The 56980-nt window shown below is 65.5% G+C and carries 51 protein-coding genes and 2 pseudogenes (1 of these 53 running past the window's edge); 27 read left to right on the top strand and 26 right to left on the bottom strand.

The features are described from left to right. Positions 1-51: 51 nt before the first annotated feature. The 13 genes and pseudogenes from rpsF (at position 52) to FJ414_RS11295 (ending at position 11748) form a co-directional block, all read left to right on the top strand. Positions 52-549 carry a 30S ribosomal protein S6 gene (rpsF, locus tag FJ414_RS11360; RefSeq protein ID WP_140644474.1) on the top strand — a complete coding sequence of 166 codons (498 nt, stop codon included), beginning with the start codon at positions 52-54 and terminating at the stop codon, positions 547-549. Continuing rightward, positions 549-797: a 30S ribosomal protein S18 gene (rpsR, locus tag FJ414_RS11355; protein WP_006203718.1), complete on the top strand. Its 249-nt coding sequence runs from the start codon at positions 549-551 to the stop codon at positions 795-797. The genes rpsF and rpsR overlap by 1 nt, the downstream gene beginning before the upstream one ends. A 211-nt stretch (positions 798-1008) precedes the next feature. Continuing rightward, the gene (gene rplI / locus FJ414_RS11350; protein WP_140644473.1) at positions 1009-1593 is read left to right on the top strand and encodes a 50S ribosomal protein L9; all 585 of its coding nucleotides are present in this window, start codon (positions 1009-1011) and stop codon (positions 1591-1593) included. Between the two features lie 243 nt (positions 1594-1836). Next, a complete protein-coding gene (locus tag FJ414_RS11345) occupies positions 1837-3120 on the top strand; it encodes a cyclopropane-fatty-acyl-phospholipid synthase family protein (RefSeq protein WP_140644472.1) in 1284 nt (427 codons plus the stop codon). Between the two features lie 67 nt (positions 3121-3187). After that, positions 3188-3511, top strand: coding sequence for a YnfA family protein (locus FJ414_RS11340; protein ID WP_140644471.1), 324 nt, complete (start codon positions 3188-3190; stop codon positions 3509-3511). A gap of 1 nt (position 3512) precedes the next feature. Further along, positions 3513-4478, top strand: a complete 966-nt coding sequence (locus tag FJ414_RS11335; RefSeq protein ID WP_140644470.1) for a small ribosomal subunit Rsm22 family protein — start codon at positions 3513-3515, stop codon at positions 4476-4478. Positions 4479-4771: 293 nt separating this feature from the next. Further along, positions 4772-6262: a replicative DNA helicase gene (locus FJ414_RS11330; RefSeq protein ID WP_140644469.1), complete on the top strand. Its 1491-nt coding sequence runs from the start codon at positions 4772-4774 to the stop codon at positions 6260-6262. A gap of 222 nt (positions 6263-6484) precedes the next feature. Beyond that, on the top strand, positions 6485-7888 hold the full coding sequence (radA, locus tag FJ414_RS11320) for a DNA repair protein RadA (RefSeq protein WP_140644468.1): 1404 nt from the start codon (positions 6485-6487) through the stop codon (positions 7886-7888). Between the two features lie 42 nt (positions 7889-7930). Beyond that, the gene (locus tag FJ414_RS11315) at positions 7931-8611 is read left to right on the top strand and encodes a CvpA family protein (protein WP_140644467.1); all 681 of its coding nucleotides are present in this window, start codon (positions 7931-7933) and stop codon (positions 8609-8611) included. A 101-nt stretch (positions 8612-8712) separates the two neighbouring features. Beyond that, positions 8713-10194 carry an amidophosphoribosyltransferase gene (gene purF / locus FJ414_RS11310; RefSeq protein ID WP_140644466.1) on the top strand — a complete coding sequence of 494 codons (1482 nt, stop codon included), beginning with the start codon at positions 8713-8715 and terminating at the stop codon, positions 10192-10194. A 27-nt stretch (positions 10195-10221) separates the two neighbouring features. Continuing rightward, positions 10222-10965, top strand: a complete 744-nt coding sequence (locus FJ414_RS11305) for an SDR family NAD(P)-dependent oxidoreductase (RefSeq protein WP_140644465.1) — start codon at positions 10222-10224, stop codon at positions 10963-10965. Positions 10966-11078: 113 nt separating this feature from the next. Next, positions 11079-11388, top strand: a pseudogene (locus FJ414_RS11300) (hypothetical protein); the annotation flags it as partial. 135 nt (positions 11389-11523) lie between these two features. Then, the gene (locus FJ414_RS11295; protein WP_027165524.1) at positions 11524-11748 is read left to right on the top strand and encodes a hypothetical protein; all 225 of its coding nucleotides are present in this window, start codon (positions 11524-11526) and stop codon (positions 11746-11748) included. Between the two features lie 50 nt (positions 11749-11798). Here the strand turns inward: FJ414_RS11295 and FJ414_RS11290 are convergent, their stop codons facing one another. Continuing rightward, positions 11799-12305 carry an OsmC family protein gene (locus FJ414_RS11290; RefSeq protein WP_140644464.1) on the bottom strand — a complete coding sequence of 169 codons (507 nt, stop codon included), beginning with the start codon at positions 12303-12305 and terminating at the stop codon, positions 11799-11801. 297 nt (positions 12306-12602) lie between these two features. Here FJ414_RS11290 and aguA point away from each other — a divergent pair, with 297 nt between their 5' ends. Together aguA and FJ414_RS11280 are read left to right on the top strand one after the other, a co-directional pair. Continuing rightward, positions 12603-13709 carry an agmatine deiminase gene (aguA, locus tag FJ414_RS11285; protein WP_140644463.1) on the top strand — a complete coding sequence of 369 codons (1107 nt, stop codon included), beginning with the start codon at positions 12603-12605 and terminating at the stop codon, positions 13707-13709. A 90-nt stretch (positions 13710-13799) separates the two neighbouring features. Further along, positions 13800-14900, top strand: coding sequence for a polyamine ABC transporter substrate-binding protein (locus FJ414_RS11280; protein ID WP_140644462.1), 1101 nt, complete (start codon positions 13800-13802; stop codon positions 14898-14900). 15 nt (positions 14901-14915) lie between these two features. On the opposite strand, the gene FJ414_RS11275 is transcribed toward FJ414_RS11280, so the two are convergent. After that, complete coding sequence (locus tag FJ414_RS11275) at positions 14916-15557, bottom strand: LuxR family transcriptional regulator (RefSeq protein WP_246672366.1); 642 nt, start codon at positions 15555-15557, stop codon at positions 14916-14918. A 280-nt stretch (positions 15558-15837) separates the two neighbouring features. On the opposite strand from FJ414_RS11275, the gene FJ414_RS11270 reads away from it, so the two are divergent. The 3 genes from FJ414_RS11270 to FJ414_RS11260 all read left to right on the top strand — a co-directional run bounded on the left by FJ414_RS11270 (position 15838) and on the right by FJ414_RS11260 (position 19336). Continuing rightward, entirely contained in the window at positions 15838-17343 is a 1506-nt protein-coding gene (locus FJ414_RS11270) for a peptidase S10 (RefSeq protein ID WP_140644460.1), read from the top strand. 144 nt (positions 17344-17487) lie between these two features. Then, on the top strand, positions 17488-18381 hold the full coding sequence (locus FJ414_RS11265) for a DMT family transporter (RefSeq protein WP_140644459.1): 894 nt from the start codon (positions 17488-17490) through the stop codon (positions 18379-18381). A 40-nt stretch (positions 18382-18421) separates the two neighbouring features. Continuing rightward, entirely contained in the window at positions 18422-19336 is a 915-nt protein-coding gene (locus FJ414_RS11260) for a DMT family transporter (RefSeq protein ID WP_246672365.1), read from the top strand. 179 nt (positions 19337-19515) lie between these two features. On the opposite strand, the pseudogene FJ414_RS11255 reads toward FJ414_RS11260, so the two are convergent. Continuing rightward, positions 19516-20365 (bottom strand): annotated as a pseudogene (locus FJ414_RS11255) (LysR substrate-binding domain-containing protein). A 112-nt stretch (positions 20366-20477) separates the two neighbouring features. Between FJ414_RS11255 and FJ414_RS11250 the strand changes: the two are divergent. Continuing rightward, the gene (locus FJ414_RS11250) at positions 20478-20885 is read left to right on the top strand and encodes a 4-oxalocrotonate tautomerase family protein (protein ID WP_140644458.1); all 408 of its coding nucleotides are present in this window, start codon (positions 20478-20480) and stop codon (positions 20883-20885) included. 34 nt (positions 20886-20919) lie between these two features. On the opposite strand, the gene FJ414_RS11245 is transcribed toward FJ414_RS11250, so the two are convergent. Then, complete coding sequence (locus FJ414_RS11245; protein WP_140644457.1) at positions 20920-21426, bottom strand: RES domain-containing protein; 507 nt, start codon at positions 21424-21426, stop codon at positions 20920-20922. Continuing rightward, positions 21423-21908 carry an antitoxin Xre/MbcA/ParS toxin-binding domain-containing protein gene (locus FJ414_RS11240; protein WP_140644456.1) on the bottom strand — a complete coding sequence of 162 codons (486 nt, stop codon included), beginning with the start codon at positions 21906-21908 and terminating at the stop codon, positions 21423-21425. The genes FJ414_RS11245 and FJ414_RS11240 overlap by 4 nt, the downstream gene beginning before the upstream one ends. Before the next feature lie 168 nt (positions 21909-22076). Between FJ414_RS11240 and FJ414_RS11235 the strand changes: the two genes are divergently transcribed. Then, a complete protein-coding gene (locus FJ414_RS11235; protein ID WP_140644455.1) occupies positions 22077-24299 on the top strand; it encodes an AMP-binding protein in 2223 nt (740 codons plus the stop codon). A 28-nt stretch (positions 24300-24327) separates the two neighbouring features. Here FJ414_RS11235 and FJ414_RS11230 read toward each other — a convergent pair whose 3' ends face one another. Together FJ414_RS11230 and FJ414_RS11225 are read right to left on the bottom strand one after the other, a co-directional pair. Further along, on the bottom strand, positions 24328-25071 hold the full coding sequence (locus FJ414_RS11230) for a phosphatidylcholine/phosphatidylserine synthase (RefSeq protein ID WP_246672372.1): 744 nt from the start codon (positions 25069-25071) through the stop codon (positions 24328-24330). Positions 25072-25146: 75 nt separating this feature from the next. After that, positions 25147-25884, bottom strand: a complete 738-nt coding sequence (locus FJ414_RS11225) for a phosphatidylserine decarboxylase (protein WP_281405796.1) — start codon at positions 25882-25884, stop codon at positions 25147-25149. A gap of 173 nt (positions 25885-26057) precedes the next feature. On the opposite strand from FJ414_RS11225, the gene FJ414_RS11220 reads away from it, so the two are divergent. Next, the gene (locus FJ414_RS11220) at positions 26058-26927 is read left to right on the top strand and encodes an SMP-30/gluconolactonase/LRE family protein (protein ID WP_140644546.1); all 870 of its coding nucleotides are present in this window, start codon (positions 26058-26060) and stop codon (positions 26925-26927) included. Here FJ414_RS11220 and FJ414_RS11215 read toward each other — a convergent pair. From FJ414_RS11215 to FJ414_RS11200, 4 genes are all read right to left on the bottom strand, one after another. Next, entirely contained in the window at positions 26903-27244 is a 342-nt protein-coding gene (locus FJ414_RS11215; RefSeq protein WP_140644452.1) for an antibiotic biosynthesis monooxygenase, read from the bottom strand. The genes FJ414_RS11220 and FJ414_RS11215 overlap by 25 nt on opposite strands. 127 nt (positions 27245-27371) lie before the next feature. Then, positions 27372-29255: an ABC transporter ATP-binding protein/permease gene (locus FJ414_RS11210; protein WP_140644451.1), complete on the bottom strand. Its 1884-nt coding sequence runs from the start codon at positions 29253-29255 to the stop codon at positions 27372-27374. After that, complete coding sequence (locus FJ414_RS11205) at positions 29255-29590, bottom strand: metalloregulator ArsR/SmtB family transcription factor (RefSeq protein ID WP_140644450.1); 336 nt, start codon at positions 29588-29590, stop codon at positions 29255-29257. The genes FJ414_RS11210 and FJ414_RS11205 overlap by 1 nt, the downstream gene beginning before the upstream one ends. A 132-nt stretch (positions 29591-29722) precedes the next feature. After that, positions 29723-31213, bottom strand: a complete 1491-nt coding sequence (locus tag FJ414_RS11200) for a LysM peptidoglycan-binding domain-containing protein (protein ID WP_140644449.1) — start codon at positions 31211-31213, stop codon at positions 29723-29725. Between the two features lie 120 nt (positions 31214-31333). On the opposite strand from FJ414_RS11200, the gene FJ414_RS11195 reads away from it, so the two are divergent. Further along, the gene (locus FJ414_RS11195) at positions 31334-31945 is read left to right on the top strand and encodes a TIGR00730 family Rossman fold protein (RefSeq protein WP_140644448.1); all 612 of its coding nucleotides are present in this window, start codon (positions 31334-31336) and stop codon (positions 31943-31945) included. A gap of 30 nt (positions 31946-31975) precedes the next feature. On the opposite strand, the gene FJ414_RS11190 is transcribed toward FJ414_RS11195, so the two are convergent. Then, positions 31976-32866, bottom strand: coding sequence for a LysR family transcriptional regulator (locus FJ414_RS11190; protein WP_140644447.1), 891 nt, complete (start codon positions 32864-32866; stop codon positions 31976-31978). A 117-nt stretch (positions 32867-32983) separates the two neighbouring features. Here FJ414_RS11190 and FJ414_RS11185 point away from each other — a divergent pair, with 117 nt between their 5' ends. Continuing rightward, the gene (locus tag FJ414_RS11185) at positions 32984-33274 is read left to right on the top strand and encodes a muconolactone Delta-isomerase family protein (RefSeq protein ID WP_140644446.1); all 291 of its coding nucleotides are present in this window, start codon (positions 32984-32986) and stop codon (positions 33272-33274) included. A 39-nt stretch (positions 33275-33313) separates the two neighbouring features. On the opposite strand, the gene FJ414_RS11180 is transcribed toward FJ414_RS11185, so the two are convergent. Further along, the gene (locus FJ414_RS11180; protein ID WP_140644445.1) at positions 33314-33688 is read right to left on the bottom strand and encodes a hypothetical protein; all 375 of its coding nucleotides are present in this window, start codon (positions 33686-33688) and stop codon (positions 33314-33316) included. Between the two features lie 181 nt (positions 33689-33869). On the opposite strand from FJ414_RS11180, the gene FJ414_RS11175 reads away from it, so the two are divergent. Beyond that, a complete protein-coding gene (locus tag FJ414_RS11175; protein WP_140644444.1) occupies positions 33870-34640 on the top strand; it encodes a pyrroline-5-carboxylate reductase in 771 nt (256 codons plus the stop codon). Between the two features lie 6 nt (positions 34641-34646). Here FJ414_RS11175 and FJ414_RS11170 read toward each other — a convergent pair whose 3' ends face one another. From FJ414_RS11170 to FJ414_RS11155, 4 genes are all read right to left on the bottom strand, one after another. Further along, positions 34647-37865 (bottom strand): efflux RND transporter permease subunit, encoded by a 3219-nt coding sequence (locus FJ414_RS11170; protein WP_140644443.1) that lies wholly within the window; start codon positions 37863-37865, stop codon positions 34647-34649. Further along, positions 37862-40963 carry a multidrug efflux RND transporter permease subunit gene (locus FJ414_RS11165; RefSeq protein WP_140644545.1) on the bottom strand — a complete coding sequence of 1034 codons (3102 nt, stop codon included), beginning with the start codon at positions 40961-40963 and terminating at the stop codon, positions 37862-37864. The genes FJ414_RS11170 and FJ414_RS11165 overlap by 4 nt, the downstream gene beginning before the upstream one ends. A 29-nt stretch (positions 40964-40992) precedes the next feature. Then, positions 40993-42510 carry an efflux RND transporter periplasmic adaptor subunit gene (locus FJ414_RS11160; RefSeq protein ID WP_246672364.1) on the bottom strand — a complete coding sequence of 506 codons (1518 nt, stop codon included), beginning with the start codon at positions 42508-42510 and terminating at the stop codon, positions 40993-40995. Positions 42511-43123: 613 nt separating this feature from the next. Continuing rightward, entirely contained in the window at positions 43124-44542 is a 1419-nt protein-coding gene (locus FJ414_RS11155) for an FAD-binding oxidoreductase (protein WP_140644441.1), read from the bottom strand. Between the two features lie 448 nt (positions 44543-44990). Between FJ414_RS11155 and FJ414_RS11150 the strand changes: the two genes are divergently transcribed. The 3 genes from FJ414_RS11150 to FJ414_RS11140 all read left to right on the top strand — a co-directional run bounded on the left by FJ414_RS11150 (position 44991) and on the right by FJ414_RS11140 (position 48583). Beyond that, complete coding sequence (locus FJ414_RS11150) at positions 44991-46031, top strand: 2OG-Fe(II) oxygenase family protein (protein ID WP_140644440.1); 1041 nt, start codon at positions 44991-44993, stop codon at positions 46029-46031. Between the two features lie 27 nt (positions 46032-46058). Continuing rightward, positions 46059-47699, top strand: coding sequence for an ABC transporter substrate-binding protein (locus FJ414_RS11145; RefSeq protein ID WP_140644439.1), 1641 nt, complete (start codon positions 46059-46061; stop codon positions 47697-47699). Between the two features lie 101 nt (positions 47700-47800). Continuing rightward, entirely contained in the window at positions 47801-48583 is a 783-nt protein-coding gene (locus tag FJ414_RS11140) for a glucose 1-dehydrogenase (protein ID WP_140644438.1), read from the top strand. Here FJ414_RS11140 and FJ414_RS11135 read toward each other — a convergent pair. The 9 genes from FJ414_RS11135 to FJ414_RS11095 form a co-directional block, all read right to left on the bottom strand. Then, the gene (locus FJ414_RS11135) at positions 48515-48835 is read right to left on the bottom strand and encodes a hypothetical protein (RefSeq protein WP_140644437.1); all 321 of its coding nucleotides are present in this window, start codon (positions 48833-48835) and stop codon (positions 48515-48517) included. The two genes, FJ414_RS11140 and FJ414_RS11135, sit on opposite strands and share 69 nt — an antisense overlap. Before the next feature lie 53 nt (positions 48836-48888). Then, entirely contained in the window at positions 48889-49896 is a 1008-nt protein-coding gene (locus FJ414_RS11130; protein ID WP_140644436.1) for a sugar-binding protein, read from the bottom strand. Positions 49897-49970: 74 nt separating this feature from the next. Then, positions 49971-50975: an ABC transporter permease gene (locus tag FJ414_RS11125; protein WP_140644435.1), complete on the bottom strand. Its 1005-nt coding sequence runs from the start codon at positions 50973-50975 to the stop codon at positions 49971-49973. A 20-nt stretch (positions 50976-50995) separates the two neighbouring features. Next, positions 50996-51736: an ATP-binding cassette domain-containing protein gene (locus FJ414_RS11120; protein ID WP_140644434.1), complete on the bottom strand. Its 741-nt coding sequence runs from the start codon at positions 51734-51736 to the stop codon at positions 50996-50998. Beyond that, on the bottom strand, positions 51733-52692 hold the full coding sequence (locus tag FJ414_RS11115; protein ID WP_140644433.1) for an ROK family protein: 960 nt from the start codon (positions 52690-52692) through the stop codon (positions 51733-51735). Before FJ414_RS11115 ends, FJ414_RS11120 begins: the two co-directional genes overlap by 4 nt. Continuing rightward, the gene (locus FJ414_RS11110; protein ID WP_140644432.1) at positions 52689-53507 is read right to left on the bottom strand and encodes an alpha/beta hydrolase; all 819 of its coding nucleotides are present in this window, start codon (positions 53505-53507) and stop codon (positions 52689-52691) included. The genes FJ414_RS11115 and FJ414_RS11110 overlap by 4 nt, the downstream gene beginning before the upstream one ends. Then, on the bottom strand, positions 53504-54331 hold the full coding sequence (locus FJ414_RS11105) for a sugar phosphate isomerase/epimerase (RefSeq protein WP_140644431.1): 828 nt from the start codon (positions 54329-54331) through the stop codon (positions 53504-53506). The genes FJ414_RS11110 and FJ414_RS11105 overlap by 4 nt, the downstream gene beginning before the upstream one ends. Next, entirely contained in the window at positions 54331-55410 is a 1080-nt protein-coding gene (locus FJ414_RS11100) for a Gfo/Idh/MocA family oxidoreductase (protein WP_181181588.1), read from the bottom strand. The genes FJ414_RS11105 and FJ414_RS11100 overlap by 1 nt, the downstream gene beginning before the upstream one ends. Positions 55411-55984: 574 nt before the next feature. Beyond that, positions 55985-56980 carry the 3' portion of an ROK family transcriptional regulator gene (locus tag FJ414_RS11095; RefSeq protein ID WP_140644430.1) on the bottom strand. 162 nt of this gene lie beyond the right edge of the window, so only the last 996 of its 1158 coding nucleotides appear in the window; the start codon falls outside the window, past its right edge; it ends in the stop codon at positions 55985-55987.

Below are 56980 nucleotides of genomic sequence, written 5' to 3'. Positions count from 1 at the left end.
CTTAGCCGCGAGGGCCGGTGTGAGAGAAACGAAGAAAGGCACTAAAACATAATGGCTCTTTACGAACATGTGTTTCTTGCCCGGCAGGACCTGTCGCAGCAGCAGGTTGATGCGCTTGTCGAACAGTACAAGGGCGTCATCACGGCAAATGGCGGATCGGTCGGCCGGATCGAGAACTGGGGGCTGAAGTCCCTCACCTACCGGGTCAAGAAGAACCGGAAGGCTTACTACACGCTGATGGACATCACCTGCCCGCCGGCCGCGCTCAACGAAATGGAGCGCCAGATGGGCCTGTCGGAAGACGTCCTTCGCTTCCTCACCATCAAGGTGGAAGCGCATGAGGAAGGCGTCTCGGCGATGATGCAGAAGCGCGAAGAGCGCTCCGAGCGGGGCGGCTTCGGCGACCGCGACCGTGGCGATCGCGGCCCGCGTTCCTTCGGCGACCGCGACCGCGGCGACCGTGGTCCGCGTTCGTTCGGCGACCGCGATGGCGGTGGCGATCGTGGTCCGCGCCGTCCGCGCGAAGGCTTTGAAGGAGCTGCAGAATAATGGTCGACATCAACCAGATCCCGACCCGGCGTCCGTTCCACCGCCGCCGCAAGACCTGCCCGTTCTCCGGCGCCAACGCTCCGAAGATCGACTACAAGGACGTGCGTCTCCTGCAGCGCTACATTTCCGAGCGCGGCAAGATCGTGCCCTCGCGCATCACCGCCGTCAGCCAGAAGAAGCAGCGCGAGCTCGCCAAGGCGATCAAGCGCGCCCGCTTCCTCGGCCTGCTGCCCTACGTGGTTCGCTGATATTTCGAGCGGGCGGTTTGCCGCCCGCTCTTTTCACCGGTGCGACGGGCGTATCGGATTGAGCATCAAAATCCCGAGTTGGGGCCAATTGCCTCTAACTGCCCAGACAGGCAGGACAGCGACAAGAGCGGCTATGCCGCACCAAGCTTCCTGACCTGTTCCCAATCATTGCGCCAGTCTTTCGGCCGGCGCCAACCGAAGGAACGAAACCATGGAAGTCATTCTCCTCGAGCGCATTTCCCGCCTCGGCCAGATGGGCGAGACCGTCAAGGTCAAGGACGGGTTCGCCCGCAATTTCCTGCTGCCGCAGGGCAAGGCGCTGCGCGCCAACGAAGCCAACAAGAAGAAGTTCGAGGGCCAGCGCGCCCAGCTCGAAGCCCGCAACCTGGAGCGTAAGTCGGAAGCCACGCAGGTCGCCGAGAAGCTCGACGGCAAGAGCTTCATCGTCGTGCGCTCGGCCGGCGAGACCGGCCAGCTCTACGGCTCGGTGTCGACGCGCGACATCGCCGATCTGCTGATCGCCGAAGGCTTCACCGTCAACCGCAACCAGATCGAGCTCAACCAGCCGATCAAGGCCATCGGCCTCTCCAATGTGGCGATCGCGCTGCATCCGGAAGTCGAGGTCACGGTGACCCTCAACGTCGCCCGTTCGGCCGACGAGGCGGAGCGCCAGTCCAAGGGCGAGATGCTGACCACAGCCGAAGCCATCTATGGCGACGACATCAACGACAACGCCCGACCGGAGAATTTCTTCGACCCGAACGCCGAATTCGAAGGGGGCGAAGAGAACGCCTGATTTTCGGGGTCTGACCGGCACATCCTCCGAAGCGTCGCTTCGGTTCGCAGGCGTCCAGGATTTCTGGACCAACGCCCGGGTCTCTGACCCGGGCTTTTTTGTGCCAAAAGGAACTTTTCGACACCCTATATCTTGTGCACATTACAGCGTGGCGCGTCGATTGGACGCGGGCGACGCGCTGAGGCATTCGATCTGGCATTCCAGTCCGATTACCGGGTGATCCGACTGAGGGGACATTTGGTCATGAATATCCTGTTGAAACACGTTCTTGAACGCCTGGTTCGGGTCGGCGACCTCAAGGTGACCGGCCCAAAGGGCACGACGCACAAATTCGGCGACGGCAGCGGCGAGCCGGTGCATATCCATATCAAGACCATGCATGCCGAGCGCGCCATCACCTTCGATCCGATGCTGGCGGTGCCCGAAGCCTATATGGACGGCGAGCTGGATGTTCCCGAGGGCGGCGTTCTCGGGCTGATGCGCATCGCTTTCCAGAATATGGGCTCGAGCGGCATCGACGTGTCGTGGTCGAAGGCGATCGAGGGGCTGCGCCACGCCTTCCGCCGGCTACAGCAGATCAATACGGCAACACGCTCGCGCCGCAACGTGCAGCGCCATTACGATCTCTCCGGCGAGCTTTACAAGCTCTTCCTCGACGAGGACATGCAATATTCCTGCGCCTATTTCGAGCAGCCGGACATGACGCTGGACGAAGCGCAGGCCGCCAAGAAACGCCATATCGCCGCCAAGCTCCGGCTCAAGGCAGGCCAGACCGTGCTCGACATCGGCTCCGGCTGGGGCGGCCTCGGCCTCTATCTCGCCAAAGCTTTCGACGTCGATGTGCAGGGCGTCACGCTGTCCACCGAACAGCATGGTGTCGCCACCGACCGCGCCCACGCGCTGGGTCTCCAGGACCGGGTGCATTTCGAGCTCAAAGACTACCGCGCGCTGAACGAACGCTTCGACCGCATCGTCTCGGTCGGCATGTTCGAGCATGTCGGCGTCAACCACTATCGCACCTTCTTCGACAAGGCCTCAACTCTGCTCAAGCCGGACGGGGTGATGCTGCTGCACACGATCGGCCGTTCCGGCGTGCCGTGGGCGACCAGCGCCTTCGTCCGCAAATACATCTTCCCAGGCGGCTACATCCCGGCGATGTCGGAGGTGATGCCGGCCATCGAGAAATCGGGCCTCGTCGTCACCGACATCGAAATCCTGCGGCTGCACTACGCCGACACGCTCAAGCACTGGGGCGAGCGCTTCGCCGCCAACCGCGACAAGGCCAAGGCGATCTATGACGAACGCTTCTGCCGCATGTGGGAGTTCTATCTCGCCGCCTCCGAAGCCGCCTTCCGCTGGCAGGACCTGGTGATCTTCCAGTTCCAGCTCGCCAAGGTGAACGACACGCTGCCGGTGACGCGCGACTACATGGCCAAATGCGAGAAAGCCCTGGAGCTGCGCGATATCGGGCACAAGGAGCCGGCGCCGGCCCCCTCCAAGCCGACCCGCCGCAAGAAGGTGGAATAGACACGCATTGCCGCTTGCCATTGCGGCCTGACGCCACGAAAAAGGTCTCGTTCGCGAGACCTTTTTCATGACCTATCTCATCTACATCGCAGCCGCGCTTGCCGAAATCGCCGGCTGCTTTTCCTTCTGGGCGTGGTGGCGGCTGGAAAAGTCGGCGCTCTGGCTTCTCCCCGGTCTCGCCTCGCTGGCGCTGTTCGCCTTGCTGCTGTCGCTGGCCGACACGGACGCGGCGGGCCGCGCCTATGCCGCTTATGGCGGCATCTACATTGCCGCCTCGCTCGGCTGGCTGTGGCTGGTCGAAGGCGTGCGCCCCGACCGCTGGGATCTGGCCGGCGTTGCGCTCTGCATCGCCGGGGCCTCGGTCATCCTGCTCGCGCCGAGGGGAGCCTGAGATGGAATTGCCAGTCCCGCTTCGCCAAGGCGTCGATGGCCTGCTCGAGAAGGTGCCGCTGCCGGCGCTGAAGCAGGCCGCCAAGACGCTGTCGGATCGCTACCGCGCGGAGTTGCGCGACGGCCGCCTGCACATGGGCGAGGAGATGGCGGTCAAGGCCTATCTGGCGACTCGGCTGCCCGCCACCTATGCCGCCGTGCGCGCCAGCCTCGAGGCGTTGAGCGAGGCCCGCCCCGACTTTCGGCCGGCGAGCCTGCTCGACATTGGCGCCGGACCTGGCACCATGCTTTGGGCCACGACTGACGCCTGGCCTGAACTGGAACGGGCGGTGCTGGTCGAGGCAAGCGCTGCCGTGCGCAAGGTCGGCCAGTCGCTCGCGGAAGGCGCAATTACCGCCCGCACCGAATGGATCGCCGGCGACGTCACCATCGATCTCGACGGCATCATGCCCGCCGACCTCGTCAGCGCCGCCTATGTGCTGGACGAGATCGTGCCTCTGTCACTGCCGAAGCTCATCGACCGCCTCTGGCGGCTCACGGCCGACACGCTCATCCTCGTCGAGCCCGGCACGCCTGCCGGCTGGCGGCGCATTCTTGCGGCACGGCAACAGCTGATCGAGGCGGGAGCGCACCTGCTGGCGCCCTGCCCGCATGCGGTGCCCTGCCCGCTCACGCCGCCCGACTGGTGCCATTTCGCACGCCGCGTCGCGCGTTCGCGCCTGCATCGTCTCGTCAAGGAAGCCGAGGTGCCGTGGGAAGACGAGAAGTTCATTTACCTCGCCGCTTCCCGGCAGCCGGCGCCGGCGCGCGCCGCACGGGTGATCGCGCCGCCTAAAGGCGGCTCCGGCAAGGTGGTGCTGAAACTGTGCCGGCCTGACGGCAGCGCCGGCGAGCGCCTGTTCAGCAAGCGCGACGGCGATGCCTTCAAGGCGGCGCGGCGGGCTGACTGGGGCGACACGCTGGACTGAGCCGCGTAGGCCGACGGCACCGCGTCGTCGAACCACTGAGCCACTGGCAGGCGCGCCCCCATGCGATCTTGCTCGATGAAATTGTTCTTGCTTTGTTCGGCAACCGCCGATAGGAATCACGGCTTGCCGAGTCAAATGGAATCGGGCCACCGGAATACTGTCCTGTGGATGGTTTGCTGATCCTGTGAACATTGGGGCATCGAGCTGGTTGGACCGAGGAGTGTTGCAGAAAGGTCAGCACCGAATCTTCCCGTTCTGGTATCGAGGAAAGCGGGATCGAAATCGGGGATATCATGGCAGAGGCGGCACTGAAATTCGGCGCGGCGGAAACGCCGCTTTATCGCGAGGCACCGAACAACATCGAGGCCGAGCAGGCGCTGCTCGGCGCCATCCTGGTCAACAACGACGCGTTCTACCGCGTCTCGGATTTCCTGAAGCCGGCGCATTTCCATGAGCCGTTGCACCGCCGCATCTTCGAGGTCGCGGCCGAGCTCATCCGCATGGGCAAGATCGCGACGCCGATCACGTTGAAGACCTTCCTGCCGGCCGACGAGAAGGTCGGCGACATGACGGTGGCGCAATATGTCGTGCGGCTTGCTGTCGAGGCCGTCACCGTCGTCAACGCCACCGACTATGGCCGCGCGATCTACGATCTCGCGACGCGCCGCGCGCTGATCACCGTCGGCGAGGACATGGTCAACATCGCCTATGACGCGCCGGTCGACATGTCGCCCTCCGACCAGATCGAGGACGCCGAGCGGCGGCTGTTCGAGCTCGCCGAGACCGGCCGCTATGACGGCGGCTTCGAAAGCTTCAACGACGCGGTCAAGACCGCCGTCGACATGGCCAACGCCGCCTATATGCGCGACGGCCATCTGTCGGGCATCGCCACCGGCCTGCGCGACCTCGATCGCCGCATGGGCGGCCTGCAGCCCTCCGACCTGATCGTGCTCGCCGGACGTCCGGGCATGGGCAAGACCTCCCTGGCCACCAACATCGCCTTCAACATCGCCGAGGCTTACGTTCCGGCGCAGCAGGCCGATGGCAGCTTCAAGGCCGCCAATGGCGGCGTCGTCGGCTTCTTCTCGCTCGAAATGTCGTCGGAGCAGCTCGCCACCCGCATCATCTCCGAGCAGACCGAGATCTCGTCGTCAAAAATCCGCCGCGGCGAGATCACCGAGATGGATTTCGAGAAGCTCGTCGCCTGCTCGCAGACGATGCAGAAGATCCCGCTGTTCATCGACCAGACCGGCGGTATCTCGATCGCGCAGCTTTCCGCCCGCGCACGGCGCCTGAAGCGCCAGCGCGGCCTCGACCTCATCGTCATCGATTATATCCAGCTGATGCAGGGTTCCTCCGCCCGCGCCTCGCAGAACCGCGTGCAGGAAATCACCGAGATCACCACGGGCCTGAAGGCTTTGGCCAAGGAACTCGGCGTGCCGATCATCGCGCTGTCGCAGCTGTCGCGCCAGGTCGAAAGCCGCGACGACAAGCGCCCGCAGCTGTCGGACCTGCGCGAATCCGGCTCCATCGAGCAGGACGCCGACGTGGTGCTGTTCGTCTATCGCGAGGAATATTACCTCAAGAACCGCGAACCGAAGATCGGCACCGAGGAATACGTCAAGTGGGAAAACGAGATGAACGAGGCGCGCGGCAAGGCCGAGTGCATCGTTGCCAAGCAGCGCCACGGACCGACCGGCACCGTCAGCCTCGCCTTCCACGGCGAGTTCACGCGGTTCTCGGATTTGGCCGAGGAGCACCATCTGCCGGAGAGGTTTGAGTAGGTTTTTGACCCACCGTCGCGCTCTGTCACATCCCCCTCTGTCCTGCCGGACATCTCCCCCGCAAGGGGGGAGATTGACCGTCGCCACGACTTTCGCCAATCGCCGACGTTGCAAGAAGAATGCCGGCGGCCAAGCTGCTGATCTCCCCCCTTGCGGGGGAGATGGCCGGCAGGCCAGAGGGGGGTGTGAAGGAACGCCGACCTTCGGCGGTTGGCGCCCCTAATGGCCAAGTCCCGCGTCCAGTTCATCTGCCAGAATTGCGGCTCGGTGCACCAGCGCTGGGCCGGAAAATGCGATGCCTGCGGCGAGTGGAACACGTTGGTCGAGGAAGGCACGTCCGGCGGCATCGGCTCGGGGCCGGCCAACGCGCGCAACGCCCGCAAGGGCCGCGCCGTGGTGCTGACCAGCCTGTCGGGCGACATCGAGGACGCGCCGCGCATCGTTTCCGGCATCGGCGAGCTCGACCGCGCGACCGGCGGCGGCTTCGTGCGCGGCTCGGCGCTTCTGGTCGGCGGCGATCCCGGCATCGGCAAGTCGACACTGCTGACGCAAGCCGCCGCCGCGCTCGCCTCCAAGGGCCATCGCATCGTCTATGTTTCCGGCGAGGAAGCGGTCGCGCAGATCAGGCTGCGAGCGCAACGCCTCGGCGTCGCCTCGACGCCGGTCGAGCTTGCCGCCGAAACCAATGTCGAGGACATCCTCGCCACCATCGCCGACGGCAAGCGGCCGGACCTCGTCATCCTCGATTCGATCCAGACGCTGTGGACGGACCTTGCCGATTCGGCGCCGGGCACCGTCACCCAGGTGCGCGCCGCCGCCCAGGCGATGATCCGCTACGCGAAATCCACAGGCGCGGCGATCGTGCTCGTCGGCCATGTCACCAAGGAAGGCCAGATCGCAGGCCCTCGTGTCGTCGAGCACATGGTCGACGGCGTGCTCTATTTCGAGGGCGAGGGCAATCATCACTTCCGCATCCTGCGCACGGTGAAGAACCGTTTCGGGCCGACCGACGAGATCGGCGTGTTCGAAATGTCGGACAAGGGCCTGCGCGAGGTCTCCAATCCATCCGAGCTGTTTCTAGGCGAACGCCACTCGAAATCGCCGGGCGCCGCGGTTTTCGCCGGCATGGAGGGCACCAGGCCGGTGCTGGTCGAGATCCAGGCGCTGGTCGCGCCCTCCTCGCTCGGCACGCCGCGCCGCGCCGTTGTCGGCTGGGACGGCGCGCGGCTGTCGATGGTGCTCGCCGTGCTCGAGGCGCATTGCGGCGTCCGCTTCGGCCAGCACGACGTCTATCTCAACGTCGCCGGCGGCTACCGGATCTCGGAACCGGCGGCCGATCTCGCGGTCGCCGCCGCACTGGTTTCATCGCTCACCGGTCTTGCCCTTCCCGCCGATTGCGTCTATTTCGGCGAAATCAGCCTATCGGGCGCGGTGAGGCCGGTTGCGCATGCGCAGCAGCGCCTCAAGGAAGCCGAAAAGCTGGGTTTTGGAAGCGCGGTGCTGCCGCTCGGCAGCGAGGAACTTGCCGGGGGGATCGGGGCCGGCGCGTTTCAGCCCACCGAGCTTGCCGACCTTGTGGCGCGCATAGCCGGCTCACGGCGCGGCCGTGCCGACGACGCGGAGTGATGCGGCTCGTCGGGCCGTAAGACAGGAAGTGGGGCGAGAACCATGCCGATTACGCTGCTTGACGGAATCCTCGTCGGCTTCACCCTGGTCTCAGCGATGCTCGCCATGGTGCGCGGCTTCTCCCGCGAAGTGCTCTCCGTGGTTTCCTGGGCGGCGGCGGCGGCCGCGGCGTTCTTCTTTTACAAGCCTGTCCTGCCCTATGTTCAGCCCTATGTCGACAACGACAAGATCGCGATGGCGGCTTCGGCGGGCGTCGTCTTCCTCATCGCGCTGATCGTCGTCTCCGTCATCACCATGAAGCTCGCCGACTGGATCATCGATTCGCGCATCGGCGCGCTCGACCGCACCCTCGGCTTCCTCTACGGCGCGGCGCGCGGCATCCTGGTGGTCGCGGTGGCGCTGCTGTTCTTCAACTGGCTGGCCGGCGCCAAGGCGCCTGCCTGGATCGCCAACGCCAAGTCGCGGCCGCTGCTGGAGACGATCGGCGCCAAGCTCGAAAGCGTGCTGCCGGAAAACACCGAGGAACTGGTCAACAAATACACGCATAAGGGCACGCCGCAGGCCGGCGCGCCGGCCACTGGCGACCAGCCCGCCGCAGAGCCGCCGGCGGCCGGTGACGACAACGCGCCGGCGCCCGACGACAGCGAAGGGGATGCCCCGGCCGACAACGAGCCGGCCAGCCCCGCGCCAGCCCCTGCCCCGGCTCCAGCGCCGGCAAACTGATTGCAAGCCGGCCTGGTGTCGGTTGTGAATGCGAGAAGGCGTGCGTTGCGTTCGGCGAGCGATCGCCTTATATGGCGGCTTTAGCGGAGCTTGAGCACCAGATGGCAGACTCAACGGCAGATAGAGGCAAAGTCCTTTCCGCCGAGGCCGACGACCATTTCCACGACGAATGCGGCGTGTTCGGCATCTTCGGCCGGCAGGACGCGGCAGCCATCGTCACACTCGGGCTGCACGCCCTACAGCACCGCGGCCAGGAAGCCGCCGGCATCGTCTCCTATGACGGCACGCAGTTCCATGTCGAACGCCATGTCGGCCTGATCGGCGATACCTTCACCAAACAGCGCGTCATCGACAGCCTGCAAGGCAACCGCGCCATCGGCCACACGCGCTACGCCACCACGGGCGGCGCCGGCCTGCGCAACATCCAGCCCTTCTTCGCCGAGCTTGCCGATGGCGGCTTTGCCGTCGCCCATAACGGCAATCTGACCAACGCCATGACCGTGCAGCGCGCGCTGCAGAAGCAAGGCGCTATCTTCTCCTCGACCTCCGACACCGAGACGCTGCTGCATCTGGTCGCCACCAGCAAGGAGCGCGACCTCAACTCGCGCTTCATCGACGCGGTGCGGCAGGTCGAAGGCGCCTTCTCGCTGGTGGCGATGACCGCCAAGAAGATGATCGGCTGCCGCGATCCGCTCGGCATCCGGCCGCTGGTGCTGGGCGATCTCGACGGTGCCTGGATTCTCGCTTCCGAAACCTGCGCGCTCGACATCATCGGCGCCCGCTTCGTGCGCGACATCAAGCCGGGCGAAATGGTGGTCATCACCGCCAAGGGCATCGAGAGCCTGTTCCCGTTCGAGCCGCAGAAGACCCGCTTCTGCATCTTCGAATATGTCTATTTCGCGCGGCCAGACTCGTCGGTCGAAGGCCGCAATGTCTACGAAGTGCGCAAGCGCATCGGGGCGGAACTCGCGCAGGAAAACCCGGTCGAGGCCGACATTGTCGTGCCGGTGCCGGATTCCGGCACGCCGGCCGCGATCGGTTTTTCCCAAGCCGCGGGCATTCCCTTCGAGCTCGGCATCATCCGCAACCATTATGTCGGGCGCACTTTCATCCAGCCGGGCGATTCCATCCGCCACATGGGCGTGAAGCTGAAACACAACGCCAACCGCCGCATGATCGAGGGCAAGCGGGTGGTGCTCGTCGACGATTCCATCGTGCGCGGCACCACCAGCCAGAAGATCGTGCAGATGGTGCGCGATGCCGGCGCCAGGGAAGTGCATATGCGCATCGCCTCGCCGCCGACCAGCGCGTCCTGCTTTTATGGCGTCGACACGCCGGAGAAGTCGAAGCTCTTGGCATCGCGCATGTCGGTCGAGGAGATGGCCGAGTTCATCCGCGTCGATTCGCTCGGCTTCCTGTCGATCGACGGGCTCTACCGCGCCGTCGGCGAGGCCGGCCGCGACAATGAGCAACCGCAATTCTGCGACGCCTGCTTCACCGGACAATACCCCACCCGCCTGCTCGACTTCGAAGGCCACGACAATGTGCGCACGCTGTCGCTGCTGGCGAATAGCGGGGCGTAGGCCGCATCACCTTACGGAATTGCCTGCATGACCCTCGACCTTTCCGGCCGCGTCGCGGTCGTAACCGGCGCCTCGCGCGGTATCGGCTATTTCATCGCCAGGGAGTTGGCGGCAGCCGGCGCGCATGTGATCGCGGTGGCGCGCACGGTCGGCGGGCTGGAAGAGCTGGACGACCAGATCAAGGTCGATGGCCGCGGCCAGGCGACGCTGGTGCCGCTCGATCTTGCCGACATGGCCGGCATCGACCGTCTGGGCGGAGCCATCCACGAGCGCTGGGGCAAGCTGGATATCCTGGTTGCCAATGCCGGTGTGCTTGGCGTGATCTCGCCGATCGGCCATGTCGAAGCCAAGACCTTCGAGAAGGTGATGACCATCAACGTCACCTCGACCTGGCGGCTGATCCGTTCGGTCGACCCGCTGCTCAGGCTCTCCGATGCCGGCCGCGCCATCATTCTCTCCTCCAACACGGCGCATTCGGCGCGCGCCTTCTGGGCGCCCTATGCGGCTTCCAAGGCGGCGGTCGAGACGATGATGCGTTCGTGGGCGCATGAGACCGAGACCCTGCCGCTGCGGGTGAACGCCGCCGATCCGGGCGCGACCCGGACCGCGATGCGTGCCCAGGCCATGCCCGGCGAGGATCCGGAGACACTGCCGCATCCGTCCGAGATCGCCAGGCGCATCGTGCCGCTGGCCAGCCCCGAACTGAAGGAAACCGGGCTGATCTTCCAGGCCAAGCACAACCGCTTCGTCGCCTACCGTCAGCCGGAATAAACTTGAGTTTTAGGCGGATGAAATAGCGCTGCGGCTACGTTCTTCGAATTTAGGACATTCGAAGCCGGAGGATCGAGATGCGCGGACTTCTTCTCGTTGCCGCCACCGCCGGCATCACCAAGCAGACGGCGCTGACTGAATAGGGCGAGACGATCAACGGCCGCGGCGACATTCCGAACCGCCACGACATGCTGACCGGCTCCAAGCCAGACGGCGCCAGGATCGCCGACCAGACCTGCGGCGACTGGACGATGAGCGGCGCCAGGGCGCCGCCATGATGGGCATCACGATCGCACCGGGCTCGACGATTCGGCGGCGGCGAAGTCGTGGAATTCCTCGCACGCCTCGCGCGGCGGCTGCAGCCAGGAGGCGCTCAAGGGCACCGGTGGCGACGGGCTGTTCTACTGCTTCGCGGTCGAGTGAGCCGGGTCGCGACCCTCTATTCACGGGTCTGTGACCGGGGCGGCGAAAGCGTGTGCCGCCGCCCCGCTTTCGCCGCCCCAAGGGAGTTGCTAGGATCGGTCCGACTCCGACATTTCAGCAAAGCGAGGAATTCCCATGGCTGCTACTCCCAGCGTAGCGTTGGTCTGGTATCTGGTGATTGCCGGCCCGCAAGGCGGCATGGTGGTGCTGCCCAGCACCTTCGACACCCGCGAACAGTGCACCAACGCCGTCACCGAATATCAGAAGCAGCCGACGCCTCAGGGCTGGGCCGTGCAATGCGTGCCGAGCGCCTCGCCTTTCACCGATGAAGGGGATGCGGAGACCCCGTCGGCTCAGTAGCGCGAGGCGTCGGCGCTGCTGATCTCCTCCCTTGGGCGAGATCAGCTGTGTCAACGCCCTGCGCTCACACTCAACACCGGCTTGTTGTTGATCGTCTGGAACACCACGCAATAGCGCTCGGTGAGCTTCATGAGCGAATCGATGCGCTCCTGCGGCTCGTCGGTGTCGAGGTTGAATTTCAGCCTTATCTCGCGAAAACCGACCGGCGCGTCGCGGGCGACGCCGAGCGTGCCGCGGAAATCGAGGTCGCCCTCGGCCTCGACTGTGGCGTTGCCGAGCTTGAACTCCAGCGCTGTCGCCACAGCTTTCAGCGTCACGCCGGCGCACGCGACCAGCGCCTCCAGAAGCATGTCGCCCGAGCATAGCTCAAGGCCCGAGCCGCCGGTGGCCGGATGAAGCCCGGCGACAGCGAGCGCCCTGCCCGTCTCCACCTTGCAGGCAATCGACTGATCGTCGAGCGTTCCGCGCGCCTTGAGCGTGATCAGCGCCCTGGCGGCGTCGTCGCGATAGGCTTCCTTCAGCGGAGCCTGCATGGCCTTGAGTGCGGTCGCGTCCATTGCCTGTCCTTTTCGTCGACTTGTTGCTGCATCGGCATTCGCCGTCCGATCGAGATTTGCCCCGATCGATCGGCAAGGCAATGCATTTATCCCGCCGCCGTTCCGGCCCAGGTCTTCGCCATTGCAGGGAACGGCGGGCGGCCCTGCTTCCTTGGTCCGTGGCAATCCGCGAAAACATTCCCTCTGCTTGACTTGTTCCAGCCGGCATCCGGCTATCCCAAATGGGACATTGACGGACGACGCCCCGAAAAAGTCTGATCCGGGCGAGTGTCGTCCGCCATTTTCCGGTGCCCCAACATGCCACGTACCCTTTCGACGAAGCCGAAACAGGACGGATTTCGGGCGCCCGGCGAGTTCGAGCCCAAATCGGGGTGTTGGCTGATCTGGCCGGAGCGGCCGGACACCTGGCGCCTCGGCGCCAAGCCGGCGCAGAAGCTGTTTGCCAATGTCGCAGCGGCGATTGCGCAAAGCGAGCCGGTGACGGTGGCGGCATCCAGCCGGCAGTGGCAGAACGCCAGGACCCGGTTGCCGGAGCATGTGCGCGTGGTGGAGATGTCCACCAACGATTCCTGGCTGCGCGACAGCGGCCCGAATTTCGTCGTCAACGATCAAGGCTCCGTGCGCGGCGTCGATTGGACCTTCAACGCCTATGGCGGTTTCGATGGCGGGCTCTACGCGCCATGGGACCTGGACGACCTGGCGGCGCAAAAGGTGCTCGAAATCGAGAGGATGGATCGTTATCGCGCGCCGCTGATCGCCGAGGGCGGAGGCCTGCAATGCGACGGACAAGGCACGCTCATCACGACGGAGCAATGCCTGCTCAATCGAAATCGCAACGCCCATCTCGGCAAGGCCGAGGTGGAACGGCAACTGGGCGATTATCTCGGCGTCGACACCATCATCTGGCTGCCCCGCGGCTTTGCCTTCGACGAGACGGACGGCCATGTCGACGATGTCTGCTGCTTCGTGCGCCCCGGCGTGGTCGCGTTGAGCTGGACCGACAATCGCGACGATCCGCAATACGAGATCGTGCGGGAAGCCGAGGAAGTGCTGCGCTCGGCCCGCGACGCGCGTGGCCATGCCCTCGAGGTGCATCGTCTGCCTCATCCCATGCCGATCGAGATGATGCCGGAAGAAAGCGAGAGCCTGGACCGGCTCGATTCGACCTGGGCGCGACCGGCCGGCAACCGGATCGCGGCGAGCTACATCAACTACTATCCGGGCAACAGCGTCGTGGTCGTGCCAGAGTTCGGCTCCGGCCTCGATGTGAAGGCAAAGGCAAAGCTGGCCGAGCTGTTCCCCGACCACAGAATAGTCGGCATCGAGAACTCCCGCGAGATTTTGCTGGGTGGCGGCAATGTCGCCTGCATCACCTTGCCGGTCTATGCCCCACAACGACGTTGAGCGAAGGCGAACGCCGGCTAACCGGCCGCGAAACGGAACTGAGGGCTGAGCGATCCATCGGTGCCAGCCCAGGCGAAAAGGAGGAGATTCATGCGCATCCTGATCCTGTCAACGCTGCTTGCCGGGCTCGCCTGCGGCATCGCCAGCACGGCTTCGGCGGACGAGGAAAAAGTCGTCAACGTCTACAACTGGTCGGACTACATCGCGCCGGACACCGCCAAGAAGTTCGAGAAGGAGACGGGCATCAAGGTTCGCTACGATGTCTATGACGGCAACGAGGTGCTCGAGACAAAGCTGCTCACCGGCGGCTCCGGATATGACGTGGTCTATCCTTCGGCCTATCCGTTCCTGAAGAACCAGGTGAAGGCGGGAGCCTTCCTGGAGCTCGACAGGTCCAAGCTCGCAAACCACGCGAAGATCGATCCGCAGGCTCTTTCGCTGATCGCCGGCGCGGACCCGCAAAACAAGCATGCCGTGCCCTATATGGCCGTCACCGACGGCATCGGCTACAACGTCGCCGCGGTGAAGCAGCGGCTGCCGGACGCGCCGACAAATTCCTTCGCCATGGTCTTCGACGTCGACGTCGTCAAGAAGCTCTCCGATTGCGGCGTGGCGATGATCGACGCGCCGGCTGAAGTCATTCCGATGGCGCTGAATTATCTTCATATCGACCCCCGGTCGACCAGTCCCGACGACCTTGCCAAGGTCGAGGAACTGATGGCCAAGGTGCGGCCCTACATCCGCTATTTCCACTCCTCGAAATACATAAACGACCTGGCGAACGGCGACATCTGCGTCGTGCTTGGCTGGTCGGGCGACATACTTCAGGCAAGGACGCGTGCCGCCGAATCCACCAAGAAGCTGGAGATCGCCTATTCCATTCCGAAGGAAGGCACGCTCATCAACTTCGATACGATGGCGGTGCCGAAGGATGCGCCGCACCCCGACAACGCCATGGCCTGGATCAACTTCAACCTGCGGCCCGATATCGCCGCTGCCAACTCCAGCTATGTCTCCTATGCCAACGCGATACCGGATTCCCTGCCGCTGATGGACAAGGCGATCGCCAGCGACCCCGGTGTCTTTCCTCCCGACGACGTGAAGGCCAAGCTGTTCGTGGTCGACAACAGCGACGCGAAGCTGCTGCGGTCTCAAAATCGTATGTGGACGCGTGCGGTGACGGGGCAGTAAGGCCGGCGCGCAACATCAGTTGCGCGCGGCTTCGCGAACGGCTGCCAGCAGTTCCACCTGGGAGTGCACACCGAGCTTGCGGTAGACCTGCTTGATGTGATTGCGGGCCGTGCCCGGCGAAATGGAAAGGCTCCGCGCGATGGTCTTGGCGTTGCCGCCGTCGATCAGGTGCCGCGCGATCTCGCTCTCGCGCGCGCTGAGCAGGGACCGCGCGGCCTCGACTGCCCCGCCCTTGTCCCGGAGGCGGCACAAGTGAAACAATCTTTCCAGAACCAGCTTCGTTGCGCCGCCCGCGGCGCAGGCGAGCGCCAGGTCCTGCTCGCCAAAGGGCGGCTCGCCGTTGCGCCGCAGAAAGGTGACATAACCAGCGGTCAGCCTGTCGAGATTGAACACGCCGGTTATCTCGTCGAAGCTGTCGGAGGGGCCATAGAATTCGCGGTAATAGGGCGAGCGCTGAAAATCGCCGCTGCGGAGAGCCGACAACGGCAACAGGAAATCCTGCCGGCTGCTGGCGAACCGCTGGAAGAAGGGATCCAGCCGGTAGACGCGGGCGTCGTAGTCGCGGTTCCAGCGATCGGGGCCGGCGTCATCGATCGTCAGAGAGGTAATGTCACGGCGATAGAAGCCGACATAGACGCGATCGGAGCCGAGCAGCACGCCCGCCGCCGCGGTGAAGCGAGCCGACAATTCCTCGGGCGTTGCAGCGCCGGCCGCGGCGGCGACGCCGCCGCTCCAGCTTGCAAATCGGTCGAGGGAAAAATTCGCGAGCATTCGCGCCTAGCCTAGCGCATGCCGCCGCAAGTTCAACCTGGCGAATGGCGGCAAGGCGGACCGGTATGGCTGCCTCAGGCACAGTGACGGATTGCGAGAGCGAGTAGTTGCTTTGACTTCACAGACCCAGGCCATACCTATTGCGAAACCCCTTTGCGGAGGCATCATGAGGTCCAAGCCGAGACTCGTCCCCTTCATCCTGCTGGCGTTCGCCGCCTTCTCACAGCCGGGCGTCGCCGCCGAAGCACCCGAGCGCTCGGCGCCCGAGGGTGGTGTGCTTTCTCTCCTGCCGCCGCCCCAGGTGACCGAGCATTCGATCACGCTCGCCGGGCGCAAGCTGGATTACCAGGCCAAAGCCGGCACGCTGTCGCTCTTGTCCGGCAAGGGCGACGTCACGGCCGAGATTTTCTATGTCGCCTACACGCAGCAGTCGCCTGCGCCGGCGAAGGACCGGCCGATCACCTTCGTCTTCAACGGCGGACCGGGCGCGGCATCGGCTTACCTGCATCTCGGCGCGATCGGGCCGCGCATCGTCGAGACCGCCGCCGACGGCGAGTTCCTGCGGCCGCCGCAAAAGCTCATCGACAATCCCGACAGCTGGCTCGACATGAGCGATCTCGTCTTCGTCGATCCGGTCGGCACCGGCTACAGCCGCGAGGCGCCACGGCATGAGCCGAAGGAATTCTGGAGCGTCGACGCCGACGCCAGCTCGGTCGGCGCCTTCATCCGCCTCTATCTGGCGCAGAACGGCCGCAGCGGATCGCCGCTGTTCCTCGCCGGCGAGAGCTATGGCGGTTTTCGCGCCGCGCTGCTCGCCCGCACACTGCAGGAGGATGTCGGGTTGAGCCCCAGCGGCGTCGTGCTGATCTCGCCGGCGCTGGAATTCATGCTGGTGCGCCCCGACCAGTTCGACCAGTTGCATTGGGCGCTGGAATTGCCTTCGCTGGCGGCGACACGCTTGAAGGGCGACGGCGTCAGCGGTGATGCGTTGCGCGGCAGGCTGGCCGAGGTCGAGCACTACGCGCTCGGCGATTACCTGACGGCGCTGAACAGCGGGCTGGAGCAAGGCGGCAAGCTCGCCAGCGGTCGCGTTTCGGAGATCACCGGCCTGCCGCTCGAGCTCGTCCAACGCAATTTCGCCCGCATCCCCATCGGGCTTTTCGCCAAGGAATTCCAGCGCGCCACGGGCAAGGTGCTCAGCCCTTACGACGCCACCATCGGCACCGCCGACATCGCGCCGCAAAGCGCGCGTGACGCCGGCCCCGACCCGGTGCTCGACCGCAGCATTCCAGCGCTGACATCCGCCTTCGTCGCCTATGCCCGCGACGAGCTCAACTACCGCACCGATGTCAGCTACCGGCTGCTCAATGGCGAGATCAGCCGCAGTTGGGATTACGGCACATCGGGCCAGGGTTATGCCGGCGTGATGAACGACCTGCAGCGGGCGCGCTCGCTCAACCCTGCCCTCGGCGTCGTCATCGTCAACGGCTACACCGACCTCGTCACACCCTATCTCGCCTCGCGCTACCTGGTGAACCAGGTTCCCTCGCTCGCCGACGCCAAGCCGATCCGCCTCGACGTCGTCGAGGGCGGCCACATGATGTATCTGCGGCCGGATGGGCGACGCGCGCTGAAGGACGCGGCATCGGAGCTCTATCAAGTGACGCAGTAGTCCCCGACCGACCTTCGGCGAAACGACCTGCGCCAACGCAAGTGCTGCGGTGGAGCAGCGCCGTGCAAGCTTTCGCCCGTATAGCTGGAGCAGCGGTCCCGACTGGGGCGGAACCGCTTTCCACGCAACCACGCTGAAAACCGCATGGCCGATATCGTCGTCCTCGAAAGCCGCGAAAGGGTGCTGGCCGGCATCCTGTTCACGGCTGCCGCCTATTTCCTGTTTTCGGCGCAGGATGCCTCGATCAAGCTCCTGGTCGTCGGCATGACGGTCTGGCAGATCATGTTCGTCCGCTCGATCACGGTGCTCGTCGCCTGCGGCGCGATCGGCGGCAGGCGGCTGTTCGCCGAAACGATCGACTCGCCGATCGTGAAGCCGATGCTGGTGCGAAGCGCCTTCACGCTGGCCGCCTGGCTTTGCTATTACAACGCCGCGCGCTCGCTGCAGCTCGCCGAGCTCACCACCATCTATTACGCAGCACCCATCATCGTCACCGTGCTGTCGGTGCTGATCCTGGGCGAGACGGTGCCACTGCTGCGCTGGCTGGCGGTGTTCACCGGTTTCGTCGGCGTCTTCATCGCCTGCGATCCAACCCGGCTCGGCCTCTCGCTGCCGGTGCTCCTGGTGCTGGCGGCGGCCGTCCTTTGGGGGATCGCCGTCGTGCTGCTGCGCAAGACCGCCATGCAGGAGCGCACCATGATCCAGCTCGTGCTCAACAATTTCTATTTCCTGCTGTTTTCGGCCGTGCCGGCGCTGATCTGGTGGCATATGCCGGACGGAACGCAGTTCCTTTTGCTCATCAGCGTCGGCGCGCTCGGCGGCGTTGCGCAATACATGCTGTTCGAGGGCATGAAGCGCGCGCCGGTGTCGATCGTGGCGCCGTTCGAGTACACATCGCTGGTCTGGGCCTTCGCGCTGGGCTACGCCATCTGGGGCGACCTGCCGCGCACGGAAGTGTTCATGGGCGCGGCGCTGATCATCGGCGCTGGCCTGCTCATCGTCGGCAACGAGCGTTTCCGCAAACGGGAGCAGGCCTGATGACAGAAGGCTGTCAGGAACAACGGGGTAGGCTGGCGCCATGACAGACACGCTCGACATGCCGGAAAAGCTTGCGCCTGCCGCCGTCGTGGCCGCCGAGCGCACGCTCGGCATCATCCTGGTGTCAGCCTCGGCGATCGCCTTCGCGCTGACCGGCGTGCTGACCAAGTCGATCCATGCCGATCCGCTGACCATCACCTGCTGGCGCGGTTTTTTCGGCTCGATCCTGATCAGCTTCTACGTGCTGTGGCGCCGGCGCCGCTCGGGCAGGCGCGAAAGCCTGAAACTCGGCTGGCGCGGCTGGCTGCTGGCGGTCGAAGGGGCAGCGGCCAGCATCGCCTTCATCTCGGCCTTCAAATTCACCTATGTCGCCAATGTCGCGGTCATCTACGCGACCTCGCCCTTCATCGCGGCGCTGCTCGCCTTCCTGTTGGTGCGGGAGAAATTCCGGCTGCAGACGATGCTGGCGGCGGCCGTATCGCTTTGCGGCGTCGCCATCATGGTGGGCGCCGGCCTAGGCAGCGGGCACTTGTTCGGCGATGGGCTGGCGCTTTTGATGACCGCCGGCAGCGCGCTTTACATGATCATGGTGCGCGCTTTTCGCGATTCGCCGGTCGTCTGGGCGGGTGCTGTCTCGGCCTTCCTGCTTTTCGTGCTCGGCTGGTTCGTCACCGATCCGCTGGCTGTGTCCACCCGCGACATGGCGCGGCTCGCCACTTTCGGCTGCTCTTTCGCGCTGGCTTCGATTCTGTGGACGGAAGGGTCGCGGCTCATCCCGTCGGCGGAAGCTGGGCTGCTGGGCTCGGCCGAGGTGCCGTTCGCCATCTTTTTTGCCCTGCTGTTCCTCGGCGAAATCCCGCCGATGGCCAGCATCATCGGCGGCGCTATCGTGCTTTGCGCGGTTTTCGCGCATGCCGGCCGCGACTGGTTGAAGGCGAAATCGGCGCGCTCGTAAATTATTTTCGCAGTCATGGAACCATCATCCGACTCAGGCATTGTTGGTTCGACGGGTCACCCCCCAAGTCCCCCCAAACCCCTCGACCCGTCCGACTAGAAGCCGACCCGCAAAAAGGTCGGCTTTTTCTTTGGGAATTGCTTCGGAGAACTCCCGGGACATGGCGGCACGGTTTCCATTCAGGACAAGGCCAGGCCGCCGCCGAGAAGCTGCGCCAAATCCCGCCGGGCGAGGAGCCTCGCGGCCGAGCCGGATGGCGAAATCGGCCATCGGCAGCGGCGGGAGGTCGAGATCGGCGGATGCCTCGACGATGCCGGAATGGGCGAAACGCCGGGTGCGCGGCGTCAGCGCGATGCCGGCATTGACCGCGCTGCGCAGGCCGGCAAGGCTGGCGCTGCCGGCGGCGATGCGATAACGGCGGCCGGCCGCGTCGAGCGCATTGAGCGCGGCTTCGCGAAAGCCGCAATAGGGATCGAGCAGCGCCAGCGGCACCGCTTCGGGCCGCGCTGCTAGGCCTTTTTCCGAGCAGAGCCACAGCATCGGCTCGCTGATCACGGCCGTTTCATCCGGCGACGGGGCATGGCGCATCGTGATCGCGAGGTCCAACTGGCCCGCCTGCAGCGCCGATCCGAGTTCCAGCGAGCGGCCGACGCGCAGCTCGATCCTGACGCGCGGATGGCTGACGGCGAAGGCCCTGAGCAGGTCCGGCAGGCCCTGATCGGCGAAATCCTGCGTCGTGCCGATGGCGATGCGGCCGCCGGCGCGCGCGCCCTTCAGCGCCAGCCAGGCCTCGGTGTGTACGGCAAGGATGCGCCGCGCATGGCCGACGAGGTCCTCGCCGGCCGGGGTCAGCCCGCGTCCCCTGCCCTGCGGGGTGAGCAGCGGCTCGCCGACGATCTCTTCGAGCCGCTGCATCTGCGCGGTCACCGCCGACGGCGTGCGCCCGACAGTGGACGCGGCCCTGGCCAGCGAGCCGCCGTCGACGAAAGCGAGGAAGGTTTTCAGAAGATCGGGATCGAGCGTTTCCATACTTCGACAATATCGAAGTAATTATCAAAAACAATTCGATTTTATTGACGAATGGATACGCCCATATCTCTCCCATCGAAGGCGCGACGCGCGAAACCGAAGGAGAAAAGACATGCCGATCATCAACATCAGCGTCACCGGCAAGCCCGACGCCAAGCTGTCCGCGGTAATCGCCAAGGAGGCCACCGACATCACCGCCAGGGAACTGCGCAAGGATCCGACGATCACCGCGGTCGCGGTCAACTACATCGACCCGCGGCACTGGTTCGCTGGCGGCAAGTCGCTGGCCGAGCACGGCGCCAACACGTTCTGGCTGGACATCAAGGTCGTCGACGGCACCAACACCAAGCCCGAGCTCGAAGCCTATCTGAAGGCGATCTTCGAGGCTTTCGGCCGGCTGCTTGGCGGCGTGCATGAGGAAAGCTATGCCTTCGTGCATGAGGTGCCGGCGGCGGCCTATGGCTACGGCGGCAAGAGCCAGGAGTTCCGGTTCATCAGCGGAAGGCTGAAGGCAGTATAGGGTGTTTCGCTCCGCCGCCTGTCTGGACGGTACGCTATCTCGCGGGAGGATGAAGCCCGGTATCCAGCGCCAAATCCTCCTGCAGGCGCGGCTTGTAGAGGCCGCTCGCGCGGCCGGGATCGAACACCAGGTTCCAGCTATGCTGGGACACGGCGCTCGGAATCAGAAATAAGGGATGCTCCGCTAAGAGACCGTCGCCAAACTGTTGCTGCCCTGCGCTTGGAATGCCTGGCCGAAGCCAGTTTGCGCTTGGAATATCGCCGATTTCCACCACATGAATTTTCGAAGGATCGGCGATCTCGAATGCCGTCAGCACGTGGCGGACTGTATCGAGCGTGCGAAATCCCTTGTGGACCGCCACCTCGAGAATGGCGGTCGAAGGGTCAACGGACGCATATACGGCCCTGACGCCTTTGCTGTTCCACCTTCCCCCGAGTTTGAAGGCTCCCTCGCCGCTGTCCCAGCTTGCCTGGAAGCGTTTGTGATCAAGTCTCCAGCCGAGGACATCGCCCGTTCCGAGAGAACCTGGCAAAGGCGTCACGCGTAGACACCGTAGTCGAGCCGTTCGAGAAATTCCTGCACAAGTATGGTACCCGCCGCTGTGGCCAAGAGATCGATGGGTCGCCTGTTGTCCAACCCCATGGCGGGCTCAATCATCCATTTCTCGGCCGCTTCCTGGTTTCCGAAAACAGACGTGGCCTTGGTGAGAACCCTGGCGAAATTCCAGGTCCTTGAGCCTTGCTCCCGATTGAGCGTCCGGGAGTGATCCGATTTGTACCGCTGAAATGTCCGCTCGCTCATGCCGAATGCCGCCTCGAAGGCATCTGCTTCGATGACGGTCAGTTGCCTGACGAGGCTTTCCAGAGCCTGGCTTGGAATTCCATGCAGGATCATTTCATGCGCCTCGAGCGGGCTGGATACCGAGGATCCAAGAACCTTCGGCCCGCCGAACAGGTCGATCAGCCGTTCGAACTCCGGCTCCATGTGTGGTGCTTCGGCAAACCCCGTCGGGAAACTGGCCATCTTTACCTCTCCGTCACGTGTCATTTTATTTACGACATGTGTCAGAGCCTTTCAAGTGGAGATCGAGGCACTGCTTCAGCCCACATTGACCTTGCCCCCACTTCCGCTACCCTCTGCCACCGAAGCGGCCGCTCAAGAGCCGCCCCGAGGAGACTGGGAGAGAGCGGCATGATCCTGACCCTGGCGCTGCTGGCGGGCCTTGTCCTTGCCTGGCTGCTGATCGCGGTGATCGAACGGTTCCGGCTCGACCTGCGCTTCACCCAGGCGCTGCTCTATGTGCCGTTCAAGCTCGCCTATCGCGTCGCCGACAACCGCATCCGCATTGCCCGCAGCGCCAAGACGCCGGTGATCTATGTGGTCTCGCACCAGTCGCGCATCGAGCCGGCGCTGATGCTGTCGCTGCTTCCCGACGACACGCTGCATATCCTGGACGAGGCCTCGGCGCGCTCGCCCTGGCTGGAGCCTTGGCGCGAGCTTGCCCGCACCATCGCCTTCAACGCCGAGCATCTCTTCGTCAGCCGGCGGCTGGTGCGCGTGCTGAAGGGCAAAGGGCGGCTCGCCGTCTACCTGCCCGACGATGTCGAGCCGGACGTCAAATCCTTCCGGCTGTTTCGCGCCATCACCCGCATCGCCATGCAGGCCGACGCACGCATCGTGCCGATCTTCGTCGCCGGCACGCGCGACCTGCCGGTGTCGCTGACGCCGAAGGAGAAAGCGCCGCGCCACTGGTTCCCGCGGCTTTCGGTGAGCGTGCTGGAGCCGATGACCATCGCCGAACTGGTGGCGCGCAACCCGGACATGGCCTCCAACACCAACGCGCTGTTCGACCGTTTCGCCGAAGCGCGGCTCTACGGCACCAATCTCGACCGCGGGTTGTTCCTTGCCATGCGCGATGCCGCCGATCGCGTCGGCCCCTCGCATCCGATCATCGAGGACGTGATTTCCGGCTCGCTCAGCTATCGCAAGCTATTCATCGGCGCGCGCGTCCTCGGCCGCCATTTCGAGGTGGTGACAGCGCCCGGCGAAGCGGTCGGCGTGCTCCTACCCAACGCCAATGGCGTGGTGCTCACCTTCGTCGGCCTGATCTCAGCGGGCCGCGTCGCGGCGATGATCAACTACACCGCCGGCCCGGCGAGCGTGACCGCGGCGGTCCGCACCGCGGTGATCCGCACCATGGTCTCATCCCGCGCCTTCATCGAAAAGGCGGCCATCGACGACGTCGTCGCCGCGGTCGAAGCGGGCGGCGCCAAGATGCTGTGGCTGGAGGATGTGCGCGCCGGCGTGACGGCCCTGGACAAGGTCGCGGCCGCGCTTTTGTGGCGCCTGCCTTTGCAGCGGCAGCAGGCGGGCAAACCAGCTGTGATCCTGTTCACCTCCGGCTCGGAAGGCACGCCGAAGGCAGTGGTGCTGTCGAACCGCAGCCTGCTTGCCAATGTCATGCAGGCCGAGGCACGCGTCTCCGTCTCGCCGGCCGACATCCTGCTCAACGTGCTGCCGGTGTTCCATTCCTTCGGGCTGACCGGCGGCACCATCCTGCCGCTGGTGCTGGGGATAAAGCTGTTCCTCTACCCCTCGCCGCTGCACTACAAGATCATCCCCGAGATCGCCCGCAAGGTGAAGCCGACCGTGATGTTCGGCACCGACACTTTCCTCGCCAACTATGCCCGAACCGCCAAGGACGGCGACTTCTCCAGCCTGCGCTTCGTCGTGGCCGGCGCCGAAGCGGTGAAGCCGGAAACGCGGCGCACCTATCGCGACCGTTTCCAGGCTTCGATCGTCGAAGGCTTCGGGCTGACCGAGGCCGCGCCCGTGGTGGCGGTGAACACCGCCATCCACGGCCGCGACGGCACAGTCGGGCGGCCGCTGCCGGCGATCCGCATGAAGCTGGAGCCGGTCGAAGGCATCGCCGAGGGCGGCCGGCTGTGGCTCGACGGACCGAACATGATGATGGGCTATATGACCGCCGACCGTCCCGGCGAATTGCAGCGGCTGGAAGGCTGGCACGACACCGGCGATATCGTCTCGGTCGACCGCGAGGGCTTCATCACCATACGCGGGCGGGCCAAGCGCTTCGCCAAGATCGCCGGCGAGATGGTGTCGCTGGGCGCCGTCGAGATGCTGGTGCAGTCGCTATGGCCGGAAGAGCGCCACGCGGCGGTGGCAGTGCCCGACAAGAGGCGCGGCGAGCGCATCGTGCTGGTCACCACCGCCGACGATGCCAATGCCGAGGAGCTGCGCCAGTTCGGCAAGAAAGCCGGCGCGGCCGAGCTGATGGTGCCCAACGACATTATCAAGGTGGAAGAGATCCCGGTGCTGGGCTCGGGCAAGACGGATTACATCTCGGCGCGCAAGCTGGCGATCGACCGGCTGGGGCTGAGTGCGGCTGCCTGATCTCCCCCTCAAGGGGGAAGATTACCAGCTACCCGATATCCGACGGCGGCACCTTCTCGCCTTCGCGCATGGCCCGCTTCGAATAGGCACGCACCGAGAGTGGCAGGAAAAGCAGATAGCCGGCGACGGAAGCCGTCAGCGTGTACCAGGGATAGGCCATCAACAAGAGGATGTAGAGCACGACGCCGAGGATCACCGGCAGCACCCGATCGCCGGGTATCTTGACGCTCTTGCCCGAATAGACCGGCAGGCGGCTGACCAGCAGGAACGCCACCAATACGGTAAAGCCCGAGGCGACGAAGGCCGCCGGCCGGGTGGGCTCCAGCCCGAGCCGCAGGAAATAGAGATAGAGCGGCAGCATGACCAGCACAGCACCCGCCGGAGCCGGCACGCCGACAAAATATTCGGTCTGCCATGCAGGCTGGTCGGTGTCGTCGGCCAGCACGTTGAAACGGGCAAGCCGCATGCCGCAGGCGATGGTGAAGAGAAGTGCCGCGATCCACCCGGGCGAGCCGGCGCGATCGAGCAGGAAGGCGTAGAGCACCAGCGCCGGCGCCACGCCGAAATTGACGATGTCGGCCAGCGAATCCATCTGCGCGCCGAATTTCGAGGTGGCCTTGAGCATGCGCGCCAGCCGCCCGTCGATGCCGTCGAGGAAGGCGGCAAGCAGCACCATGACCACCGCAATCTCGAAGCGGTTCTCGAAGGCGAAGCGGATGCCGGAAAGGCCGGCGCAGATGGCGAGCACCGTGACCAGGTTGGGCAGCACCATGCGCATCGGGATCTCGCGGATGCGCGGACCGCCGCTGGCATGGGCCTCGAATTTCTTGAACGGCGCGCCCAACGCTCAGGAAATCCTGACCAAGGGCGTGACCGCGGTGCCGCCGAATTCGGCAAGCACGGTCTCGCCGCCGACCGCCGTCTGGCCGACCGCGACGCGCGGCACGGCGCCCAACGGCAGGAAGACGTCGACGCGCGAGCCGAAGCGGATCAGGCCGAAACGCTCGCCGATCGCGATCGAGCCGCCGGTTTCGGCCCAGCAGACGATGCGGCGCGCGACCAGACCGGCGATCTGGACGGCGGCGATGGTGCCGTTCGGGCTGTCGATGACCAGGCCGTTGCGCTCGTTCTCCGCGCTTGCCTTGTCGAGCTCGGCATTGAGGAATTTTCCGGGCTTGTGCTCGATGCGCGTGATCCGGCCGCGCACCGGAGCGCGGTTGATGTGGCAGGAAAACACGTTCATGAACACCGAAATGCGGGTCATTTCGCCGGAGCCGAGGCCAAGCTCGCTCGGCGGCACGGCGGGCCCGACCGCCGAGATCACGCCATCGGCCGGGCTCACCACCAGCCGGTCGTCGACCGGCGTGACGCGCTCGGGATCGCGGTAGAAATAGACGCACCAAGCGGTGAGGATCAGCCCGATCCAGAACAGGATCGAGGAGAAATAGCCGAGAAACAGCGTCGCCGCGGCGAAGGCGGCGATGAAGGGATAGCCTTCGCGATGGATGGGAACGAACGTATTCTTGACCGAGTCGAGAAGCGTCATAGGGCTTGGGGCGGTCCCTGTTTCAGGTTGCGCCTCAATAGCGGAAAGCCCCCCTCCCCGCAACGCAACAATGGGGGGAGGACAAGCCTGGACGGCAGCGCCGGCGCGCAAGCCTGACTTTTGCTCCTGTTGTCGGAACTCGGCTCCGTTACGCGTCCTTGGCGAGAGGACACCCAAGGATCCCGCCAATGCCTTCGCCGAAATCGCCTGCAATGAGTGCCAAGGTCGTCACAACAGGCCTCGCCTTCGGCGAGTCGCCGCGCTGGCATGATGGCCGGCTCTGGCTCTGCAACTGGGGCACCGGCGAGATCGTCGCTGTCGACGAGGATAGCCAGAGCGAAGTCATGCTCACCGTGCCGGCCATCCTGCCCTATTCGATCGACTGGTTGCCGGATGGCCGGCTGCTTATCGTCTCGGGCCGGGAAGGCCTGCTGCTCAGGCAGGAAGCAGACGGGACGCTCGTCACCCATGCCGATCTCAGACATCTGTCGAAGAATCCCTGGAACGAAATCGTCGTCGACGGGCGCCGCAACATCTACGTCAATGGTGGCGGTCCGGCGCCGGCGCCGGGTGAGCATTTCGGGCCGGGCACGATCGTGCTGGTCGCAGCGGACGGCAGCGTGCGGCAGGTCGCCGAGGACATCGCCTTCGCCAACGGCATGGCGGTGACGCCGGACAACAAGACACTGATCGTCGCCGAATCCCACGCTAACCGATTGACCGCCTTCGACATCGCCACCGATGGCGGCCTTTTCAACCGCCGCGTCTGGGCGCGCCTCGGGAACGATTATCCCGACGGCATATGCATCGATGCGGAAGGCTGTGTCTGGTACGCCGATGTGCCCAACCGGCACTGCGTGCGTGTGCGCGAGGGCGGCGTGACGCTCGACGGGATCGCGACCGATCGCGGCTGCTTTGCCTGCATGCTGGGCGGCGCCGATGGCAGGACGTTGTTCATCACCGCCGCCGAATGGCGCGGCTTCGAGCATATGGTCAGCGACGCCCGCACCGGCCAGGTGCTGAGCGCCGCTGTCTCCGTGTCCGGAGCCGGATGGCCTTACAGCTCCGGTACGCGCTGGTAGTTGGCGATGTCGGCCTTTACGCCGAGGCGCGCGATGGTTTCCTGCGCGCTGAAGGCGATGCGTTCATGCGCGGCCCTGACGATCGGCACCACTTTGTCGACGGCATCCTGGCTTTCCCACTCGACCATGGTGACGATGTTGAACTCGCCGGGGCCGGAGAACTGTTCGAGCAGGAAATCCTGCACGAAGCCATCCTGCTGGCGCAGCAGTTCGTGCGTCATGAAGACCTTGCCGAGGATTTCCGCGCGTGCCTCCGCCGGCACGACGAATTTGTCGACCCGGAACACGCTACCGGTGCGGTGATTTCTGGTGCTCATTTCGATCCATCTCCGTTTGGAAGGGTTGCTTGGCAGGAGGCTCGGAGACGGTTTGCAAGCTCAAGGTAAGTTGAGGTCAAGGGGAATTTGGCTCTTCCTTCTCACCCTGCAGGAGAAGGAAGAGGCCTCAGCCAACCTCCGAAGTCCTCCTGCGCACAATCACCCCAAGGTCGTCGCTCTCGCGGGCGATGCGCAGGCGCTCCTCGGCTTCGGTCGCTTCGCGCTGGCGGTCCCACATCGAGGCGTAGAGGCCGTGCTTGGCCAGCAGCGCCGCATGGGTGCCGCGCTCGGCGATCTGGCCGTCCTTGAGCACGATGATCTCGTCGGCCGAGACCACCGTCGACAGCCGGTGGGCAATGACGATGGTGGTGCGGCCCTTGCTGACCTGGTCCAACGCTGCCTGGATTTCCTGCTCGGTGTGACTGTCCAGCGCCGAGGTCGCCTCGTCCAGCATCAGGATCAGCGGCGCCTTGAGGATGGTGCGGGCGATCGCGACGCGCTGCTTCTCGCCGCCCGACAGTTTAAGCCCACGCTCGCCGACCATCGCGCGGTAGCCTTCGGGCAGCTTGTCGATGAACGGCCCGATCTGGGCGAGCTCGGCCGCCTTGCGCACTTCCTCCTCGCTGGCGCCGACGCGACCGTAGCGGATGTTGTAGGCGATGGTGTCGTTGAAGAGCACCGTGTCCTGCGGCACCATGCCGAGCACGGCGCGCAGGCTCTCCTGCGTGACGTCGCGGATGTCCTGGCCGTCGATCAGCACCTGGCCGCCCTGCACGTCGTAGAAGCGGAATAGGAGCCTGGAAATGGTCGACTTGCCGGCCCCGGACGGGCCGACGATCGCCACCGTCTTGCCGGCCGGCACGTCGAAGGAGACGCCCTTCAGGATCTTGCGGTTGGGATCATAGGAGAACTGCACGTCGCGGAACTCGACCTTGCCGGGCCCGACCTTCAAAGGCTTCGCATCCGGCTTGTCGACGATCTCCTGCGGCACGTCGAGCAGGTCGAACATGTGCTCGATGTCGGTCAACCCTTGCCGGATCTCGCGGTAGATGAAGCCGATGAAGTTGAGCGGCACCGAAAGCTGGATCAGCATGGCGTTGATGAAGACGAAATCGCCGACCGTCTGCCTGCCGGCCTGCACCTCCAGCGCCGACATGCACATGACGATGACGGTACCCAGACCGAAGATGACGCCCTGGCCGAAGTTCAGCCAGCCGAGCGAGGTCCAGGTTTTCGTCGCGGCGATCTCGTAGCGCGCCATCGAGCGGTCGAAACGCTCGGCCTCCATGCGTTCATTGGTGAAATATTTGACCGTCTCGAAGTTAAGAAGCGAGTCGATCGCCTTGGTGTTGGCGTCGGTGTCGCTGTCGTTCATGTCGCGGCGGATCGAGATGCGCCAGTCGCTGGCCTTGACGGTGAACCAGACATAGAGGGTGACGGTGAGCGCCACCACGGCCACATATTTCCAGCCGTAGGTGAAGGCGAAGATGCCGGCGGTCAGCGCGAATTCGAGGATCGTCGGCGCCGTGTTCAGCATGATGAAGCGCACGATTGTCTCGATGCCCTTGGTGCCGCGCTCGATGATGCGCGACAGGCCGCCGGTGCGGCGCTCGAGATGGAAGCGCAGCGACAGCTGGTGCATGTGGACGAAGGTGCGGAAGGCGAGCTGGCGCACCGCATACTGGCCAACCCGGGCAAAGAGCGCGTCGCGCAGCTGGTTGAAGCCGAGCTGGATCAGGCGCAGGACGTTGTACGCAATGACCAGCGCCACCGGCGCCAGCAAAAAGGACGGCAGCGGCGGCGGCGTCTTCGAGGCGTGGGCCAGCGCGTCGGTCGCCCATTTGAAGAAATAGGGGCCAGCGACCAGCGTCAGCTTGGCGACGACCAGAAGCAGCGTCGCCCAGGTGACGCGGGCTCTGAGATCGGCGCGCTCGGCCGGCCACATATAGGGCCACAGATTACGCAGCGTGGTGAGGGTGCCGGCTTCGGCGGATACGGTCTTTTCGGCCACTAGTCTTGCCTTTTGGGTAAACCGCTGGGGCAGCAGAAGTTGACGAGTCGGGTGAGCGAGGCCGAGACGCCCTCAAGCGCGGCGTGGTCGACGGCATAGCGCGAGCGCTGGCGGTCGGCCTCGAAGCGGACCAGCCCCGCCTCGACCAGCACCTTCAGATGTTGCGAAACGGTCGACTGGGCGAGGTCGAAATGGTCGACCACCTCACGGCACGAGCAGCAGTGGCTGGCCGAAAGGCGCTTCAGGATCTCGATGCGCGCCGGATGCGAGAGCGCTGCCAGGCGGAGCGCCATGGCGTGGCTGTCGCTGCAGCGGATTTCGGAGGATTCGGGCATCGTCTATCGGCGATAGACGATGAAGGGGAATGGGGCAAGCTGGACGGATGGGTAGATTTGAGGTGCTGGCGGGACAGCACCCCCTCTGCCCTGCCGGGCATCCCCCCGCAAGGGGGGAGATCAGCTAATCGCCTACTCCGTCTTCGTCTGGGTGGTCATCTGCTCGCCCATGGCCTTCATGTCGGCGGCCTCGCCTTCCTTCGAAGTCGAAGGCACCTTGAACACCTGGCCCGGCCAGATGCGATCGGGATCGCGGATCTGGTCCTTGTTGGCCAGATAGATCGTCGAGAAGCGAGTGCCATGGCCGTAGACGCGGCGCGAGATGCGCCAGAGCGTGTCGTTGCGGCGGATGATGACGGAGCCGTCGGCATGTTCGAGCTTCGGCGCGACCGTTTCGGGCACGTCGGTCGAGGGCGCCGCCTCGGCAACCTTGGCAGCAGCCCCGGCGGCCGGGGCGGGCTTGGCCGCTTCGGCCGTTGCTGTCTCGGTCGTGGTTTCGGCGGTCTTGGTCTCGGCCGGCTTGGCCTGCGCCGGCTTTGTCTCGCTTGGGGCGACGGCGGCGACCGACTCGCCGGGCTCGCGCTCGAACGGGACGGCAGCGCGGGCGACGACCTTGACGCCATCATTGTCCAGGCCATCGACATGGATGGTGTAGCTGCCGACCGGAATGTCGCGCGTCGCTTCGATCAGGAAATGCCCGTCGGCCGAAGTCTTGGCGTCGCCGAGCAGAATGGCGTCGGCATAGGCGCGCACCTTGCGGCCGGGATCGGCCGTGCCGGCGACGAAGATCTTGCTGCCGTCGATCTCGACCGCTTCGACGGCGATCTTAGGCTCCGCCGCGGCGGCCACAGCCGGCGCGGTCGCCGGAGCCTGGTCGGTGGCGGCGGGCGCGGTCGGCGCCGTGCTGGACGCGGTCGGTGCCGGAGCCTGCTCCGTGGGCACCGCCGCCTGATCGCTAGCGGCCGGCGCCGCCGGCTTGGTCTCGGCCTCAGGAACGGTGATCAACTGCGAGGCCTTGCCCGGCTCCTCGACCATGGCCAGCACCTGGCCGGTCGGGCTCTGCGGCACCGAGACGACGGCGGTCTGGGCCGAGGCGACGGTCGTGCCGCCAACCGTCTGGCGCAGGGTGATCGTATAGTCGCCCGGCTTCAGCGGATCGTCGAGCACGATGGCGAAGGCGCCGTCGGGACCGGAATCGGTCGAGCCGAGCACCGTGCCCTCATTCAAAATCTCGACCTTGGCGTTGGGCGCTGCGCTGCCGGCGACGACGATCGAGCCATTGCCCTCGACGCGCACGACATCGAAGGTCGGCAGCGTCGGACCGGCGGCGGCGGGCGCCTGGGCGGCCGACGCCATGGCGTTGTTGGCCGGCGCCATCTTATTGGCGGGCGCCATCGTGTTCGCCGGAGCCATTGTGTTTGAAGGAGCCTGGGGCACACGCGCCTCTGTGCTCGTGCTCGAGGATTCAGCCGGTTTCGCAGCGGTCTGCGGCAGCGTCGCGACCTGCGCCGGCTTCTGGTTGTTGATATAAGGGTCGAGCGCGCCCGAGCCGTAGGCGACCGCCGCGACGGCGACAACGCCGCCCGCCGCGAACAAAAACGCCTTAGAAGGATTGATAGCCATAATTCCGTATTGCCCCCTTAGCCACCTAACGCCCGGTCTAGCCTGTTTTCCCGAGTCCGACAAGAAAAAGCCCGTCCGCGGGCTTGACCCGGCCAACCGTCCCCATCACCAATCATCGCCATGAACACGATTCGATCCGTCTGCGTCTATTGCGGCTCGTCTCCGGGCCGCGACGAGGCCTATATCAAGGCCGGCCACACGCTTGGCCGCTCGCTTGCCAAATCCGGGTTGCGCCTCATCTATGGCGGCGGCACCAAGGGCATCATGGGCGCTGTCGCCGACGGCGCGCTCAAGGCCGGCGGCAAGGTCACCGGCATTATCCCGCGCTTCCTGATCAACAAGGAGGCGACCGAGACCGCGCTCGACAAGCTCGACGAACTCTTGATCACCGACAACATGCACGAGCGCAAGCACAGCATGTTCGAAAAATCCGACGCCTTTGTGGCGCTGCCGGGCGGCATCGGCACGGTGGAGGAGATCGTCGAGATCATGACCTGGGCGCAACTCGGCCATCACCGCAAGCCGATCGTCTTTGCCAACGTCAAGGGTTTCTGGGACCCTATGCTGGCGCTGATCGAGCACATGGCGGCCGAAGGCTTCATCCACACCGCGCAGCGGGTAAAACCGCTGGTCGTCGACGACCCGGAGGCGATCGTCGCCGCCATCATGGTGGCCGGATCGTCGGTCGACGCGCCGACGGAGGGCGTGCGGTCGTTGATAGACAAGATGTAGGCAGAGGGAATAGGCAGTAGGAAAGCATGCCTACTGCCTACTGCCTACTGCTCTCCTCAAATCCCCAATCACCGCCCGCCGGTCATTCCGCCGCCAGGCGAGGTGGATCGAAACGCTGCGTTTGAACCACGGCAGGTCGCGGAAGACGACGCCCTGGGGTGTCGCGCTTCGTAGGCTTTTCTGGACCGTGGCGAGGCCGAGGCCGGCGCTGACCAGGCCGAGCGAGGTCAAGGGATCGGCCGTCTCATAGGCGATATCGGGCATGAAGCCGGATTCGGCGCAGGCCGCCAGGAACTGCGCGCGGTTGGTGTCGCCAGGCTGGCGCACGACAGTGATCCAGACGCGGCCGTCGAGCTGGCTAGGTTGGATATCGGCGACATCGGCGAGCGGATCACCCTCCGGCATTGCCAGCACCAGCGGCTCGCGCCGCACCAGCATGCTTTCAAGATCGGGGTCGCCTTCCGGCGCTGGCGAATAGACGAAGCCGAGATCGAGCGCGCGCTGGCGCAGATCCTCGAACTGCGCCGCTGTCCGCCGGCTGCGCAATTGCAGATGGAAATCCGGCCGCTCTCTGCGGAAATCCCGCAGCATCGCGGCGACCAGCCCGGAATGCACCGCGCCCTCGACATAGCCGATGGCGAGGCTGCCGGTCGCGCCGCTGGCGAGGTTGCGGCCGAGCTCTTCCAGCCGCGCCGCATTGGCAAGCAAGGCGCGGGCCTCGGCAAGGAAGGCCCTGCCCTCGGCGTTGAGATGGACGCGCTGCTTCGCCCGCTCGAACAAGGCGACGCCGAGCTGCTCCTCGAGCTGGATGATCTGCCGGCTCAAGGGTGACTGGGAAATGTGCAATTGCGCTGCGGCGCGGCCGACATTGCCGGCCTCGGCGACGGCGACGAAGTATCTGATCTGGCGCAGGTCGAGCATTTTTCGCCTTCAACGGTCAAGACCTTTTCAGTCTCAACTATAACCTAATCAGTCTTGGACAGTCTGACCAGCCAGCGCGATACCTGCCGGCATCAACTTGCCACAAAGGAGACCGCCATGCAGTTCTTTGCCCTGCTCACCCGCAACACCGAAAAGTTCAGCGACGCCGATTTCGCGCCGCTGCTGCCGCCCGAATCCGACCAACGCAAGACGCTCTACGCGCAAGGCGCCGTGCGCCAGATCTGGAACCGCGGCGACATTCCCGGCACCGGCATCATGTTCGAGGCGGCGGACGACGCCGAAGTGCGCGGCCACCTTGCCACGCTGCCGCTGATCGAGGCCGGCATGATGGACATCGCGGCCGTTGTGCCGCTCAACCCCTATCCGGGCTTTGGACCGAAGCGGTGAGCCGAGCCCGTCAATGAGGTTGCCGCAGTTGCGGCAGCCTCAAGGCCAGGCGTCCTTCATCGCGTTCACCGACAGCCATGCCATCGCGGGGAGTGCGACGAGCAGCCCCAGCCGCAGCCCCGCGGATCGCGCCTGATCGGGTTCCTGACGCTGAAGCCGGCGCCAGATCTGGAATGCCGCGGCGAGAACGAGCAGTACATAAAAGCCGGCGAGCACCCACAGGGCTGTCTGAACGGATATCGTAATGCCGTTGTTATCGAGCACCTTGCCGATCAGCATGACCGGCCCGGCGACGAAGAAGGCAATGGCGATGCCGAACAGGAAGCCGATCAGGGCGCCCGGGAACGATGTCGCCGACAGTGCCACGAGCACCGCCATCAGGATGAGCAGAGTGATGAACGCGCGCTGGCTCACGGTCACATTCCCCGATCGAACGCGGCGGAATGTATCAGTCCGGCCTTAATCGCGGGTAACAGCCCAGGCCCATCTTCAAGGCGCGGTCCGGCCGCGGGCATGGCCGGAACGTCGCCTCCCCTTGCCGGCAACGGAACCGTCGCTATTGTCGGCGGCAATCCGAAACAGGACGAAAACTTCCATGAGACTTGGCTTTGTCGGCACGGGCGCGTTGAGCTCGGCCATCGTCACCGGGCTGAAATCGCTGCCGGGCGAGACGACGCCGGTGGTGGTTTCGCCGCGCAACGAGGCGATCGCCGCGGAGCTTGCCCGGCGCTTCCCGGATGTACGCATCGCCGCCGACAACCAGGCCGTGCTCGACCAGTGCGACACCGTCATGCTGGCGGTGCGGCCGCAGATCGCGCGCGAGGTGCTGAAGGAACTGCGGTTCCGGCCGGACCATCATGTCGTCAGCCTGATCGCCACGATATCGCGCGAGGAGATCGCCGCGCTGGTGGCGCCGGCCGCGCATGTCGGCAAGGCGCTGCCGATGCCGATGATCGCCCGCCTGCAAGGCGCCACGCTTGTTTGCCCGCCGGACCCGATCATGGCGGCGTTCTTCGGCCGGCTGGGCGGCGTGATCGAAGTCGAGGACCAAAGCGAGTTCGATGCGCTGAGCGTCGTCACCGCGACCTATGCCAGCTATTTCAAATATCTCGATACGATCCACGTCTGGGTGCGCGGCCAGGGTGTGCCCGGCGACAAGGCCCGCGACTACATCACCAGCATCTACAAGGCGCTGGCCAACGCGCCGGATACGACGCCGGACGAAGACTTCATGCATCTTGCGCAGGACTATGCGACGCGCGGCGGCATCAACGAACAGGTGCTGCGCGAACTGACCGAGCGGGGCACGTTCGAGGCCTTCGCGGAGAGTCTTAACCGCGTGCACCAGCGCATCACCGGCGAGTGATCGGGATCACTCCGCCGGAGCGAGTCGCAGCGATGGCTTCCTCGCGCTGAGACGGTCGAGATAGAGATAGACGACCGGCGTCGTGTAGAGTGTCAGAAGCTGGGAAACGATGAGGCCGCCGACGATCGCCGCGCCGAGCGGCTGGCGCAGTTCCGCGCCCGCGCCGGTCTCGATCGCCAGCGGCAGCGCGCCGAGCAGCGCCGCGAAGGTCGTCATCATGATCGGCCGGAAGCGCTGGACGCTGGCCTTGTGGATGGCCTCGCGGGACGAGAGCCCTTCCAGCCGTTCGGCCTGCAGGGCCATGTCGATCATCATGATGGCGTTCTTCTTGACGATGCCGATCAACAGGATGATGCCGATCAGCGAGATCACGTCGAACTCCATGCCGGTGACGATGAGCGCCAAGAGCGCGCCGATGCCGGCCGAAGGCAGCGTCGACAGGATGGTGATCGGATGGACGTAGCTTTCATAGAGCACGCCGAGCACGACATAGATCGTGGCAAGCGCGGCTGCGATCAAAAGTAGTTCGTTGAGCAGGTTGGCGCGGAAGGCGAGCGCGGTGCCGGCCAAGGAGCCATGGATCGTGACCGGCATCTTCAGCTCGGCCATGGCGCGGTCGATCGCGGCCGAGGCGTCGCCGAGCGTCGCGCCGTCGGCGAGATTGAACGAAATGGTCGTGGCGACGAAATGGCCCTGGTGGTTGACCGATAAAGGCATGGTCGCCGGTCCATAGGTGCTGAAGGCGGCCAACGGCACCATTTTTTCGGCGGAGGTGCTGACCGCCGCGCCGCTCGAGGCGCTGCCATGGCCGGTGACGGCGATGGCGTTGGTGGCCTGGTTCCGCAGCGAGCCCGTCAGGCTGCCGGCCAGCGCGTTGGTCTGCTGCGTGCCGCTGGCCGCGGCGCCTGAGGTGCTGACATAGATGCCGTTCAGCGCGCTCGGATCCTGCAGATAGCGCGGCGCCACCTCCATGACGACATGGTATTGGTTGCGGGCGTTGAAGATGGTCGACACCTGGCGCTGGCCGAAGGCGTCGTAGAGCGTGGCGTCGATACTGGCCGGGGTCAGGCCGAGACGCGCAGCGCTCTCGCGATCGACCGTGATGTTGGTTTCGAGCCCGGCCTCGTCGCGGTCGGAGTTGACGTCGGTGAGCTCCGGCGACTGCTTGAGGAGATTGACCAGCTTCGGCGTCCACTCGTCGAGATCGGCGGTGGTGTCGGCCTGCAGCGTGTACTGGTAGGTCGCAAGGCTCTGGCGTCCGCCGACCCTGATCTCCTGGCGCGGATTGAGGAAGAGCTGCGCGCCGGGCAACTGCCCGAGCTGCGCGCGCAGCCGGGTCAGCACCACCTGCAGCGGCGCCCGCTCGCCCTTCGGCTTCAGCGCGACCTGGACGAAGCCGGAATTGGTCTGCCGGCCGCCGATATAGCCGACCACGTTCTCGACCGCCGGGTCGCTCTTGAGGATCGATTCCAGCCGCTCGAATTTCTGGCGCATCAGCTGGAAGGAGATAGCCTGGTCGGCGCGCAGGCCGCCCATCAGCTCGCCGGTGTCCTGCTGCGGGAAGAAGCCCTTCGGCACCACCGTATAGAGATAGACGTTGAAGACGATGGCCGCGAGAAGCACCACCAGCATGATTTCCGAATTATCGAGCGACCAGGCCAGCGAGCGGCCATAGAAGGCGCGGACGCGTTCGAAGACGCCTTCGCCGAAGCGGGCAAGGATCGAGCGTCCGGTCGACGGGCTCGCGCCCGGACGCAGGAAATGCGCGCACATCATCGGCGTCACCGTCAGCGACAGGACGAGCGAAATCGCGATCGAGAGCGACAGCGTCAGAGCGAATTCCTGGAACAGGCGGCCGAGTATGCCGCCCATCAGGAGGATCGGCAGGAAGACGGCGACCAGCGAGGCGCTCATCGACAGCACCGTGAAGCCGACTTCCCTGGCGCCGACCAGCGCCGCCCTGCCGCGCGGCATGCCGTCCTCGATGTGGCGCGTGATGTTTTCCAGCACCACGATGGCATCGTCGACGACAAAGCCGGTGGCGATCGTGAGCGCCATCAGCGACAGATTGTCGAGCGTGAAGCCGAGCAGGTACATGGCGCCGAAAGTGCCGAGGATCGAGACGACCAGCGCGACGCTCGGGATCAGCGCCGCGCGCCAGTCGCGCAGGAAGCAGAACACCACGAGGATGACGAGCAGCACCGCCAGCACCAGTGTCAGCTCGGTGTCGTGCAGCGAACCGCGAATGGTGGTCGAGCCGTCGGTGGCGATGCCGAGCCGCGCGTCGGCCGGCACGGAGGCCTGCAGCGTCGGGATCAGGGCGCGGACGCGGTCGACGGTCTCGATGATGTTGGCGTTGGGCTCGCGGTAGAGCACCAGGAGCACCGCGGGCTCGCCATTGGCCAGACCGAGATTGCGCACGTCCTCGACGGAATCCTCGACATCGGCGATGTCGCGCAGCCTGACCGCCGCATTGTTGCGCCAGGCAATCACCAGATCGCGAAAATCGGCGGCATGGCTCGCCTGATCGTTGGTGTAGAGCTGGTAGCGCAGCGCGCCGTCTTCCTCGAAACCTTTCGGGCTGCGCGCATTGGCCGAGGCAAGGGCTGCGCGCACATCCTCCAGGCCGATGCCGTAGTGGAACAGCGCGCCGGGATTGAGCTCGACCCGCACCGCCGGCAGCGACGAGCCGCCGAGATCGACATTGCCGATGCCCTCGACCTGCGACAGGCGCTGCTGCAGCACGGTCGCGGCGGCATCGTAGAGCTGGCCGGGCGTCAACGTGCGCGAGGTCAGCGCCAGGATCATCACGGGCGAGTCGGCGGGATTGTATTTGCGATAGGTCGGGTTGCTGCGCAGGTCCGACGGCAGGTCGGCGCGGGCGGCGTTGATCGCGGCCTGGACGTCGCGCGCCGCCCCGTTGATGTCGCGGTCGAGGTCGAATTGCAGCACGACATTGGTCGAGCCGGTGCCCGAGCGCGAGGTCATCTCGGAGACGCCGGCGATCTGGCCGAGATGGCGCTCCAGCGGCGCCGCGACATCGGTCGCCATCGTGTCGGGGCTGGCGCCCGCCATCGAGGCCTGCACCGAGATGGTGGGGAAATCGACCTTGGGCAAAGGTGCCACGGGCAAATTGAAATAGGCGATCAGCCCGGCGGCGGCGAGGCCGATCGCGAGCAGCGTCGTGGCGACCGGCCGCGCCATGAACGGGGCCGAGAGGTTCACGGCGCGGACCCGCCGGCGGAGGCTTCGACGACGCCGGCGCCGCGCCGCGTCAGCCGGTCGAAGGCAAGATAGATGACCGGCGTGGTGAACAGCGTCAGCACCTGGCTGACGATCAGGCCGCCGACGATGGTGATGCCGAGCGGCTGGTGCAATTCCGAGCCGGCCAGGCCGCCGACCAGAAGCGGCAGCGCGCCGAAGAGCGCGGCGAACGTCGTCATCAGGATCGGACGGAGCCTGAGCAGGCACGCCTCGTAGATCGCCTCGCGCGGATCGAGCCCCTGCAGCCGCTCTGCCTGCAGCGCGAAGTCGATCATCATGATGGCGTTCTTCTTGACGATGCCGACGAGCAGCACGATGCCGATGATGCCGATGACATCGAGGTCATGGCCGGCGAGCATCAGCGCGACCAGCGCGCCGACGGTCGCCGAGGGCAGCGTGGACAGAATGGTCAGCGGATGGATGAAGCTTTCGTAGAGCACGCCGAGCACGACATAGACAGTGGCGACCGCCGCCAGCACCAGAAGCAATTCGTTGGACAGCGAGCTCTGCAGCGCAAGGGCGGCGCCCTGGAAGCCGGTCGTCAGGCCGGCGGGCGGCTGCATGTCCTTCTCGGCGGCGGTGATCGCCGCGGTGGCATCACCAAGCGAGACGCCGGGGGCAAGGTTGAACGAAATGGTCGCGGCCGGGAATTGCGCCAGGTGGTTCACCAGCAGCGGCGCCTGCCGGACATTGATGCTGGCGATCGCCGACAGCGGCACCTGGCCGGCGCCCGAGGACGGCAAATAGATCGAGCCCAGCGAGGCCGGCGTCTGGCCGACCGACGGATCGGCTTCGAGGATGACGCGGTATTCGTTCGACTGGGTGAAGATGGTGGAGATGATGCGCTGGCCGAAGGCGTCGTAAAGCGCATTGTCGACCGTTGCCGGCGTGATGCCGAAGCGCGCCGCCGTGGCGCGGTCGATGGTGACGTCGACGGCAAGCCCGCTCTGCTGGCTGTCGCTGGCGACATCGGCGAGTTCCGGAAGCGCCGTGAGCCTGTCGGTCAGCTTGGTCGTCCATGCCGCCAGCTCGACCGGATCGGAATCCTGCAGCACATACTGGTATTGCGAAGCGCTGATCGTGGAATCGACCGTCAGGTCCTGCACCGGCTGCATGTGCAGCGCTATCCCGGTGACTTGGGCCGTCTCCTGCGTCAGCCGGCGGATGATGGCGCTGGCGTCGTCAGTGCGCTCGTCGCGCGGTTTCAGATTGATCAGCATGTGGCCGCTGTTGGCTGTCATGTTCTGGCCGTCGACGCCGATGAAGGACGACAGGCTGGCGACATCGGGATCCTTCAGGATGGCGTCGGCCAGCGCCTGCTGGTGCGCCGCCATGTCGGCATAGGAAGCCGAGCCCGCCGCTTCGGTGATGGCCGAGATGGCGCCGGTGTCCTGCACCGGGAAGAAGCCCTTCGGGATGGCGATGTAAAGATAGACGGTGAGCGCCAGCGTTGCGACCGCGACCAGCAGCGTCAGCGCCTGGCGGTCGAGCACCCAGCGCAGCGCAGCGCCATAGCCATTGGCGACCGCGTCGAAGGCGCCCTCGCTCCAGCGCGCCAGCGCGCCCGGCCTGCGCTCGGCCGGCGGCTTCAGGAGCCTGGCGCAGAGCATCGGCACCAAGGTCAGCGAAACGATGGCCGAAATGACGATGGCGATGGCTAGAGTGATGGCGAATTCGTGGAACAGGCGGCCGACGACGTCGCCCATGAACAGAAGCGGGATCAGCACCGCGATCAGCGAGACGGTGAGCGAGATGATGGTGAAGCCGATCTGGGCCGAGCCTTCGAGCGCGGCGGTCACCGGATCGTCGCCATGCTCGATGAAGCGCGAGATGTTCTCGATCATGACGATGGCGTCGTCGATGACGAATCCGGACGCGATGGTGAGCGCCATCAAGGACAGATTGTCGAGACTGAAGCCCCACAGATACATCACCGCGAAAGTGCCGACCAAGGAGAGCGGCACCGACAGGCTGGGGATGATCGTCGCCGGGATGTTGCGCAGGAAAAGGAAGGTGACCAGCACGACCAGCAGCGCCGCCATCGCCAACTCGAACTGGACGTCGTCGACCGAGGCGCGGATGGTGGTGGTGCGGTCGGTCAGCGGCTCGATGCTGAGCGCCGCCGGCAGGCCGGCGCGCAATTGCGGCAGCAGCGCCTTCACGCCGTCGACAACGCGGATGACATTGGCGCCCGGCTGGCGCTGGATGTTGAGGATGATTGCCGGCGTGCGGTTTTCCCAGGCGCCCAGCCTGGAATTCTCGGGGCCTTCGATGATGTCGGCCACCTCGCCCAGCCGCACCGGCGCGCCGTTGCGATAGGCGATCACCATATCGGCATAGGTCTTGGGATCGGCGACCTGGTCGTTGGCGTTGATGGTGTAGGAGCGCGCCGGCCCGTCGAAGCTGCCCTTCGGCGTGTTGACGTTGAGCGTGCCGATGGTGGTGCGCAGATCGTCGATATTGAGGCCCATGGCGGCCAGCGCCTTGAGCTTCACCTGCACGCGCACGGCCGGCCGCTCGCCGCCGGAGATGCTGACCAGGCCGACGCCGGGAAGCTGCGAGATCTTCTGCGCCAGCCGGGTCTCGGCATAGTTCTCGACTTGCGTCAGCGGCAGCGTCTTCGAGGTGATCGCCAGCGTCAGGATCGGCGCGTCGGCCGGGTTGACCTTGGCGTAGATCGGCGGCGCCGGCAGGTCGGCGGGCAGAAGATTGCCCGACGCGTTGATCGCCGCCTGCACCTCCTGCTCGGCGATGTCGAGGCTGAGGTCGAGGCTGAAGCGCAGCGTGATGACCGAGGCGCCGGCGGAAGAGCCCGACGACATCTGCTCCAGCCCAGGCATCTGGCCGAACTGGCGCTCCAGCGGTGCCGTGACCGAGGTCGTCATCACCTCGGGGCTGGCGCCGGGATAGAAGGTCTGAACCTGGATCGTCGGATAGTCGACCTCGGGCAAAGCCGAGAGCGGCAGGAACATGTATGCGATCATGCCGACGATCAGGATGGTCGCCATGATAAGCGTGGTGGCCACCGGCCGCAGGATGAACGGCCGCGACGGGTTCAACCAGCCGGAGACGAGGCCGCTCGGCGTGCTCATTGGCCCTGGCCGCTGTCGCCGCCATTGCCGCCGCTGCCGGCATTGGCGCCGCCGTCGCGGCGATGGTGGCGGTGATGCTTACGGCCGGAAGCATCGCCCGATGCGTCCGCGCCCTCGCCTGCCCGGCCGCCCTGGCCATTGGTGGCCGCGGTGGCGTTGTCGGAATTGGCGGGCGTGTTGCCGAAACTGGCCGGCGACGTGCCGGCAGCCGGGCTGCTCGCCCCAGCTGCTTGCGGCTGCGCGGGCGCGGCGCCGGCGGCCGGCGCTGTTCCCGAGGCTGGCACGGCGTTGTCGGGCACGGTGACCTTGGCGCCGTCCTTGAGCCGGTCGACGCCGTCGACCACGACCTTGGCGCCCGGCGCCAAACCGGAGAGCAGCTGCGTGACGGTGGCGTTGCCCGGGCCGAGCGTAACGGTCTTCACCGAGACGGTGCTGTCGTCGTTGAGCTGGTAGACGAAGGTGCCTGACGCGCCGTGCTGGATGGCGGCGTTGGGCAGCACGCTGACGCCGGTCAAAGTGCGCACAAGCAGATGCACGTTGACGAACTGGTTGGGATAGAGCACGCCGTCGATGTTCGGGAAGACGGCGCGCAGCTTCACCGTGCCGGTGGTCGGATCGATCTGGTTGTCGATCGTCTGCAGCGTGCCTTCGGCGATCTCTTTGGTGTCGTTGCGGTCGAACAAGGTGGCCTTGAGCCCGGCATTGCCATGCGTCTGCTCCAGCACTTGCGCCAGGCTGTCCTCTGGCAGCGAGAACAGAACCGAGATCGGCTGCATCTGAGCGATCACCGCGATGCCGGTGGCGTCGCCCGGCGTGACGTAATTTCCCTGGTCGATGAGGCGCAGGCCGATGCGGCCGTCGGCGGGCGCGGTGATATGGCTGTTGGCGATGTTGACCTGCACGGCCTCGATCTGCGCCTGGTCGGACATCACCGTGCCCTCGTCGGACTGCACCGTCGCGCGCTGCAGGTCGACCGCCTGCTGGGTGATGGCGTTGGAGGTGAGCTTCAGGTCGCGGTCGAGGTCGAGCTTGGCATCGGCAAGCAGCGCCTGGTCATGCTCCAGTTGGCCCTGCCATTGATGCAGCGAGGCGTTCAGCGTGCGGTCGTCGATCTGGGCGAGGAAATCACCCCTCTTCACGTTCTGGCCCTCGGTGAAGCCGATCTGGGTGATCTGGCCGCTGACCTGCGCGCGAACCGTCACGGTCGAGAGCGGGGTGACGGTGCCCAGCGCCTCGAGCACGATCGGAATATCGGCCTGCGCCACGGGCGCAACGGCAACCGGCTGCGCAAGATCGCCGCCGCGGAAACGGCCGCCACGGTGGCCGCCTTGCTGCTGAACCTGAACAGGATGCAGCCAGAACGCGACCCCGGCCGCCGCAACGACCAAGAGCAGCGCGACAATCCAGCCGCGCCGCGAGCGGCGCGCGACCGGCGGCCGGACCTCGGCCAGCGGCTCGCTCGGGGGCGCGGGCACATTGCGGCGCTTGCGCCTGCTGACGACTTCGTCGTCCACTTCTCTCACCTGTCCTTCGAGCCGCATCCAGGAAGGTCCGCCGCGCAGAGCCGCTCGTCGAACCGTCGCCGATCGCGCCGTCAGACATGCCCAAGGCAGGTACAATGGCGCGATCCTATTCGAAGCATAGGCGCGCGGATTTTATCGTGCAATTCCGGCAGACATTAAATTCCTGTAAGAAATTGAATGGGTTAGAGCCATAAATCAGCTTCGTCTCCGCGAGAAAAAGCGGCAATTCTCAAGGACGAAATTGGGGGCTTCTCATCGCCTTTAGACAAATGGCCACAAGGTCTTAGGGGGTCAGCACAAACGGCTAACGGCGGCGCGCTGCTGCGGCGCGGCTTCACGACCAACTCCGGATCGCCGAGACGATTCTCGCGAAGGTGTGAATATCTGCCAGCCGCGAGCGTACGAAACGCGGGCGAGGAACCAAGATCGCGCATTAGCGTTGCCTCACATAGCAACATTTTGGAGATCGTCATGCTGCGAGGCGGATTGCTTTGGCTTATCGGGATACCTTTGCCCGTCATCCTTATTCTTTGGCTGCTCGGTTACTTGCACTAGCAGCGGAACCTGCCTGCGCGGCACAAGTCGCGCAGGCGCCAAAACCAGTCTATTTGCGATCCTTCATCCGCCGGCGAGGCAAGGCCTCGATCTCTTCGGCCGACAAATGCTTCACCTCGTTCCACAAACGCGATTTCGCCGAGTTGAGCAGGCCGTCCGGGTCGAGCCGCTTCTTCCACGCCAGATGTTTGAAATCCGGCTTCATGCTGCCGCCTTCGACATAGGGCACATGCGGGTTTGAAGTGCCCAGTCCATGCGCTTCATAGATGGCTGTGATTTCCATCAGGCGCGCGTCGTCGGTGTAGCGCAGGATCGGCAGGTCGAAAGCGACCAGCCGGTCGTCGAGCAGCGCGAATTCGTGATGCATCAGCACCTCGTCGCCGAAGATTTCCTGCAGCGGCTTTATCAGGCCGCTATCGAGCGGCGCAGGACAAGTCACCTGCAGGTTGGTGACACTGCGGTCCTGCTTCAGCACCTGCAGCGTGGTGTGGTTGTAGGAAAATTCGGAGAGCGCCGGCAGGCCGGAGGCCGCGATGCCATCCGCGTCGAGGTCGATCTCGACCGTGCCGCCATGGTCGCGCAGCGCATCGCGAACCGCCGCCGCATCCGGCTCGGCGACGATGACGATGGCGAGGTCGCGCCGGCGCCTTGCGAGTTCCCGGAGCTTGGTTATCGAAGCCGCGATGCGGCCGTCTATCGTCGTCAGCAGCTTGAGGTTCAGCGAGCGCGCGTTGCCGAGCGCGATGCCGGCCTCGAAGGCCTGCCGATAAGTGTCGAACGAGGCGATGATGTTGCGCCAGCGCGGCGACGCGATGGTGCCGAGCGTCACCTCGGTGATGACGCCGTTCAGCCCCCAGGCATGATGGATGGCGAGGATTTCGGGGCCGGTGAAGACGTGGCGCCCCGGTAGCTTCTCCATCGACAGCACCGTGATCGCCTGGATGTTCTTGCCATCGCGCAGCATGCCGTGGCGGATCGAACCGATGCCGCCGGAGCCGCCGGCGATGAAACCGCCAATGGTGGCGACCGCTTCGGTCGAGGGCACGATCGGCAGCTCGCGACCGTGGCGCCCGAGTGCGGCGTTGATATCGCCGATGCGGGCGCCGGCCTCGGCGCGCACCGTGTCGGCACCGATTTCCAGCACGCGCGAGATGCCGGTCATGTCGACGATCAGCCCGCCATCCAGCGGCACCGCCTGGCCATAATTGCCGGTGCCTCCGCCCCGGATGACGACAGGCACCCGCCATTCGGCGGCCACCGCCAGGCAGCGCGCCAGTTCGTCCAGCGTAACCGGCGCGGCGACGAGATCGCCGAAACAGGACGACAATTCACGGCTGAGGATCGGGCTATACCAGAAGAAATCGCGCGAGCGCTTCTTCACGATCGAGGGCGTGTCGAACGTCTCGATGCCGCCCAGCGCTCGGGCAAAGGCCTGCCAGTCGATGTCGTTCTTGCCTGAGATGGACATGAACGCCCTCGCCTAACGTTGGTTCGCAGCGAAGCGAACACGTGCCAATGGGCGTCCGCGAAAATCACAGTTGGTTGGATCGATACGGCTTTCGTCGAGCATCTCGCTTCTCCGCTGGTCGCGCTGCGACCTGTCGAATTGCGGCTCGTTCCCTTGAAAGCCCTGTGCCATGGGGTGGCGCGACTGTCGTTCAGGCCGGACGGTCTGTCAACCGCCAGCCCACGCTTGACAAAGCCGCCTGCCTGTTGGACGTTTCTTCCCACCATGGCACCGGGTTCGAGCCGCTTTTCTCCGACCGGCAAGGCGTCGGAACGAAACGGATCGCGATGCCAGGCAATCCAGAAATCCTTCCAGACAATGAGCAAGGGCCGCGCCTCATGGCGTGCTCGCGCCTGTCGGCGGATTCGACAGCGGCACACCCGGTCCCAAGCATCGCAAGGATCATGAGATGAGCGACGACACCACCGCGGGCATCCCCGCCATCGACATCGCGCCGCTGTTCGGCCCGCCGTCGCCTGCCCGCGACGAGTCAGACCGCCAGATCTTCACTGCTGCCTCCGGCATCGGCTTCATGACCGCGCGCGGCTTTCCGGGCGCGGAGCTTTTGACGCGCGAGCGGCGCGGCGAGTTGCTGAAGATTTTCGACTTGCCGGACGCGGAAAAGCAGAAGCTGCTGCGCTGGAATTTCGATCCGTCGAAATCGAACTATTATCGCGGCTGGTTCCCGCTGCAGCCGACCGCGGTGTCCTACAAGGAGGGCATCGACATGGGGCCGGACATCGCGCATGCCGACGCCGAATTCACGGCCGACGATCCGCTGCTCGAACGCACGCCGCTGCCGGCCGAGAACGATGTTCCAGGATGGAAGGCGGCGGCAGCGCACTACTACCGCTCGATGGAAAAGGTCGGCGCGGCGCTGATGGCCTCGATCGCGCGCAGCCTCGGGCTCGAGGACGACATTTTCGACGGCCATTTCCAGGGCGGCATCTCGACGCTCAGGCTGATCCGTTATCCGCTGCGCACCGAGGATGGCGCGGTCGACCTGTCGAAGCCTGAATATTCGGTCATGCACAAGGGCGAACGGCGGCTGGTCATCGGCCGCGAGCATGCCGATTCCGGCTTCGTCACGCTGCTGGCGCAGGACGGCGTCGAAGGCCTGCAGGCCAGGAACCATGCCGGCGAGTGGATCGACGTGCCGCCCGCAGACGGCACGCTGGCGGTAAATTTCGGGCAGTTGCTGGAGCGCTGGACAGGCGGTGTGGTGCAGGCGACGCGCCACCGGGTGATCGCGCCGAAGACGGCGCGCTACTCCATCCCCTTCTTCTACGAGCCGCGCGTCGACGCCGAGATCGCGCCGCTGCCGATCAAGGGCGCCAGCGATTTCGCGCCGTTCCTCTACGGCGACTATCTGTGGGAGTCGGCGACCAACTTCGTCGAAATGGCCGGCGGCAAGACTTTGCGGAAGCCAAGGCGGGCGGCGGCCGCCTGAGCGCACCAACCAACAGGGGACCAAACAATGAGCACCGAAACGCGCAAATTGCCATCCATCCTCGGCGGATGGGAGGCCGCGGTGAGACAAGGCAGGGTCGATCGTCGCGAGTTCCTGGCGGTGGCCAGCGCGCTCGGCGCCTCCACCACAGCGGCCTATGCGATGGCGGGCCTTGCCGCTCCGACCGAGGCACGAGCCGACGAGCCGAAGCGCGGCGGCGTGCTGAAAGTTGCGATGCTGGTGCCGGGGCTGAAGGATCCGCGCACGTTCGATTCCTCCGATCTCGGCAATATCGGCCGGCAGTTCCTCGAGCCGCTGGTGCGCTACACGGAAACCTTCACCTTCAAGCCGATGCTTGCCGAGCGCTGGGAGGTGAATGACGACGCCACCCGCTACACGCTCTATCTGCGCAAGGACGCGACCTGGAACAATGGCGATGCCTTCAGCGCCGACGACGTGATCTTCAACTTCACCCGCTGGTGCGATACCGCGGCCGCCGGCAATTCGATGGCGCGGCGCTTTGCCGGCCTCACCGAGGGCGACAGCGGCAGGCTGCGCGCCGGCGCCATCGAGAAGGTCGACGACCATACGGTCGTGCTCAACCTCTCGGCGCCGGACGTGACGGTGATCCCCAATCTCGCCGATTATCCGGCGCTGCTCGTGCATCGCAATTTCGACGCCAGCGGCGGCGATCTCGCCAAGCATCCGATCGGCACCGGCGCCTTCGAATTGGTCTCGCTCGATGTCGGCCAGCGCGCGGTGTTCAAGCGCCGCGCCAACGGCAAATGGTGGGGCGGCGAAGCGCTTCTCGATGGCATCGAGATGATCGATTACGGCGTCGATCCCAACGCGCTGGTCAGCGCCTTCGAGGCGGGCGAGGTGCATACCAATCTCGACAGCAATGGCGACTTCATCTCGGTGTTCGACGGCATGGGCCTGACCAAGAGCGAGATCCTTTCGGCCTCGACGGTGGTCGCCCGCGCCAATGCGACGACCGCGCCCTATAGCGATGAACGCGTGCGGCGCGCGCTGCAGCTTGCGGTCGACAATTCGGTGGTGCTGAAGCTCGGCCTCGCCGGCGCCGGCGAAGTGGGCGAGAACCACCATGTCTGCCGCATCCATCCCGAATATGCGGAGCTGCCGCCGATCAAGCGCGATCTCGACGAGGCCAGGCGCCTGATGACCGAGGCCGGCCAGATGGGCTACGAGCACGAGCTGTTCTCGATCGACGACGACTACCGCAAGAACACCGCCGACGCGATCGCTTCGCAGTTGCGCGAAGCCGGCTTCAAGGTGAAGCGCACGGTGCTACCGGCCTCGACCTACTGGAACGGCTGGGCGAAATTCGCCTATTCGACCACCAACTGGGCGATGCGCCCGCTGGGCGTGCAGGTGCTGGCCCTCGCCTACCGCACGGGCGAGGCGTGGAACGAGAGCGGCTTCGCCTCGAAGGAATTCGACGCCAAGCTCGACGAGGCGCTGAAGACCGCCGATGTCGAGAAGCGCAAGGCGGTGATGAAGGACGTCGAGACGATTCTGCAGCGGTCCGGCGTGATCATCCAGCCCTATTGGATGAAGCTCTATTGCCACTCGGCCAAGCAGGTGATGAACCGCCATGCACATCCGACATACGAATTGGACTTCACCGACGTGTGGCTCGCCGCTTGAGGCAGGCCGCAAAGGCGTGACCATGCTGGCCGACGCCTGGCGCTTGCTTGAGCTGTTGGGCAGGGTGACAATGCCCGTCGACACATCGATGAAGGTGCAAATTGCGTTCGACTGATTATCTCGGCCGTCTCTTCGGCCTCGAAGGCAGGCATGCCTTCATCACCGGCGCCAGCCGTGGGCTGGGCCTCGCCTTCGCGGAGGCGCTGGCCGCCGCCGGCGCGCGCGTCACCATAGGCGGCCGCAAGGCCGACGAGCTCAAAGCTGCCGGCGACAGGCTACGCGGCAACGGCTACACGGTCGCGGAGTCATTGATCGACGTCACCGACACGCAGTCGGTCGATGCGGCGATTGCGGCGAGCGAAGCCGGCACCGGTCCGATCGACATCCTGGTCAACAATGCCGGCATCCAGCGCCGCGCGCCGCTCGAGACTTTTTCCGATGCCGACTGGGACGCGCTGATGGCGACCAATCTCGACGGCGTCTTCAAGGTGAGCCGCGCCGCGGTGAAAGGTATGATCCAACGCCGCAGGGGCGTGATCATCAACGTGTCGTCGGTGCAGAGCGCGCTCGCTCGGCCCTCGATCGCGCCCTACGCGGCCAGCAAGGGGGCGATTACCATGCTGACCAAGTCGATGGCCGGCGAATGGGGCGAGCACGGCGTGCGCGTCAACGCCATCGCGCCGGGCTATTTCAAGACCGAGCTGAATGCCGCACTGGTCGCCGACGAGAAATTCTCCACCTGGCTCACCGGCCGTACGCCGATGCGGCGCTGGGGCGATGTCGAGGAACTGGCGGGCGCGGCGGTGTTCCTGGCGTCAGACGCAGCAAGCTTCGTGACGGGGCAGACGCTGCTGGTGGATGGCGGGATCACCAGCGTGCTTTGATCGCCGCTTCCGCCGCATGGCGATGCAGGAAATTCGGCAAGGCGACGGCCACGGCATCGAGGCGTCGATGTTCACCGCGTCCTCGATGGTCTCGGCAATCGCCGGAATCCCGAATTCGGCGGCGAGCTCGCCGGCTGTCTTTTTGTTGCGGCCATAGATCACCGCCACATCGACCCTGGCATCGCCGAGCAATGCGGGAAGGTGGGCCCGCCGCACGATCATTCCGAGAACGGCAAGCCTGAGCTTCTTCACCGCGCCATCCTGGAAAGGGCCGGCGGGATTCCCGCCGGCCCGTGTTTTGCGGATCAGTTCTTGCCGCAGGTATCGGCCATGTCGGGCGTGCACTTGACGAAGCCGGTGTCGATATAGGGCGGCACCGTCTTGCCCTGCTTCAGGTCATGCAGGGCCTCGATCGACTTGTAGCCCATATTGTACGGGCTCTGGCCGACAAGGTAGTGGGCAAGCCCATCCTTGAGCAGCGGCAGCTGCGGCGCGAAGGCGTCGCCGAAGGAGATGACGAGGTCCTTGGAATCGACGCGGTCCTTCACCCGCCCGACCGCCTGCCTGTAGGCCGACGGCGCGTATTGCGCCCAGCCGCCGACGGCGACGAAAGCGTCGAGCTTGGGATTGGCGACCAGCACGTCGTTCATCTGCTGGGCGGCGAGGCTGATGTTGTCATTGTTGTAGATCGGGCAGCCGTCGACTTCGGTCCAGCCGTTCTCGCCGGCCAGGCGCTTCACCGGCTTGTCCTTGGAGACGTTGGCCAGCGTGTCGCGAATGCCCTGGACGCGCAGGTCGAGATTGAGCGAGCCGGCCGTGCCGGTCTGGATGCAGACCGTGCCGCCCTTCGGCTTGTATTCGACGACCTTCTTGGCCAGCTCGACGCCGAAATTGTAGTTGTCGGTGCCGATGAAGGTCGAGCGCAGGCCGGCGTCTTCCTGCAGCAGATCGCCGTCGAAGGTCACGATCGGGATGCCGGCCGCCTTTGCCTTTTCCAGCAGCCTGGCCACGGATTTCGGATTGGTCGCGGAGACTGCGATGCCGTCGACGCCCTTGGTCAGCACGTCGTTGATGACCTGAAGCTGCTGGGCCTCGTTCACCTCCGACGGACCGATATAGTAGCACTCGACGCCGAGGTCCTTGGCGGCCTTCTCGCAGCCGTCCTTGACCGGGGCGCTGAAGACGTCGTTCACGGTCTTGACGATCACCGCATAGGTCTCGGCCGAAGCCGGCGCCGCGTTGATGCCCGCGGCGAATGCCGCCGCGATCACGGTCGCGCCCATTCGGGCGGTCAGTCTGTCGATACTTCTCATGGTTTTCTCCTCTCTGATGTTATGTGCACGAAAGTGCGCGAACCTTCCGAACAGGCCACCTGTCCGGACAGGTTCTAGGCGCGGCTGGAGCGGAACCGTTCAAGCAGTACCGCGAACAGGATGAAGAGGCCGACGAAGGTGCCCTGCCAGAACGGGTTCACGCCGGCGAGCAACAGGGCGTTGCGGATCACTTCGATCAGCACCGAGCCGATGACGGCGCCGAAGGACGTGCCGAAGCCGCCGAGCAGGTTGGCGCCGCCGATGACGGTCGCGGCGATGACCTGCAGCTCCTGGCCCTGGCCGAGCGCGTTGGTGGCGGCGCCCATCCAGCCGACGAGGAAGATCGCCGTCATGCCAGTCATGGCGCCGAGCAGCGCGTAGGTCGAAACCTTGACGCGATCGACCGGGATGCCGGAAAGACGCGCGGCATTTTCATTGCCGCCGATGGCGCGCACATAGCGGCCCCATCTGGTCATCGACAGCAGCCACTGCATGACCACGGCCGAAACGATCACGGCCCACAGCACATTCGGCACGCCGAGGAAGGAGCCGCTGCCAAGCGCCAGCAGCGTGTTGCCGGCGCGGCCGAAATCGTAGACGACCTGGTTGTTGGTGACGACCAGCGTCTGCGAACGCACGAGGCTCATCATGCCGAGCGTGACGATGAAGGGCGGCAGCTTCAGGTACGAGACCAGCGCCCCATTGACGATGCCCACGAAGGCGCCGACGAGAAGCACCAACAACACGACGACGGCGAAAGGGTAGCCGCTGGCGCAGAACAGGCCGAGCAGCACGCCGGTCAGGCCCAGCGTGGAGCCGACGGAGATGTCGATACCGCCGGTCATGATCACCGGCGTCATGCCGATCGCCATCAGCGCGGTGAAGCAGAAATTCTGCAGGATGTTGGCCATGTTGGCGCCGGTGAGGAAGCGCGGCGCGATCATGCCCACCACGGCGCCGATGATCAGCACCGCGATGACGATCCAGAATTCCTGGCTGCGCAGCATCTCGCCGAGCTTGCTGCGTTCCGACAGGTTGAAGACCGAATCCAAGTTGCTGGCGTCCGGAGACTTGTTCATTCCATCCTCCCCTGTTGCCTTTAGGCCGCGGCCTTGGCGCCGACGATCAAGGCGGTGATTTCCTCGGGCGAGCTGGTCGAAGCGAGCTTGTTGGCGACCAGGTGGCCGCGCCGCAGCACCATGATGCGCTCGCACACGCCGAACACGTCGGGCATGCGGTGCGAGATCAGGATGACGGCGACGCCGCGCTCCTTGAGGCGCTTGATCAGCGCCAGCACCTCGGCGACCTGGCGCACCGAGATCGCGGCGGTCGGCTCGTCCATCAGCACCAGCTTGGCGTCGGCCAGGCGGGTGCGGGCGATGGCGACCGCCTGGCGCTGGCCGCCCGACATGCGTTTGACCACGTCGCGCGGCCGCGTCTCCGACTGCAGCTCGCGGAACAGCTCGGCGGCGCGCTCGCGCATCTTGCGATGGTCGAGGAATTTGAACGGGCCGACCGAGCGCATGATCTCGCGGCCGAGGAAGACGTTGGCGGCGGCGCTCAGATTGTCGCAAAGCGCCAGGTCCTGGTAGACGATCTCGATGCCGGCGCGGCGGGCGTCGGACGGCTGGTTGAACTGCACCTCCTTGCCGTCGAACACCATCTTGCCGGACGAGGCCGGAAAGTTGCCGGCGATCATCTTGACCAGCGTCGACTTGCCGGCGCCGTTGTCGCCCATCAGGCCGACGATCTCGCCGGGCTCGATCTTGAACGACACGTCCTCGACGGCGTGGATAGCGCCGAACTGGCGCGAGATGCTCTTCAGCTCCAACAGGCTCATGGCAGGGACTCCCGTTCTTGCTTCGCTTCGGATGCAGGCATCGATCGAGCCGCGGCATAGTCGTCGGCGGCCTTGAGGCCGCCATAGAGGACGGCGCGCCAGCCGAGCCCGGCCCAGCGTAAGTCCATCGGGCGGCCCGTCTCGGCGAAGGGCGCCCGGAGCGCCACCAGTTCCCCCAACTGCCGGCGCGGAAATTCCTCGATCGCGCAGACCCCTCCCCCGAGCACGACCGTGGCCGGGGAAAACAGCGCCACCGCCGTGCCGATGGCGAGCGCCTGATCGCGCACAAACCGGTCGACGTCCGCACCAAGCCCGGCGATGCGCCGGGACTGGACAAAAACCTCGGTGACGGGAACGCCGTGCCTGGCGGCAATGACTTCCAGAGCGCGGCCGGAGACGTAGGTTTCCAGGCAGTCCGTGCGCAGTCCTTCCAGGGACCTGCCCTCATTGCCGAAAGGCATATGGCCGATCTCCAGCGCCCAGCCGCCGCCGCGAAAGGCTTCGCCGCCCTGCAGGAAAGCGCCGCCGACACCGGTGCCGAAGAACAGGCCAAGCACGCTGTCGGCGCCTTTCGCAGCACCCGCGATCACCTCGCCCGCCAGCACAAGCACGGAGTCGCGTTCGATGATGACGGGGAAGCCAAGCAGCGCGCCAAGCTCGCTCGCCAGATGGTGGCCGTTGAGCTCGGGGACATTGCCGGCGAAGAGGACGCGGTCGCCGTCGGTATCGATGAAGCCGGGAACGGTCGAGACCATCAGGTCGGGGGTGAGGCCCGCCTCGGCGCAGAACTCCCTGACGAGCCTGGCGAAGCTGCCGACGGGATCGGCGTTGCGCATCAAGGCGGACGGGAAGAGCCGCTCGCCGGCCTGCGGGACACGGTCGACGACCATGCCGCATTTGACCGAGGTGCCGCCGACATCGACGACCAGGATCGAGCGGATCGAGGCGCGTGTCATCGGTCGCCTCCCCTGTCCGAAAGGAAGTCTGCCAAGGCGTTCCGGAACTCGGCGACATAGGCCGCGCGGTCGACCGTCTTCGACGTGATCTCGGCCAGCCGGGCGCCCGGGATGAGACCGGCCAGCTCGCGCGCATAGGCCAGAGGGTGGACGTAATCCTGGTCGTTGCCGATGATCAGCGCCGGCTGCCGGATGGCCTCGATCCGGGCGCGGCTCACGCCCGGCCAGTCGAGCGGAATACGCGTCAGAAGCGCGATCGTGGTATCGGGCCGCGGCCGCTTGAAGAAGCCGATGAGCGAGGCCGCGTTGTCCGGCGAGGCCGCAAGGACCTCAAGGAACTCCGGCGATACGCGAAAACGCTCCGCGCCTTCTTCGGCGCCGTATTTTTCGAGGTACCGCGCCGCGACGTGATAGCCGTGCTGGCGCTCGATGGAAGGCCCATCCACCCATGCCGGCCGCGCCAGCGCCAGCTTTGCCACGCGCGGGGCATGAAAGCTTGCCAGCCGCAGCGCAATCGCCGCGCCCAGCGAGATGCCGCCGACCGCAGCCTGCTCGATGCCGAGATGGTCGAGCAGCGCCAAGGCATCCTCGGCGAACTGCGCGATCGAGAGGCGCGACGGATCGCCAAGCGCGGAGGCGCCGTGGCCCCGGCACATCAGCGTGACGCGTTGCAGACCGGTGTCTTCGGGAAACACCTCGACCGGCTGGTCGAGAGGCGCGCCGAGCCCGTGCTGCCAGAGCACCGGGCATCCTTTGCCCGCGACATCGAAGGCAAGCGCACAGCCGTCAACGGTGGTGAAGGTACCGGCCGTCATGACACGTCCTCAAGAAGCGTGCGCAGAGCCGCGCCCGACGCGGCCGCATCCTTATGCTCGAAGCCATGCGCGACGACCGCCTGGCCGTAGCCGCAGGAGCGCAGCAGCCGCAGGAATCGGTGGAGATCGACGGCGCCGGCGCCGGTGGCGACAACCGTGCCGGCCCGGTCGATGTCCTTGGCATGCGCCAGGACAATGTGCTCGCCGAGCAGGTCCACCGCCTCTTCCATGACGCGAGCCTGATCGCTCAGTCTGTCGCCGACGAGATTGGCGGCGTCGAGGATGATGCCGAGGCGCGGGCTCCTGACCTCGTCGAGGATCCGCCGCGCGAGAACGGCGTCGGCGACCACATTGCCGGGCTCGGGCTCGATGCCGAGCCTGACGTCGTGCTTCTCGGCAAGCTCGAGCGCCGCATCGAGCTCGGCGCGCAGATCGGCCCAGGCGGCCGGCGAGGCGTTGTCGGGGTGGGCTGCCCACATGTCGTCGGCGCTGCGCGAGCCGGTGCACAGCGTCACGATCGGCGCGCCAAGCAGCGGCGCGGCGGCGACGACATTGGCGAAGCGGGCGCGGGCGGCACGGCGCACAGCCGCATCGGGATGAGTCATGTTGTAGGTGCCGGAGAGGCCGGCAACCGCCAGGTCCCGCGCGCGGGCGGCTTCGGCGAAGGCCGTGAGCTCAGCGGCCGGAACGGTGTCCGGAAGGCTGGCCAATCCCAGGCATGACAGGTTGAACTGCATGCCCTCATAGCCGTCTTGCCCGATCGCCCAGAGCAGCTGGTCGACGGGGCCGAGCGGATAGGTCCGGGCAAAGATTGCGGGATACATCAGACCGGCCCCGAGGCGTCCGCCAGATCGAGGGGCTTGCCGCTGCGGACCGACTGGCCGATCGCCACCATGGCGCGGATGGAAGCGACGCCATCCTCGATCGAAGCGCCGTTCATCGGCACGCCGGTGAGCACGACGTCGGCGAAGCCTTCGAGCTGGCGGCGATAGAAATGCCCGTCGGCGCCCAGTACGCGCTCGGAGGAAGCGCTGCTCTCGCGGAAGATGTCGACCTCGCTCGACTTGTAGTACCAGGGATTGAAGATCTTGCCGATGGCGCTGCCGTTCTCGCCATAGAGCTGGAAGCCTTCGTGCCAGTCCATCCGGACCGGCAGCGTCAGATCGAGATGGCCGAGCGCGCCATTTTCGAATTCCGTGTCCACGAACCAGCAATGGGCGCCGAAGCGTTCGAGCAGACGTGCCTGCACCGACTTGATCGGCCCCGCCAGATAGCGCGCGAGATCGACGAGATGGCTGCCATGCGCCAGCATGAAATAGCGCTGGCGATCGGCCTTCTGGTCGCCGGCCGGCTTTAGCGCCTTGGCGCCGGTCCTTGGCACCGGCTGCACCGCATCGGTCATGGTGTAGCGATGGGTGGAATCGCAGTACCAGGCCTTCAGCGCCAGCAGCGAGCCCATCTCCTTGGTGGCGAATTCGTGCGCTGCCTGGATGCCTGGATCGAAACGCAGCATATGGCCGATCTGCAGCACCAGGCCGGTGCGCTCGACATGGCCTCTCAGCTCCTCCGCCTCCTCGACCGACATGGCGATCGGCTTTTCGCAAAGAACGTGCTTGCCGGCCGAGAGAGCCTTGATCGCCGCCGGAACGTGGAAGGCATCTGAAATGCCGATGACGATCGCCTCGACCTCGGGATCGGCGAGCATGCGGTCATAGTCGTTGTAGATGCTTGTCGCGTCGTAGAAGGAGCCGAACCGCCGCGCCAGATCGACATCGGCGTCGCAGACGGCCTGGAGGACGACGTTCCTGCCCTTCTGCGCCGATTCCAGATGCGCGAATTGCGAGATCGGCCCGCAGCCGAGGATACCGATGCGCAGACAACGGGCGTCTTTCTTGATGGGCACAGGCTCGCTCCCCTGATATTTGTTTTTGTCTTATACAAAAACAAATATCACAAACCGCCCCGCGTCAAGGCGCTTGATTAGGATTTCTGCGATGGCTGTTTTGCGGGATGCGAGGATGGATCGACTTCGCATGGCCGCGGTCGGCGCTAGTGCTTTGAGTTGGCTCCCCAAAATGGACTGTCGCGGCGCCCCGCTGTTCGCCAGTGCGTGCAAGAAAAAACCTTGGAAATGATAACCAGTTCCTCAGCACAGGGACTGGATTTTCACCGTCTATTTCCGTGGAATCAGCGCAAACGCTGGAGATTGGTGGAAGCCTCCCCAACGTCGTCATCCCTGGGCGGAGCAGCCGCGAAGCGGCGTCGTGGGGACCCTGGGATCCATTCGGTTACTTTGATCGAAGAACGTAGCGGAGCAGAATTCTGGACCGCAGCAGCGCTCATGAGTCACGGAATGGATCCTCGGGTCTGCGCGCGTCGCTACGCTCCTTGCTCCGCCCGTGGATGACGAGGCCGGACCGGTTCGGCCAATCTCCAAGGCATACCACCTGCCAACGCAGACATAGCCGACTGGGGAACTACAGCGTGCTGGCCTCGAGGTCCGGGAGAGCGAAAAGCGTGTCGCGGATGGTCGCCGCCGCGCCGATCGCGGCGCCGTCGGCGCCGAACTGCGCCACCCTGATCTCGGGCATCGCGAAGCCCGCCAGAAGCCGCCGCTTGATATCGGCCTGTATGCGCCGGCCGAGCTTGGGATAGAGGCCTGCCAGCGGGCCGCCGAGCACGATGCGCCCGGGGTCGAGCAGATGGATGGCGTTGACGAGGCCCGCGGAAAGGCCGCTGACCCAGGCGTCGAGCACGGCGTCTACGTCCTTGCTGCCGACGCTTGCAAGCAGCATCTGGACGCCGTCGGCCACTGGCTGCCCCTCTTCGAACAGCCGCGTGAAAAGCTTGGCGCCGGCCAGCATCTCGAATGTATCGACGCGGCCGCCGGCGGAAACGATGGTGTGGCCGATTTCGCCGGAGTAGCCGTGCCCGCCCATCACGACACGGCCGTCATCGATGATGGCGCCGCCGATGCCCTCGGCCAGGAGAACGACCAGCATGCTGCCGGCCTTCGCCGTGGCGGAGGCGGCAAGCTCGGCATTGGCGAAGGCGAAAGCGTCGTTGCAGACCATGACCGACCAGTCGGCCGGCGACTTGGCCGTCAGTTCCGCTTGCAGGGGATAGTTGCGCCATTCCAGGAACGGCGCATGCACCACGCTGCCGTCGCGGCCGACGAGGCCCGGCACCGAAATGCCGATGCCCTCCACCTTGTCCTGCAGAGCGGGATTTTCGTTGAGCAGCCTCTCGATCAGGGAGAGCAGCCTTGCCGATATATGCCCGGCGTCGCGGTAGCGCGGACCGGTCGGCTCGACGATGCGGCTGACGACGTTCATCTGCAGGTCGAGCAGCACCCCGGTCAAGGAACGCGTGCCGACATCGGCGCCGACAAAATACGCACCCGAAGGGTTGAGCGACACGCCTACGCCCGGACGGCCCTTGCGCGTTTCGGGGGACATTTCGGCGCTCTCGAC

Origin of the sequence: Mesorhizobium sp. B3-1-6, from assembly GCF_006439555.1 — a bacterium.
Classification (GTDB): domain Bacteria; phylum Pseudomonadota; class Alphaproteobacteria; order Rhizobiales; family Rhizobiaceae; genus Mesorhizobium.
Note: the sequence above shows the minus strand (reverse complement) of the source record. Positions and strands in the feature narration are given on the sequence as shown.

What these genes read in the sequence shown, in the direction of transcription:
- rpsF (WP_140644474.1), top strand. Translation starts at nt 52, where the DNA reads ATGGCTCTTTACGAACATGTGTTTCTTGCCCGGCAGGACCTGTCGCAG.
- rpsR (WP_006203718.1), top strand. Translation starts at nt 549, where the DNA reads ATGGTCGACATCAACCAGATCCCGACCCGGCGTCCGTTCCACCGCCGC.
- rplI (WP_140644473.1), top strand. Translation starts at nt 1,009, where the DNA reads ATGGAAGTCATTCTCCTCGAGCGCATTTCCCGCCTCGGCCAGATGGGC.
- FJ414_RS11345 (WP_140644472.1), top strand. Translation starts at nt 1,837, where the DNA reads ATGAATATCCTGTTGAAACACGTTCTTGAACGCCTGGTTCGGGTCGGC.
- FJ414_RS11340 (WP_140644471.1), top strand. Translation starts at nt 3,188, where the DNA reads ATGACCTATCTCATCTACATCGCAGCCGCGCTTGCCGAAATCGCCGGC.
- FJ414_RS11335 (WP_140644470.1), top strand. Translation starts at nt 3,513, where the DNA reads ATGGAATTGCCAGTCCCGCTTCGCCAAGGCGTCGATGGCCTGCTCGAG.
- FJ414_RS11330 (WP_140644469.1), top strand. Translation starts at nt 4,772, where the DNA reads ATGGCAGAGGCGGCACTGAAATTCGGCGCGGCGGAAACGCCGCTTTAT.
- radA (WP_140644468.1), top strand. Translation starts at nt 6,485, where the DNA reads ATGGCCAAGTCCCGCGTCCAGTTCATCTGCCAGAATTGCGGCTCGGTG.
- FJ414_RS11315 (WP_140644467.1), top strand. Translation starts at nt 7,931, where the DNA reads ATGCCGATTACGCTGCTTGACGGAATCCTCGTCGGCTTCACCCTGGTC.
- purF (WP_140644466.1), top strand. Translation starts at nt 8,713, where the DNA reads ATGGCAGACTCAACGGCAGATAGAGGCAAAGTCCTTTCCGCCGAGGCC.
- FJ414_RS11305 (WP_140644465.1), top strand. Translation starts at nt 10,222, where the DNA reads ATGACCCTCGACCTTTCCGGCCGCGTCGCGGTCGTAACCGGCGCCTCG.
- FJ414_RS11295 (WP_027165524.1), top strand. Translation starts at nt 11,524, where the DNA reads ATGGCTGCTACTCCCAGCGTAGCGTTGGTCTGGTATCTGGTGATTGCC.
- FJ414_RS11290 (WP_140644464.1), bottom strand. Translation starts at nt 12,305, where the DNA reads ATGGACGCGACCGCACTCAAGGCCATGCAGGCTCCGCTGAAGGAAGCC.
- aguA (WP_140644463.1), top strand. Translation starts at nt 12,603, where the DNA reads ATGCCACGTACCCTTTCGACGAAGCCGAAACAGGACGGATTTCGGGCG.
- FJ414_RS11280 (WP_140644462.1), top strand. Translation starts at nt 13,800, where the DNA reads ATGCGCATCCTGATCCTGTCAACGCTGCTTGCCGGGCTCGCCTGCGGC.
- FJ414_RS11270 (WP_140644460.1), top strand. Translation starts at nt 15,838, where the DNA reads ATGAGGTCCAAGCCGAGACTCGTCCCCTTCATCCTGCTGGCGTTCGCC.
- FJ414_RS11265 (WP_140644459.1), top strand. Translation starts at nt 17,488, where the DNA reads ATGGCCGATATCGTCGTCCTCGAAAGCCGCGAAAGGGTGCTGGCCGGC.
- FJ414_RS11260 (WP_246672365.1), top strand. Translation starts at nt 18,422, where the DNA reads ATGACAGACACGCTCGACATGCCGGAAAAGCTTGCGCCTGCCGCCGTC.
- FJ414_RS11250 (WP_140644458.1), top strand. Translation starts at nt 20,478, where the DNA reads ATGCCGATCATCAACATCAGCGTCACCGGCAAGCCCGACGCCAAGCTG.
- FJ414_RS11240 (WP_140644456.1), bottom strand. Translation starts at nt 21,908, where the DNA reads ATGGCCAGTTTCCCGACGGGGTTTGCCGAAGCACCACACATGGAGCCG.
- FJ414_RS11235 (WP_140644455.1), top strand. Translation starts at nt 22,077, where the DNA reads ATGATCCTGACCCTGGCGCTGCTGGCGGGCCTTGTCCTTGCCTGGCTG.
- FJ414_RS11230 (WP_246672372.1), bottom strand. Translation starts at nt 25,071, where the DNA reads ATGGTGCTGCCCAACCTGGTCACGGTGCTCGCCATCTGCGCCGGCCTT.
- FJ414_RS11220 (WP_140644546.1), top strand. Translation starts at nt 26,058, where the DNA reads ATGAGTGCCAAGGTCGTCACAACAGGCCTCGCCTTCGGCGAGTCGCCG.
- FJ414_RS11215 (WP_140644452.1), bottom strand. Translation starts at nt 27,244, where the DNA reads ATGAGCACCAGAAATCACCGCACCGGTAGCGTGTTCCGGGTCGACAAA.
- FJ414_RS11205 (WP_140644450.1), bottom strand. Translation starts at nt 29,590, where the DNA reads ATGCCCGAATCCTCCGAAATCCGCTGCAGCGACAGCCACGCCATGGCG.
- FJ414_RS11200 (WP_140644449.1), bottom strand. Translation starts at nt 31,213, where the DNA reads ATGGCTATCAATCCTTCTAAGGCGTTTTTGTTCGCGGCGGGCGGCGTT.
- FJ414_RS11195 (WP_140644448.1), top strand. Translation starts at nt 31,334, where the DNA reads ATGAACACGATTCGATCCGTCTGCGTCTATTGCGGCTCGTCTCCGGGC.
- FJ414_RS11190 (WP_140644447.1), bottom strand. Translation starts at nt 32,866, where the DNA reads ATGCTCGACCTGCGCCAGATCAGATACTTCGTCGCCGTCGCCGAGGCC.
- FJ414_RS11185 (WP_140644446.1), top strand. Translation starts at nt 32,984, where the DNA reads ATGCAGTTCTTTGCCCTGCTCACCCGCAACACCGAAAAGTTCAGCGAC.
- FJ414_RS11175 (WP_140644444.1), top strand. Translation starts at nt 33,870, where the DNA reads ATGAGACTTGGCTTTGTCGGCACGGGCGCGTTGAGCTCGGCCATCGTC.
- FJ414_RS11155 (WP_140644441.1), bottom strand. Translation starts at nt 44,542, where the DNA reads ATGTCCATCTCAGGCAAGAACGACATCGACTGGCAGGCCTTTGCCCGA.
- FJ414_RS11150 (WP_140644440.1), top strand. Translation starts at nt 44,991, where the DNA reads ATGAGCGACGACACCACCGCGGGCATCCCCGCCATCGACATCGCGCCG.
- FJ414_RS11145 (WP_140644439.1), top strand. Translation starts at nt 46,059, where the DNA reads ATGAGCACCGAAACGCGCAAATTGCCATCCATCCTCGGCGGATGGGAG.
- FJ414_RS11130 (WP_140644436.1), bottom strand. Translation starts at nt 49,896, where the DNA reads ATGAGAAGTATCGACAGACTGACCGCCCGAATGGGCGCGACCGTGATC.
- FJ414_RS11125 (WP_140644435.1), bottom strand. Translation starts at nt 50,975, where the DNA reads ATGAACAAGTCTCCGGACGCCAGCAACTTGGATTCGGTCTTCAACCTG.
- FJ414_RS11120 (WP_140644434.1), bottom strand. Translation starts at nt 51,736, where the DNA reads ATGAGCCTGTTGGAGCTGAAGAGCATCTCGCGCCAGTTCGGCGCTATC.
- FJ414_RS11115 (WP_140644433.1), bottom strand. Translation starts at nt 52,692, where the DNA reads ATGACACGCGCCTCGATCCGCTCGATCCTGGTCGTCGATGTCGGCGGC.
- FJ414_RS11110 (WP_140644432.1), bottom strand. Translation starts at nt 53,507, where the DNA reads ATGACGGCCGGTACCTTCACCACCGTTGACGGCTGTGCGCTTGCCTTC.
- FJ414_RS11105 (WP_140644431.1), bottom strand. Translation starts at nt 54,331, where the DNA reads ATGTATCCCGCAATCTTTGCCCGGACCTATCCGCTCGGCCCCGTCGAC.